We start from the raw sequence: 57671 nt of genomic DNA on the forward strand, positions 1-57671 counted from the left end.
GCGTGCAAACCGCTGAGCGATCAGGCCCGACCGATGTCGTAGGAGGCCGCCATGTCGCAGACCAGCCTTACCTGCGCCCGGAGAACGTCATCGGCGGGAAGGTCGGGGCACGCTCGCGCCCTGGCGGGCACTCCCGCGCGGGCCCTCACTCCCGGCCTGCAGGCCGGAGCACTGGCCCGCAACCCCGGCCTCCTCGGCGCCTCGCTCAGAGCCGCCCAGGCAAAAGGGCGTACAAGTTCACGGGCGCCGGTCACCGGTTACGCAGGTACTGCCAGCCCAGCGCCCCGTACCAGATCATGATCGGCAGGTGGAGGGCGTATCCGAGCTGTTCCAGCGCCGCCGTCGGCCCATCGGTCCCGGTCGTCCACGGAAGCGCGACCGCGGCCAAGCCTGAGATCGCGGCGACCGCGCCGGCGATGCGGAGCCCGGTGGACATCGGGACGCCGACCGCTGCGGCGGCGGTGGCGGCGACCCACAGCAGCCCGGCCAGGTTGACCGCCCACTTGGCGGTGAGCAGCACCGCCCAGGCCACGGTGGCGGCCGCCGGGGCGGCGGGGTCAGCGGCCAGCTGAGTCAGTGCCAGGTTCCCGGCGTCATGAAGCAGGCCCGCAAGCCCGGCGGCGGCCAGCAGTCCGCCGGCCAGCGTCTCCAGGTGCGGTCCGGGTGCCTGGGCGGAGCGAGCGGACATCACGAGCCCGGCCGCGGTCAGTGCCAGCCAGCCCAGCACGTCGAAGGCCAGCTCGGTCAGATGCAGTCCGAACCACTCAGCCACCGCGGCCAGCGCGGCGGCAGGGTCGGCCGAATTCAGGGTCAACCCCGATGGCACCACGATGGCCGCACCGGCAATCATGGCCACCAACGAGGTCAACAGCAGGACACCGGTAAGCCGGGTCCGAGGGTTCGAATCGGTCATGGACGGTGACGGTAGGACCCTGCCGCAGGGGCAGAGTCAACATGCCAAAGGAGAGGAGGCCACCGTGTGGCGGATCGGGCAACTGGCGCGCATGGTCGGCGTGTCCGAACGTACCCTGCGCCATTACGACAGGATCGGGCTGCTGGCTCCCGCCGCGGTGGACCGAGCCACCGGCTATCGCTGGTACGGCGTGGCCGAGCTGTCACGGCTGGAACGCATCCGCGGCTTGCAACGCCTCGGCCTGCCGCTGCGCCGGATCGCCGATCTGCTGGACGCTCCCGAGGCGCAGCTGCGACAGGCCTTGTCCGAGATCGTGACGGGCATCAAGCGTGACATCGCCGCTTTGGCCGCCACTGCGGCTCATGCCGAGGACCACCTCACCACGCCGATGTCGATCCTGCCTCAGCAGACCGCGATGAGATCGCGCCGCCTACGCGTGCGCCGACTGCATCTCGATCATCCGTCTGAGCTCGCCGCCGTGTGCCCGGCACCGCCGGCGACCCTGCTGACCTGGCTGCGCGGGCAGCCGGTCGGCGGGTTCACGGCGGCGGTGACCGTCGATCGCGACGGCGAGCAGCTCACCCTGCCCGCTCGATCCGTCGTGCGAGCCGTCGTTCCGCCTTCCACAGACGTGATCCGCGCCGGGCAGGAGCTGTTCGGCTGGTTGCACCGCCACCACCTGTCCATCACCGGCCCTACCGTGGAAGAACACCTCATCGACGCCGAAGGCGCTCACGCCGTCGTCCTTGAAGCATCCGTACACCCCCAACGGCACACCCCTTCGGCCTGACCGCTCTTCGAACGCCTTCCGCTCGCCGAACCGGGGCCGGACAGCAGGACGGTTCACGCCCAGGAGCTGAGCGTGAACCGTACGGCGGGATCCGTGAAGCTACTCCCCGGTCGGGATCAGGCCCGTCTGGCAGGCGGCCCACTTGGAGGGGTCACCTAGCCTGACGTTGGTGCCTGCCAACGTTGGAGTCCTGGACACATGTCAGCGGCGGTCACAGCCACCCTCGCCGTTTGAACACCATGTAGAGCGCAGCGGACCCCAGCGCCATCAGGAACAGTGCCAACGGGTAGCCGACGATCCAATGCAGCTCCGGCATGTGGATGAAGTTCATGCCGTACACGGTGCCGACGAGAGTGGGGGCGAAGAAGATCGCCGCCCACGCGGAGATCTTCTTGATCTCTTCGTTCTGGGTGTAGCTGGCTTCGGTCAGACGCTTGACCTCCGCGTTCTGCGCCTGGCCGACCAGCGCGGCCTTGATGGTGAGGACGGTCTGATAAAACTCGATCACCCCTTGGAGGTATTCCCTTTCGCCGTCGGCCAGGCTGCGGATTCGGTCGAACTGGTCCTCGATGTCGACCACCAGTCGTTGCCCTTCGGGCGAGACACGGAGGAGGTTGGCCATCCTCCCGTAGATCGCGCCGCCCAGCGCGCCCATGGTGCGTACGGCGAGCAGCCCGTGGCGGGCACGGAACAACTCATTGAGGAACTCCTCGGGATCGCCGACCCGTCCGCCCGTGACCTGCTGCTCCAGCCGCCACACGTCGCTGGTGACCGTCTCCACGTAGGCCTCCTGGTTGCGAATCAGGGCAGAGACGATCGCGTATGCCAGTTCGAAGGGGGTGGCGGGACGCAGCCGCCCCGCCACGATCCGCGCAAGCACCGCACGGGTCTCACGCAGGGCGATTCCCGGTTCGGCCTCCGGGTTGATCGGTCCGTGGACGGTCACCAGATAGTTCCGGCCGACGAAGTGGTCGAGCTCGATGTAGTGCACGTGGCCGCGTTTGCCTCGTGCGGGGGCGTGCAGGACGACGAACATCTGGTCTGGATAGGCGTGCACTTTGGGCACACGGTTGCGTACGACGCAGTCCTGGACCGCCATCGGATGAAAGCCGAACACCTCCGACAGCACACGCACGGCCTCCTCGTCGCAGCTGGGGACGTCCACCCAGACCAGGCCGTCCTCACGCTCAAGCAGCGCCGCCAGTTCCTCGACGGGACGCTCCTCGACCCCTTCACCGGTGACCAGACGAACGTCCATCCGGCTCCCACCCCTCACGCGATCCTGGCGCGGGTCGGTCAGTCCAGCGTTCTGGACTGACCTGGCCCTATCGACTCGATAGTGTCAAGGTCCGCGTCCTCGTCCACGACCAGGGACTTCAAATCGGCGTCCGGTCTTCGTATGTGGATCGGTGTCGGAGCTCGAGGTCTACGGGCTGGGCGCCTCGGCGCAGGTGGACGGCCGTCCGGTGGCGGTCGTCGGCGGTGTCCACGGTGCCGTGAAGGTGTGGAGCCTGGCTCCGCTTCCTCGCCCGGCCGGCGGCCGGGAACGGTGGGCGTGCCGGCGGTCGTTCCGGAAAGATCGTGATGGTTGGGTTTGCCATGAGAGATGATGGCGGGATGGGCGCACGGCGAGGGGTACTGGCGGTCACATGCGTTGTCGTGGCGGTGTTCGGGGTCGTGTTCACCGTGATCCGGTGGGAACAGGCCGATCGGATCGCGACCGCGGTGTCCGCGCTGGGGGCGCTGGCGGCGGTGGGGGTCGCGGTGTGGGCGGCGCTGCCGGGGACGGGGACGAGGACGAGGGTCCGGGTCTCCGGCACGGGTAAGGCGGTCTCCGGCCCCGGAGGCCAGGCGGTGACCGGCGTGAGCGGGGCGGTCGCCGCCGCGGCGGGAGAGATCGTCGTCGAGAGGACCGGAGACGCCGACGCCTCCGAGGGCGGAGACGCCACCAGCGGCGTCCGCCTGACCTAGCGGGGCGGACGTGAGGAAACGATGAGGCGGACGTGTCGATGTTCGGTGGTGGGGCGCTGAAGAGCGGTGGATCGCTGAAGAGTACGACCAGGAACAGCGGGGAGGCCAAGGCCGTCGGCGGCGGGGTGGCGATCAGCGGCGTCAATCACGGTGACATTCACCTCTTCTCCGCGCCCGCGCCCGTGACCCGATCGGCGTACCGGCAGCAGGTGCGGCGGATCGCCCCGCGGACGTTGCTGGGGCGAGACAGGGAGCTGGCGGAGCTGGCGGCGTTCTGCACGGCCGCCGACGGGCCCGCGTACGTGTGGTGGCAGGCTCCCGCGTGGGCGGGCAAGTCGGCGCTGATGTCGTGGTTCGTGCTCAACCCCCCGCCCGGGGTGCGGGTGGTGTCGTTCTTCGTCACGGCCCGCTTCGCGGGACAGAGCGATCGGGGCGCGTTCGTCGACGCGGTTCTGGAGCAACTGGCCGAGGTGGTCGGCGAGTCGCTGCCGACGTTTCTGACCGACACCCTCAAGGAGGCCCACTTCCTGGACCTGTTCGAGCGCGCGGCGCAGATCCGCCGGGCGGGGGGCGGATCCTTGGCGTTGGTCGTCGACGGCCTGGACGAGGACCGGGGAGTGGTCGTCGGCCCCGAGGCGTACAGCATCGCGGCGCTGCTTCCCGCGGAGCCCCCCGAAGGGACGCGGGTGATCGTCGCCGGGCGGCCGCACCCCCCGGTGCCGTCGGACGTCCCCGACGACCATCCGCTGCGTGATCCCCGTGTCGTGCGGCCGCTGAAGGAGTCGCGGGACGCCCAGGTGATCAGGGCGGACGCGGAGCGGGAGCTGAAACGGCTGCTCCACGGGAGCGCGGCCGAGCAGAGTCTGCTCGGCCTGGTCGTCGCGGCCGGCGGCGGCCTGAGCGGCCCGGACCTGGCGGAACTCACCGGTCTGTCCGGCACCGAGGTCGAGGAGCACCTGTGCGCCGTGTCGGGCCGGACCTTCGCCGAGCGGGCCGGCCAGTGGCAGCCGGGCACGTCGCCGACGGTGTACGTGCTGGCGCACGAGGAGCTGCAGAACACCGCCGCCCGATATCTCGGCGACGCGCGGCTGGAGGGGCATCGGCGGCGGCTGCACGCATGGGCCGACGGTTACCGTGATCGCGGCTGGCCTCCGGGAACCCCCGAGTATCTGCTGCGCGGGTACTACCGCCTCCTGCAGAGCACGGACGATCACGACCGGATGGCGGCCGTCGCCGCCGACCAGGCTCGTCACGATCGAATGCTGGACGTCACCGGCGGTGACGTCGGAGCCCTCACCGAGATCACCGCCGTTCAACGTCTGATCCGCCGCCAGGCCGCACCGGACCTGTCGGCGATGACGCGCCTGACCGTCGCACGCAACCGGTTGACCGACCGCAACGCCAACGTTCCCGCCGGGCTGCCCGCGGTGTGGGCCGGGCTCGGCCACGCCGACCGCGCCGAAGCGCTCGCACGGTCCATCACCTCCGCTGAACGGCGGGTCAGAGCCCTGGCCGGGCTGGCGGTCACGGCGGTGGAGTCCGGCGACCTCGACCGGGCCCGCCGACTCGCTGAGGAGGCCGAGACCCTCGCCCGAGCCGCCGTCGGTCGCAGAGCGCGCATCGGAGCCCTGGCCGGGCTGGCGAGCGCGGCGGTGGAGTCGGGCGATCCCGATTGGGCGCGCCGTCTTTCCGAGGAGGCCGAGACCCTCGCGCGATCCATCGCCGACCCCGAGGGGCGGGACGGCGCTCTGGCCGAGGTGGCGGCGATGACGGCGTGGTCCGGTGACCTCGACCGGGCCGAAGCACTCGCGTGTTCCATTGCCGACCCTTACGAGCAGGCCTCCATCTTGAGGTGGCTGGCGGCTCCCGTGGCGGAAGCCGGCGATCCGGATCGGTCTCGTCGGCTCGTCGAGCAGGCCGAGATCCTCGTACGGCCCATCACCGACCCCTACGACCGGAGTCTGGCTCTGGCCGAGCTGGCGGTCTCGGTGGCGAAGTCGGGCGATCTCGGCCGGGCCCGTCGGCTCGCCGAGGAGACCGAGTCGCTCGCGCAACTCGTCACCGACCCCTACCAGCGAGCCGTGGTTCTGATCGAGCTGGCGGCCGTGGCGGCGCACTCCGGTGATCTCGACCGCGCCGAGACCATCGCCCGGTCCACCCCTTATTCCGATCTACAGGATGTGGCACTGACCCAACTGGCGAGCGTGGCGGCGCGGTCCGGTGATCTCGACCGCGCCGAGACTCTCGCGCGATCCACGACCGGCCGCAGGGGGCGGGCCGAGGCTCTGGCCGAGCTGGCGGCCGCGGTGGCGGAGTCGGGCGATCCCGGCCGGGCGCGCCGGCTCGCCGAGGAGACCGAGTCGCTCGCGCAGTCCATCACCGACTCCTACCGGCAGAGCCTGGACCTGGTCGGGTTGGCGGCCGCGGTGGCGCAGCTCGGCGATCGTGACCGGGCGCGCCGGCTCGCCGAGAAGGCCGAATCGCTCGCCCGGTCCATCACCAACCCCTACCAGCGAGTCCTGGCCCCGGTCGAGCTGGCGGCCGCGGTGGCGCAGCTCGGCGATCCCGACTGGGCGCGCCGGCTCACCGAGGAGGCCGAGACCTTCGCACGATCCGTCGTCGACCACTCCGGCCAGGCCGCGATGCTGGCCGAGCTGACGGCCGCGGTGGCGGAAATCGGCGATCTCGACCGCGCCGAGACTCTCGCGCGATCCATCACCGCCCCCCGCCATCAGGCCAGGGCTCTGGCCGGGCTGGCGACCATGGTGGCGAAGTCGGGCGATCCCGGCCGGGCGCGCGGGCTCGTCGAGGAGGCCGAGTCCCTCGCACGCGCCGTCGCCGACGTCCAGGAGCAGGCACGGGCTCTGGACGAGCTGACGGCCGCGGTGACGGAGATCGGCGATCTCGATCATGCCGAGGAGCTCGCACGATCCATCGTCGTCGCCCACCAGCGAGCCTGCGCCCTGGCCGAGCTGGCGACCGCGGCGGCGAAGTCCGGTGACCTCGGCCGGGCGCGCCGGCTCGTCGAGGAGGCCGAGCCCCACAGCCGATCCGACGCCGACTCGTACGACCAGCGGGCGTGGGCCCTGTCCAAGCTGGTGATCGCGGTGGCGCACTCCGGTGACCTCGACCGCGCCGAAACCCTCGAACGAGCCGTCGCCGGACTCCATACGCTGGCCTCGGCCTCGGCGGAGCTGGCGGCCGTGATGGCGGAGTCCGGGGACGTCGACCGCGCCGAGACCTTCGCCCGAGCCGTCGCCGACCCCCGTGATCAGGCATTCGCCCTGGAACGGGTGGCCCGGTTCGCGGAACCGGCCCGTGCCCGGCGACTCGTGGCACAGGCACTGTGCGAGGTCTCGTGGAGGATCGGGCTGGACGTCGTCGCCCGGATACAGCCGGACGCCGTGATAGCGCTCGCCCGGGAGTTCCTCGCGGACGGTTGAGGACGACCCCGTACCCGCCGCATCCGGTCGACGGCCTCGCGCGGTCCCGGTTCCGCCCGGCCGGACGCCGCGGTCCGGCCGGGCCGTCACCCGTGGCCCAAGGTCACCTGTCCGGGGTCACCTGTCCGGGGTCACTTGAAGGTCAGTGAGACCGAGCCGAGGCCGGTGAAGTCGGCGGTGAAGGTCTGGCCCGCGGCCACGTCGATCGCGCGGGTGCACGAGCCGGGCAGGATCACGTGGCCGGCGCGCAGCCGTACCCCGAAGCCCGCGACCTTGCGCGCCAGCCAGGCGACGGAGGTGACCGGGTTGCCCAGCACGGCGTCCGAGCGGCCCTGGGCGACGACCTCGCCGTCGCGGCGGAGGGTGGCGACGATCCCGGTCAGGTCGAGGCCTTCGGGGGAGACGCCCTCGCCGATCACGTAACCGGCGGAGGAGGCGTTGTCGGCGATGGTGTCGGCCAGCCCGATCCGCCAGTCGCGGATCCTGCTGTCGATGAGCTCCAGGGAGGGCACGACGCGAGCGGTCGCGGCCAGGACGTCGGCCTCGGTGCATCCGTGCCCCGGCAGGTCGGCGCCGAGCACGAAGCCGACCTCGACCTCGATCCTGGGGTAGCAGTAGCGGTCGGCCTGCACCGGGACGTCCTCGCGCAGGGCCATGTCGTCCAGCAGGTGCCCGTAGTCGGGCTCGTCGACGCCCATCATCTCCTGCATCGCCTTGGACGACAGCCCCACCTTGTGGCCGTGCACGACGGCCCCGGCGGTGAGGCGGCGGCTGATGTTGACGAGCTGGATCTCGTAGGCGTCGACCACGTCGATGCCGTCGAAGGTCTCGGTGAGCGGTGCGATCGGCGCGCGGTCGAGTTCGGCCGCGAGCAGCCGGTCGGCTGCCTCGCGGCGTCGGTCCTGGGTGAGCATGCGGTGAACGCTAACCCGGTCCCACCGGCCGCCACCTTCTCGTTTCCCGCTCAATGGGAGAAACCCCCGTTTCCGGGGACCGTTCTCCCCGGTGACCTGGCGGGTCCGGGGAGCGCGGGCGTGTCCCGGGCGGCGGGGCGGGGAGCCCCGGGGCCCGTCAGGCGGCCGGGGCCACGGGAGGCCGGGGCGTCGACGGCTCAGGCGCCGTAAACGGGCTCCGGCGTCGCGGCCTCGCGCAGCAGGCCGGTGATCTCGGGGCCGAGGTCGGCCGCGTCCCAGCGGGCGCCGATGTCGGTGGTCGGCCCGTGCCGGAAGCCCTCCATCACGCAGACCTTGCCGCCCTCGACCTCGAAGACCCGCCCGGTCACGTCGCGGGACTCGGCGGAGCCGAGCCAGGCGACCAGGGGGGAGACGTTCTCCGGGGCCATGGCGTCGAAGGCGCCCTCCGCCACGGCGGCCATCGTGGCCGCGAAGACCTGCTCGGTCATCCGGGTGCGGGCGGCGGGGGCGATCGCGTTGACGGTCACGCCGTACCGGCCGAGCTCGGCGGCGGCGACCAGGGTGAGTCCCACGATGCCCGCCTTGGCCGCTGAGTAGTTGCCCTGTCCCACGCTGCCGAGCAGGCCCGCTCCGGACGAGGTGTTGATCACCCGGGCGTCCACGGGGCGGCCCGCCTTCGCCTCGGCCCGCCAGTGCAGCCCGGCGTGCTTCAGCGGCAGGAAGTGGCCCTTGAGGTGGACGCGCATCACCGCGTCCCACTCCTCCTCCGACATGTTCACCAGCATGCGGTCACGCAGGAATCCGGCGTTGTTGACCAGCACGTCCAGCCCGCCGAAGGACTTCAGCGCGGTGGCGACCAGCCGCCTGGCGCCGCTGTCCGTCGCGATGTCGGAGCCGTCGGCCACGGCCTCCCCGCCCATCGCGCGGATCTCCTCGACCACCTCGTGGGCGGGCCCCTCCGAGCCGCCCTCGCCGGAGGCGCTCACACCGAGGTCGTTGACCACGACCTTGGCGCCCTGCCGGGCGAACTCCAGGGCGTGGGCGCGGCCGAGGCCACGCCCCGCGCCGGTCACGACGACGACACGGTCCTTGCAGATCATTCTCAGCTCTCCTCGCTGACGGTGGTGACGACCGGGATCCGGGGAGGTCAGGATGCCGCCCCTTCTGCTACGTTTATTTCTAACAAATGTTTGGTGGAAAGGTAGCGTATGGGAATCTCCACCAGGAACCACAGCGGTGGCATCGCCGAGGTCGTCGTGGACGCGCCCCCGGTCAACGCGCTGACCGTCTCTGGCTGGTTCGAGCTGGCGCGGGCCGTACAGGAGGCGGGGCGTGACCCCCGGACCCACGTCGTGGTGCTGCGCGCGGAGGGCCGGGGCTTCAACGCCGGAGTGGACATCAAGGAGATGCAGGCGACCACGGGGCACGACGCGCTGGTCGGAGCCAACCGCGGCTGCTACGCGGCGTTCGCCGCGGTCTACGACTGCGAGGTCCCGGTGATCGCCGCGGTGCAGGGGTTCTGCCTCGGCGGCGGCATCGGGCTGGTCGGCAACGCCGACGTCGTGGTGGCCTCGGACGACGCGTACTTCGGGCTGCCCGAAGTGGACAGGGGCGCGCTCGGCGCGGCCACCCACCTGGCCAGGCTGGTCCCCCAGCACCTGATGCGCGCCATGGTCTACACCTGCCGCAACGTCACCGCCGCCGAGCTGCACGCCTTCGGCTCGGTGCTGGAGGTCGTCCCCCGCGACCGGCTGCGCGAGGCCGCCCTGGAGGTCGCCGCCCAGATCGCGGACAAGGACCCCTACGTCATCCGGCGGGCCAAGGAGTCGCTGAACGGCATCGACCCGATCGACGTCAAGCGCAGCTACCGCTTCGAGCAGGGCTTCACCTTCGAGCTCAACCTGATGGGCGCGGGGGACCGGCACCGCGACACCTTCGTCTCGGAGGGAGCGCGATGAACAAGACGATGTCGGTCGAGGAGATCGTCGGGTCGCTGGAGAGCGGCATGACGATCGGGATCGGCGGCTGGGGCTCGCGACGCAAGCCGATGGCCCTGGTCAGGGCGATCCACCGCTCCCAGCTGACGGACCTGACGATCGTGTCGTACGGCGGCGCCGACGTGGGCCTGCTGTGCGCGGCGGGCAAGGTCCGCAAGGTGGTCGCCCCGTTCGTGACCCTCGACTCGATCCCCCTCGAACCGCACTTCAGGGCCGCCCGGCAGAGCGGGGCGGTCGAGTTCGCCGAGTACGACGAGGGCATGTTCATGTTCGGCCTGCTCGCCGCGGCGCACCGGCTGCCGTTCCTGCCGACCAGGGCGGGCCTCGGCTCCGACGTCATGCGGGTCAACCCGGGGCTGCGCACCGTTCGCTCGCCGTACGACGACGCAGAGGAACTGGTCGCGGTGCCCGCGCTGACGCTGGACGTGGCGCTGCTCCACATGGACAGGGCCGACACCCGGGGCAACGGCCAGTACCTCGGCGTCGACCCCTACATGGACGACCTGTTCGCCAAGGCGGCGGCCCGCTGCTACGTGAGCTGCGAGCGCCTGGTCGACCCCGGCAAGCTCGAGGGCCCGCCGCAGACCCTGCTGGTCAGCCGCATGCACGTCACCGGAGTCGTGGAGACGCCGAACGGCGGCCACTTCACCGACTGCGGCCCCGATCGGAGCCGTGACGAGGCGTTCCAGCGGCACTACGCGGCCTCGGCGGCCGACCCGCAGGCGTGGGCGGCGTTCACAGAGCGGTTCCTGTCCGGGGACGAGGCGGCCTACCAGGAGGCGGTACGGCGCTGGCGTGAGGAGGAGGCACGATGAGCGTGACCCGTGCGGAGATCTGTGTGGTCGCCTGCGCCGAGGCCTGGCGTGGCGACGGAGAGATCCTGGCGGCGGCGATGGGCACCTGCTCGATCCTGGGAGCCAGGCTCGCCCGGCTCACCTTCGAGCCGGGACTGCTGACCACGGACGGCGGCGCGCTGCTCACCGCGGAGCCGGTGCCGTTCGGCGCGCCCGCGGGCCCGGCCGAGGGATGGATGCCCTTCCGCGACCACCTGTGGCTGGTGCAGAACGGACGCAGGCACGTGATGATGGGCGCCTCGCAGATCGACAGGCACGGCAACACCAACATCTCGGCGGTCGGCGAGTGGGAGCGGCCCAAGTCGCAGCTGCTCGGCGTGCGCGGCGCTCCCGGCAACACGATCTGCAACCCGACCAGCTACTGGATTCCCAGGCAGTCCACCCGGGTGTTCGTCCCCAGGGTCGACGTGGTCAGCGGCGTCGGCCACGACCGCGCCGCGGAGCTGGGCGCGCACGCGTCCCGCTTCCACGACCTGCGCCGCGTGGTGACCGACCTGGGAGTCTTCGACTTCGGCACGCCGGACGGCTCGATGCGGCTGGTCTCCGTCCACCCCGGCGTGGACGTCGAGCAGGTCGTGGCCGCCACGGGCTTCGAGCTCGTCGTCGGCGGCGACGTCCCCGAGACCCGGCTGCCGACGGACGAGGAGCTGAGGCTGATCCGCGAGGTGCTCGACCCGAGGTCGTCGCGGGACAGGGAGGTCCGGGCGTGATCGAGGCGCTCGGCCCCGCCGCGCCGTACGACGGCGAGGCCGGGGCATGAACGGGGTGTGCCGCCTGAGCACGTCACCGCGCGGGGGAGGCCGGACCACGACCGGGACTCCCGCGCCGGAGGTCACACGGGACAGGAAGGGGCGGGCATGACCGACCAGGTGCTGAACACGCCGCTGACCCGGCTGACCGGGGTCCGCCACCCCGTCGTGCAGACGGGCATGGGCTGGGTCGCCGGCCCCCGGCTGGTCTCGGCGGTGGCGAACGCGGGCGGCCTGGGCATCCTCGCCTCGGCCACCATGACCCTCGACCAGCTGGCCACCGCGATCGAGGAGGTCCGCTCGCGGACAGAGGCGCCCTTCGGGGTGAACCTGCGCGCCGACGCCTCCGACGCGGGCGACCGCATCGACCTGCTGATCAGGAAGCGGGTGAAGGTCGCCTCGTTCGCCCTGGCCCCCCGCCAGGAGCTGATCGCCAAGCTGAAGGACGCGGGCGTCGTGGTGATCCCCTCGGTCGGGGCGCGGCGTCACGCGGAGAAGGTCGCGGCCTGGGGCGCGGACGCCGTGCTCGTCCAGGGAGGCGAGGGCGGCGGTCACACCGGAGCCGTCGCGACCACCCTGCTGCTTCCGCAGGTCGTCGACGCGGTCGACATCCCGGTGATCGCCGCGGGAGGCTTCTTCGACGGCCGGGGCCTGGCCGCGGCGCTCGCGTACGGCGCGGCGGGCGTGGCCATGGGCACCCGCTTCCTGCTCACCTCGGACAGCTCGGTGCCCGACGCCGTGAAGCGGCTCTACCTCGGCACGTCGGATACCGTGGTCACCCGCCAGGTCGACGGCATGCCGCACCGGGTGCTGCGCACACCGCTGGTGAACGCGCTGGAGAGCTCGGGCAGGTTGTCAGGGCTGGTCCGCGCGGTGCGCAACGCCGCCAGGTTCCGCCGCGTCTCGGGCATGTCGTGGCCGGGCATGATCCGGGACGGCCTGGCCATGAAACACGGCAAGGAGCTCAGCTGGTCCCAGGTCCTCATGGCCGCCAACACGCCCATGCTGCTCAAGGCGGCGATGGTCGACGGCAGGCCGGATCTCGGGGTGATGGCCTCGGGCCAGGTGGTCGCGCTCATCGACGACCTGCCCTCCTGCGAGGAGCTGATCGACGCCGTCGTCACCCAGGCCGCGGACGTCCTGCGCGGTCTCGGCGCCAACCTGGCCGACTGAGGCGCCCCTCCGGTTCCGGCCGACTGAGGCGCCCCTCCGGTTCCGCCCGGCCGAGGAGTCCCGCCCGGTCGGCCGAGCGGTCCCGCCCGGCCGCGGAACCCGGCTCGCTCGGGTCGGCGGCGGGACACCGCCCGTTCCGGCCGGGGGCACAGCCCGCCACGGCCGGTGCGGAGATCGGATCGCGGCACGTCGGCCCGGTTTCGGTGCTCCTTCACGCGCCGCGGAGGCGGGCCATAACGCCATGGCATGGGAAGGTGTTAGCTACTCGAGTTCGATCTTCGGTGCCACCTTGAGGTGAGCCCGGCTCGTCCGGCTCCCAGGTTTCCTCCCACTCAGGAACCCCACGAGGAGTCATCGACAGTGAGATCGAACAGCAGCTCGCGCACTGTGGCATTACTCGCGGCGGGGGCGCTGGCGGTCGGCGTGCTGCACGCCGCCCCGCCCGCCTCTGCCGCTCCCACCCGCCTCGCGGCCGTCACCGCGCCGCCCTCGAGTCAGGGAACGGAGGCCGCGCCCCCCGCCCTGCACGCGCCCCCGGACGACCGCGCCCGCAGCCGCGCGCTCGACACCGCCGGCCGGGTCCTCACCGACAGGGCCGCCGCTCTGCGGGCCGGCGCCGGCGACACCTTCGAGCGCCCGACCGTCGCCTTCGGGCCGCGCGGCCTGCAGTACCTGACCTACAAGCGCCTGCACCGGGGACTTCCGGTCTTCGGCGGTGACGTGATCGTCGCCACCGACCGCGGCGGCACCGCGGTCACCGCCGTCACGACCGGCCAGCGCCGCGGCCTCGACGGCGTCGAGACCACGCCGACCGTCACCGCGGAGCGGGCCCGCGACATCGCCAGAGGCCTGCTGACCTCCGTCACCGGCCAGACCGCGCCGCGTCTCACGGTGCACGCCGCCGGCGCGCGCCCCCGGCTGACCTGGGAGACCGTCGTCAGCGGCTCCTCGAAGGACGGGGCGGCGAACCTCCACGTGTACGTCGACGCCCGCGACGGCTCGATCGCCGACCGCTGGGACGACGTGCGCCACGGCGTCGGCCACAGCTACTACAACGGCGACCCCGTCCACATCGACACCTCCGGTTCACCCGGCGCCCACACCCTCGTCGACCCGAAGCGGCCCGGCCTCCGGTGCAGCAGGGTCGACAACGTCCCCATCGACGGCGCCGACGACGAGTGGGGGAACGCCTCGCCCACCGACATGGAGACCTCCTGCGTCGACGCCCTCTTCGCCGCACAGCGCGAATGGGACATGGTGCGCGAGTGGCTGGGCCGCGACGGCTTCGACGGCAACGGCAACGGCTTTCCGATCCTCGTCGGGAACAGGCAGCCCAACGCCACCTGGAGCGGCAGCGAGGTCGAGATCGGCCGCAACACGTCGGGCACCAAGCTGATCGGCTCCCTGGACGTGGTCGGCCACGAGTTCGGTCACGCGATCTTCCAGTTCACCGGGGGCCCTCGGGGCGGCGACCCGGAGGCCTACACCCTCGACGAGTCGACCGGCGACATCTTCGGCACGCTCACCGAGCACTACGTCAACCACCCGGCCGCGATCGACGAGCCCGACTACCTGCTGGGCGAGAAGGTCGACTTCTTCGGTCCAGGGCCGCTGCGCAACATGTACGACCCGGCCGCCCTGGGCGGCACGCCGTGCTACAGCGAGCCGTTCCCCAGCGGGGACACCTACGCCGCGGCGGGCGTGCAGAACCACTGGTTCTACCTGCTCGCCGAGGGCAGCGCCCCCGCGGGCAAGCCGGCCAGCCCGGTCTGCGCGGGCGAGGGCGTGACCGGCGTGGGCCTTCGCAAGGCCGCTGAGATCTTCATGAGCGGGCTCCACCTCAAGACCGCGCCCTGGACCTACGTCAAGGCCCGCCAGGCCACCGTCCAGTCCGCGCTGGCCCTGTATCCCGGATGCGAGGAGGTGCGGCGGGTCAAGGCGGCCTGGGACGCCGTCACCGTGCCGGCGACGCCCGGCGAGCCCGACTGCGTGCCCAACGACTTCTCCGTCCGGCTCGCGTCCCCCGACTCCACCGTCGAGGCGGGCCGGACCGCCACCACCGTCCTGACGACCACGACCACCTCGGGGCAGCGTCAGCAGGTCTCGCTCTCCTTCACCGGCGCGCCGTCCGGCGCGACCGTGACGGCCCAGCCCCCCGTCGTCGAGACCGACGGCAGCAGCACGATCACGCTGTCCACGTCCGCGACGACCCCGCCGGGCGTCTACTCGATCACCGTCACCGCCACCGGGTCGGTCGTGCGCTCGGCGGCCTACACCGTGACCGTCACCCCGCCCGCCGTTCCCGCGTGGAAGCCCTACACCTCCTACAAGGCCGGCGACCAGGTGACCTACAAGGGCGCCACCTACCGGTGCAGGATCCGCCACCTGTCCCTGCCCGGCTGGGAACCGCCCAGGACGCCCGCCCTGTGGACGAAGGTCCGCGCCGGCCGGCCGTCCTGACCCCTTTCCTGTCTGACGGGTGAGCCGCGCGACGCGGCCCACCCGTCAGACGGGGGACACGTCCCTACAGCTTCACCAGCTCGGGCACCAGCTCCGCCGGGGTCGGCAGGGACTCGATCTCGTTCCTGACCTCCCCGGCGGCCGAGCGCAGCCCCTCGTCGGTCAGCAGGACGTCGATCAGCGACGCGTCCAGCTCCTCGATCCGCGCCGAGAGCGCGCTGCCCCTGGCGCTCAGCGCGTCGGCGTTGAGGTGGCGGTCGGCGCCGTTCGGCAGGATGAGCTGGGGGACGCCCAGCGCGGAGCAGGTCAGCGCGGTTCCCGCGCCGCCGTGGTGGACGGCCGCGACGCAGTGGCGCAGGAGCGCGCCCAGCGGGACCCAGCCCGTCGCCCGCACGTTCGGCGGAAGCTCGCCCAGTTCGGAGAGGTCCTTGTTGCCGACGGCGACGACGAACTGCGCGTCCACCTCCCCGGCCGCCGCGATGATCCGCTCGAACTCGCCGAGTCCGTGCGTCTCCGGCACCACCGTGCCCAGGGTGATCGCGACCCGGGGCCGGTCGCCCGGGTCGAGCAGCCATTCGGGGAGCACCCCGCCGCCGTTGTAGGGGACGTAACGCATCGTCCACCTCGACGGCGTCCCCTCCAGCAGGCTGGGCGGGGCGACGTCGATCGTCTCGATCCGGTCGGGCACCGCGACCCCGTTCCGGTGGAACGCCGCGTCGGCGGGCGGCTCACGGAACATCTCCGGTTCGAACCTGGCCATTCCGAAGTTGTGCGCGACGCACGGCACGCCCAGTCTGGCGGCGGCCACCGGCCCGGCCGTGAATATCGGGTCGTAGACCACCAAGTCCGGGCGGAGCCGTTCGGCGATCCGGACGTGTTCGTCGACGTAGCCGTCCCACATCGAGATGGCGAGCGGCATGCGCTTCCTCATCTCCTCGGCCGACAGGTCGTGCATCGACTCGAGAAGCTCCGGCCTGTCCCTGAGGAAGTCGGCGACCATCCGTGCCGTGGTGAGGCCGGGTACGGCGTCCAGCGTGACCAGGCCGGCGTCACGGGCCGCCAGGCCGTCCCCTCCTGTGACGACGGTGACCTCGTGCCCCGCCAGGCGGAAGGCCCAGGCGAGCGGCACCATCGGAAACACGTGGCCTATTCCAGGGGCGGGTATGAAAAGCACGTGCATGGTGTGACAGGTCCCCTCTGTCGGTTGACACCTGTTTTGCCGGACTTTGCTTTTCCGGGGTCAAGTCAAGCGAACGTCATCCAGGTGATCAAGAGGTGATCGGCGGTTTTCCCGCGAATCCCGGCGAATCCGGCCGAGACGTCCCCTCGGGGCCGAGAAGCCGGACGTCATCCCCTGCGACCGAAGAGCATGATCAGGACCATGAAGGCGAGGGTCGCGGCGGTCCACCCCCAGCTCGCGATCGTCGCCTACGAGGCCGGCCCGGCCGGCACGGCACGGGGCTGAGACGCCTCACCCCCTCAGGGGCGTCCCACCCTGACCCGGTCCAGCCAGGCTCGCGGGCTCGACAGGGCGAGCTCGGCGGCCTCCCTGCCGCCGAGGGCGCCGAACAAGGCGCTGGCCCTGTTCCAGTGGTGCTCCGCGTGCTCCGGAGCGGACGCCGACTCCGCGGCGGCGAGGTCTCGCAGCGTGCGAGCCTGCCACAGGGGGAGACCGAGCTCGCTCCACTGCCCGAGCGCGTCGGTGAGCAGGACGCGCGCGCGGTCGTCGTGTCCCCGCGCCAGTTCCAGCTCGCCCATCGTCCTGGTGGCCAGCGCGACGCCGAACCGGTCACGCTGCTGGGTGAAGAAACGGACGCACACCTCGAGCAGGCCGGCCGCCTCGGTCGTGCGGCCCTGCCGGATCATGGCCTTGGCCAGTGACTGGCGTGCGTACGCGGCGCCGAGCGGGTCACCGGCGTCGCGCAGGATCGCCTTCGCCCGCCCGCTCAGCTCGGCGGCCGGGCCGGGTTCGTCCTTCGCCCGATGGCACAGGCTCAGCCCGCGCAGTGCCAGCCCCTCGCCACGCCGGTCGCCCAGCTCGCGGTAGAGCTCCATGCACCTGCTCAGCGAGTCGGCCGCCGACTCCAGGTCGCCGTTGTCCCTGCTGACCGCGCCGAGGCCGTAGAGCGCGGCGGCCGTCACGCCGCGGTCGCCCACTCGCCCGGCGATCCGGGCTCCCGCGCCCAGGTGCTCGACGGCCTGGGCGAACTCGCCGAGATCCCGGTGCACGGTGCCGATCCCGACCCGGGCGACCGCCTGGGTGATCTCGTCGCCGACGGCTTCGGCATGCCCCAACGCCTGCCGGAAACGGCGCAGCGCCGCGGTGAAGTCGTCCTTCTCGTAGGAGAGCTGTCCGAGACCGGCGAGCACCGCGGCCTCGGCTCCGAGGTCCGCCGAGCCTCTGGCCGCGGACAGCGCCACGTCGAGCGTTCGCTGCCAGCCGTCGAACTCGTTGCGTGCCGCGAACGGCGATGACAGCAGTGAGGCGATCAGCGTCGTGGCCGTCCCGTCGACACCCAGTTCGTGTGCCCGCTCAACGGCCCTGACCACCGCCGCCGTCTCCGACTTCAGCCAGTCGGCGGGGTTCTCCGCCGCCTCGGCGCGCAGCCGGGAATCGAGGTCGGTCCGTGGCGCCGGCGACCGCCACGCTCCGAGAGTCACCCGGGGCAGGTGACGGGCGCCGACCTCGACCAGCGACATCCAGGTGACCAGCATGCGTTCGAGAGCCTCGTCGACCGGCTCGCGCGCGGCCTGTTCGGCGCCGAAAAGCTGCACGAGATCGTGGAACCGGTAGCGGACCCGTCCGAGGGCGTCGATTCCCGCCACGTCCAGCAGGCGCAGGTCCACCAGGTGCTCGACGACGTCCTCCGCGTCGTCGAGCGGGACGTTCAGCAGGGGAGCCGCCAGCCAGGATCCGAAGTCGGGCAGGTCGAGCAGGGTGAGCAGGTGGAAGGCGCGCCGGTGCGGGCCGTCGAGCTCGGCGTAGTTGAGCCCGAGGCTCGATCTGATCGCCACGTCCCCCACGGCCAGTTCGTCCAGTCTGCGCCGCTCGTCGGAAAGCCTGTCGGCCAGCGCCTGCAACGGCCAGTGCGGCCGGGCCAGCAGTTTGGCGGCCGCCGCGCGGATCGCCAGGGGGATGCCTCCGCACAGCCGCGCGATGGTCGCCGCCGCGCCCGGGTCGGCCGCGACCCGCTCGGGTCCGATGATCGTGCTGAGCATCTCCAGCGAGGCGTCGACGGAGAAGAAGTCCAGGTCCACCAGCTCGGCGCCCTCGAGGCCGGTCAGCCGGGACCGGCTCGTGATGATCACCAGGCAGCGCGGGGAGCCGGGCAACAGCTTGCGGACCTGGTGTTCGCCGCTGACGTTGTCCAGGACGACCACCAGGCTCCTGCCCGCGACCTTGCGCCGGTAGAGCTCGACGCGGTCCTCCGTCGTGTCCGGCAGCTCGGCCCCGCGGACGCCGAGCGCGCCCAGGAAGCGGCCCAGCACGTCTCGGACGCCGAGGTCCCGGTCCGCCCCCCGCAGGTCGGCGAACAACTGGCCGTCGGGATAGTTCTCCCGCAGCAGGTGGGCGGCGTGCACGGCGAGCGTCGACTTCCCGACACCGCCGAATCCGGAGATCACCACCGTCGGCGTCGCCGTCCGGGAGACGGCGGTGGCGTGCTCGGCGAGCCGTCGCAGGCCGGCCAGCTGTTCCGCGCGCCCGATGAAGTCGCCGATGTCGGGAGGCAGGTGCCGGGGAGCCGTGTACTGGTCCACCACGGCCGCGCGCCGCCCCGTGACCGTCGCGGCCGTGGTCTCCACGCCGGCGCGGACGGCCGGCACGAACGGGGCGAGTCTGCCGTTGAGCACCTGGCCGTGCAGTTCCCTGAGCCTCTCGCCGGGTTCGACGCCGAGTTCGTCCAGGAGACGCCGGCGGCCCTCCTGGTAAACGGCCAGGGCGTCGGCCTGGCGGCCGCTCTCGTACAGCGCGCGCATCAGCAGCGCGCGGGCCTCCTCGCGCAACGGGTGCGCGGTGGTCAGCCGCGCCATGCGCGAGGCGCTCTCCGCGGCCCTGCCCCGGGCCAGCTCGCACCGTGCCAGCCCCTCTTCGACGGTCAGCCGGTCCTCCTCCATGGCGGAGGCCCTGGCACGGGCGAACCTCGTGTCGACGCCGCCGAAGGCGGGGCCGCGCCACAGTCCGAGCGCCTGCTCGTAGCGCCGGAACGCCTCGGCGTGGTCGCCGAGGCGTTCCGACCGCCTGGCCAGGTGGAGATGCCGTTCGTAGGTCTCCAGATCGCTGTCGGCCCGCTCGACGTCCAGCAGGTATCCGGGGGGACGGGTGAGAAGCGCCGACTGCCGTCCGATCGTGGCGAGACCCCGGCGCAGCGACGAGACGTAGGTGTGCACCAGCGCCGTGGCGGACCGGGGCGGCGACTCGTCCCAGATGAGGGTGATGAGCCGCTCGATGGACACGACCTGCCGGGACTGCAGCGTCAACGCGACCAGCAGCGCCTTGGGCTTGGCGCCGCCGAGGTTCACCACACGGTCGTCCGCCCGGACCTCGACCGGACCGAGCATCAGGACGCGCATGTGACGTTTCCCATCGCATTCATGCCACAACAATGACCGCTGTCCCGGGAAACGGCACATTGTTTTTTCCGAGGCCCCTGACCCGCGCCCGGAAAGCGGTCGCGCGCCGGTTTTCGCCTCTGGAGTTTATCGGCTTGGCCGCCGGTTCGCGCTGAATTCGGCCTGCCGGCCTGGCCTGACCTGCGTGCGACAAAATGGCGAAATGAAATATCCGGTTATTAACGTATAAAGGTGGGCCGCCGGTCCGGTGGCCCACCTTCGGGGTTTTCCGTGTTCAGACGAGCCAGCAGTTGTCCTTGGCGAAGCCGAGGCCGATGACGGTGTCGGCGTCCCAGGGCATGTGGCTGAATCCTCTTCCGTTGTGCCAGGCCTTGACGTCGCCGTTGGGCATGACGGCGGCGATGTCGGCCCTGCCGTCGCCGTCGAGGTCGCCGAGATGGAGGTTGTCGCTGGTGAAGCCGAGGCCGACGATGGTGTCGGCGTCCCAGGGCATGTGGCTGAATCCTCTTCCGTTGTGCCAGGCCTTGACGTCGCCGTTGGGCATGACGGCCATGATTTCGGCCTTTCGGTCGCCGTCGAGGTCGGCGAAGTGGAGGTTGTCCTTGGTGAAGCCGAGGCCGACGATGGTGTCGGCGTCCCAGGGCATGTGGCTGAATCCTCTTCCGTTGTGCCAGGCCTTGACGTCGCCGTTGGGCATGACGGCCATGATTTCGGCCTTTCGGTCGCCGTCGAGGTCGGCGAAGTGGAGGTTGTCGCTGGTGAAGCCGAGGCCGATGACGGTGTCGCCGTCCCAGGGCATCGGGCCGAATCCCGCCCCGTTGCGCCAGGCCTTGACGTCGCCGTTGGGCATGACGGCGATGATCTCCTTGTCACCGTCGCCGTCGAGGTCGGCGAAGTGGAGGTTGTCCTTGGTGAAGCCGAGGCCGATGACGGCGTCGGCGTCCCAGGGCATGTGGCTGAACCCCGCCCCGTTGTGCCAGGCCTTGACGTCGCCGTTGGGCATGACGGTGGCGATGTCGGCCCTGCCGTCGCCGGACAGCGACGACCCGGGCGCCGTGTCGACGATGTTGTCGTAACGGATCGGCGTGTAGGCGTTCGCGGTCGACGCCCTCCAGGTGCGCTCGGCGGTGGGGGAGCCGTCGGGGCCCGCCTGCTCCCTGACGACCGGCGTCGTCCGAGCCTCGTCGGCCCAGCGGACGAAGAGCGCGACATGGACCCCCGGCCGGTTCAGCGCGTCGCCGGGGCGCAGGTCGGACCGGGCGATCTCGTGGGAGACCTGTTCGAGCGTGCTCGTGGTGTAGGACCGCCGCAGTCCCCACGCCATGGAGACGTAGCCCGAGCAGTCCGTGCGGTAGTTTCCGTACCCGTTCCGATGGCAGGCCGACTGGCTGTAGGGCACTCTCTCGTCGATCCAGCTCTGTGCCCGGACCAGCGCTTCGTCACGTGAGGTCGGCCTGTTCTCGGGATAGGTGTCGCACCCTGCCCTGGCGTGGAGGGCGCCGGTCACGGCGGTCGAGGCCGAGGTCGCGGCGCTCGAGGGCACGGCTCCGGCGACACAGGTCAGCGCGGCGGTGGTGGCTGTCAGCAGCAGGCGGAGCCTGGCGGTCCCGTTCATGGTGGTGTCCTGACACGTAGGCGGCACGGCGCACCGGCGGCGACGCGCGGTTCGCTCCCCGTGGTCCATGCCTGTCGTCGTTCTGGCATGACCAGGTTCGTGAGCGCCGCTGGAAGGCGGCTGCAACCCGCCTACAGGGCGGCGAGACCGCCTGAAGACCGCCTATGGACAAGACCGCCCGCGAGGCCGGACCACCGTTGGACCGGCCGCCGAGGGGCGGGACGTCACCCGCCGCGTCAGCTCCTCCGAAGCGCGGCGACCACGCGGGCCCGGTGGTCGCCGGGGGAGCCCCATGCCGAGTGCAGCGCCCTGACCTTGCGGATCCACAGGCTGGGGTCGTACTCGTCGGTGTAGCCGATGGCGCCGTGCACCTGTAGGGCGATCTTGGCCGCCGCGTAGGCCGCCTCGGACGCCGCGACCTTCGCGGCCGACACGTCACGGGCGAACGTCGGCGAACCCGAGGCCAGCGCCGCGCCGTGGACCAGCGGACGGGCGTACTCCAGGCCGACGAGCGCGTTCGCGAGGTGGTGCTTGACCGCCTGGAACTCGCCGATCGGCCGTCCGAACTGCCGCCGCGCCGTGGCGTACTCCACCGTGGTCTCCAGCAGCCTGCGTCCCAGGCCCACCAACTGCGCGGCGCAGGCCAGCGCCCCCATGTCGTAGGCCGCGGAGGCCGCCGCGCGGACCTCGGGCCCAGAGGCGAGCGGCGCGTCCGGGGTGAGGGGGAACAGCCTGCGGGCCGGGTCCAGCGAGGTCCGGACCACGCCGGGAGTCGCGCCGCGCAGCTCGTCGCCGTCCGCGACCAGGACGAGGCCGGCGACGTCGGCGTCCAGGCCGTACGGCATCGCGGGGGGCAGCGCCAGTGAGACGACGGCCGTGCCGGCGGCGATCCGCGGCAGCCACGCGCCCGCGAGCTCCCCGTCGCCGAGCCGGTCGAGCAGCACGGCGGCCGCGACGGTCTCGGCGTACGGCCCCGGCACCGCGTGCCGTCCGAGCTCGTGGAAGGCGGTCACCAGCTCGACGGGGAGCGGTCCCGCGCCCTCGAAGGCCTCGGGCACGGCCACGGCGAGGACGCCGGCCTCGGCGAGCGAGCGCCACAGGGCGAGGCCGGGCTCGTGGGTCCCGGCGGCCCAGGCGCGGATCACGGCCGGGGTGTCCGCCTTGGCCAGCAGTTCGTGCAGGGTCTCGCCGAAAAGCCGCTGCTCGGCGTCGAGGATGAACTTCACCGTTGCCTCCGGGTTGTCGTCACCGTGCTCGCCGTCACTTCGAGGCCCTGGGCAGGCCGAGCACGCGTTCGGCGATGACGTTGCGCTGGATCTCGTTGGTGCCCGCGTAGATCGGGCCCGCGAGGGAGAAGACGTAGCCCTCCAGCCATTCGCCGTCGAGCTCGCCGTCGGGGCCCAGCAGGTCGAGCGCCGCCTCGTGCAGCGCCACGTCCAGCTCGGACCAGAAGATCTTGTTGATGCTGGACTCGGCGCCGACGTCCTCGGTGCGCGAGACGGTCTCGAAGCCCTTGAGCCGGTAGGCGTGGGCCTTGATCCACGCGTCGGCCACCCGGTCGCGGAGCGCGGTGTCGGCGGGGTCGGCGCGTTCACGCCACAGGTCGACCAGCCGGTCGGCGGCGGCGAGGAAGCGTCCCGGGCTGCGCAGCGTGAGCCCGCGCTCGTTGCCCGTCGTGCTCATCGCGACCCGCCAGCCCTCACCGGGCGTGCCGACGACGTCCTGGTCGGGCACGAACACGTCGTCGAAGAACAGTTCGGCGAAGGCGGGCTTGCCGTCGATGCGGCCGATGGGCCGCCGGGTGATCCCCTCGGCGTCCAGCGGGAACATCAGATAGGTCAGGCCGTGGTGCCGCCCGGCCTCCGGGTCGGAGCGGAACGGGCCGAACCCCCAGTCGGCGAAGGCGGCGCGTGAGCTCCACGTCTTCTGGCCGTTCAGCAGCCAGCCGCCGTCGGCGCGGGTCGCGGTGGCGCGCAGCGCGGCCAGGTCGCTGCCCGCGCCCGGCTCCGACCAGGCCTGGGCCCAGATGACCTCTCCCGAGGCCATCGACGGCAGGACGCGGTCGAGCTGCTCGGGGGTGCCGTGCTGGAAGAGGGTCGGGGCGAGCAGGTTGATGCCGTTCTGGCTGACCCGGCCCGGGGCCCCCGCCGCGTAGTACTCCTCCTCGAAGATGAGCCACTCCAGCGGGGACGCGTCCCGCCCGCCGTACCTGGCGGGCCAGGAGACGACCGAGAGCCGCGCCTCGGACAGCTCCCGCTCCCACGCGCGGTGGGCGGCGAAGCCCTCCTCGATCTCCAGCGAGGGCAGGGGAGCGGCGGGGACGTGGGCGCGCAGCCAGTCCCGCACCTCGGCGCGGAACGGCTCGACGGACGACAGGTCAAGATTCATCGGCGGCCGCCTTCATGCTCTTGGGGGTCATGCCTGCCAGGGGGTCGGCGGAGGTCTCCGCGTTGTGGGCGTGGGCGAGGTGGTGCAGGCCGAAGACCGAGTCCATTCCCGCGTGCATGCCCTGCAGGTCCTCGGCCTGGTTCACGGCCTTCTTGGTCAGCGCGAGGCCCATACGCGGCATGGCGGCGATCCGCTCGGCCAGCGCGAAGGTCTCGGCCTCCAGCGAGTCGCGGGGCACGACCCGGTTGACCATCCCGACCTCGTGGGCGCGGCGGGCGGGCATCCGGTCACCGGTGTAGAGGAACTCCTTGGCGACGCGCGGCGGCATCACCCAGGGGTGGGCGAAGTACTCGACGCCGGGGATGCCCATCCGCACCACGGGGTCGGCGAAGAACGCGTCCTCCGAGGCGACGATCAGGTCGCACACCCAGGCGAGCATGAGCCCTCCGGCGACGCACGCGCCCTGCACCATCGCGATCACCGGCTTGGGGATCTCCCGCCACCTGCGGCACATCCCGAGGTACACCTCGGACTCGCGGGCGAAGCGGCTCTCGGCTCCCTGCCTGCCGACGTGGTCCCACCACAGCCCCGCCCTGCGCTCGAAGGAGACGTGCGCGTCGCGTCCGGGGCTGCCGATGTCGTGCCCGGCGGAGAAGTGCTCGCCCTCACCGGCCAGGACGATCACCTTGACCTCGTCGTCGGCGGCGGCCCGGTAGAAGGCCTCGTCCAGGGCGTAGGTCATGGCGGAGTTCTGCGCGTTGCGGTACTCCGGGCGGTTCATGGTCACCACCGCCACGGACCCGCGCCGTTCGTAGCGTACGACGGTCATCGGGACCCCCTCATTCTTTCTAACAATTGTTTGGTAGAGTAAACCACGTGAAGCTCAACGAGAAGGACCCGGCCTGCGCGTCCTTCGGTGCGGAGGCGTGGAGATGAAGCCGTCCTATGTCCCGGGCCACGGCCTGCTGCGCGGCAGGACAGCCCTGGTGACCGCTGCCGCGGGCACCGGCATCGGCGGAGCCTGCGCCCGCCGCATGCTCGAGGAGGGCGCCCGCGTGGTGATCAGCGACGCCCACGAACGGCGCCTCCTGGAGAGCCTGGCGGTCCTGGAGAAGGAGTTCGGCCCGGACGCGGTGACCGCGGTGACCTGCGACGTGACCTCGGAGGAGCAGGTCCAGAACCTGTTCGCGGTCGCGGAGGAGCGCCTCGGCCCCGTCGACGTGGTGGTCAACAACGCCGGGCTCGGCGGCACGGCCAGGCTCACCGAGATGACCGACGAGCAGTGGAGCCGGGTGCTCGACGTGACGCTCAACGGCACCATGCGCTGCACCAGGGCCGCGCTGGTCCGCATGCAGCCCAGAGGCGGAGGCGTCATCGTGAACAACGCCTCGGTGATCGGCTGGCGGGCCCAGGAGGGCCAGGCCCACTACGCGGCGGCCAAGGCCGGGGTCATGGCGCTGACCAGGTGCGCGGCGATTGAGGCGGCGCCGTACGGCGTGCGGGTCAACGCCGTCGCCCCCTCGCTGGCCATGCACCCGCACCTGGCGAAGGTGACCACGGAGGACCTGCTGGCCGAGCTCACCAAGCGGGAGGCCCTCGGACGGTACGCCGAACCGTGGGAGGTCGCCAACGTTATCGTCTTCCTCGCGAGCGACTACTCCTCCTACATGACCGGAGAGGTCGTCTCCGTCTCCAGCCAGCACCCCTGAGAGGTTGACACCCCATGAGCCCACGACGCAGAGACTCAGAGAGCACCGCCGCCGCGCGGGCCGAGCGGCGGGCCGAGCTGCTCGCCACGGCGGCGGAGGTCTTCGCGTCGCGAGGGTACGCCTCGACCACCGTCAGGGAGGTGGCGGACGCGGCGGGCATGCTCGGCGGCAGCCTCTACTACCACTTCGACTCCAAGGAGTCGATGGCCGACGAGATCCTCTCGACCTTCCTCACCGACCTGTGGGCGTCCTATGACCAGGTCCTCGAGTCGGGGCTCGGGGCGCGGGAGACCTTCCAGGCGTTGATCGCCGAGTCGTTCCGCTCGATCGACCGCTACCGCCCGGCGGTGGTGATCTACCAAAACGAATCCAAGCATCTGGCGGCGAATCCGCGCTTCTCCTATCTCCTCGACTCGCAGCGGCGCTTCAGGGAGATGTGGCTGTCGGTGCTGGACCGGGGCGTCCTCGAGGGCGCCTTCCGCGCAGACCTCGACACCGGCCTGATCTACCGGTTCATCCGCGACACCGTCTGGGTGGCCGCGAGCTGGTACCGGAGCGACGGCCGTCTGTCGGCGGACGAGATCGCCAGGCAGTACCTCGTGATGATCCTGGAAGGGATCCTCTCGACCTAAGGATCGACCTAAGGAGTTTTCGATGGCGGAGGCCTACATCGTCGAAGCGGTGCGCACCCCCGTGGGCAGGCGCGGCGGCGGCCTGTCCGGGGTGCACCCCGCCGACCTGGGCGCGCACGCGCTGAAGGCGCTGGTGGAGCGTTCGGGAATCGACCCGGCGGCGGTGGAAGACGTGATCTTCGGCTGCCTCGACACGGTCGGTCCGCAGGCGGGCGACATCGCCCGCACCTGCTGGCTGGCGGCCGGGCTGCCCGAGGAGGTGCCGGGCGTCACCGTCGACCGCCAGTGCGGTTCCTCCCAGCAGGCGCTGCACTTCGCCGCGCAGGCCGTGATGTCGGGCACCACCGACCTCGTGGTCGCGGGCGGCGTGCAGAACATGTCGATGATCCCCATCGCCTACGCCTCGCGCGGCGCGACCGAGCCGCTCGGCCTGACCGACGGGCCGTACGTGGGCTCGCGCGGCTGGCAGGCCCGTTACGGCAACCAGGACGTCTCCCAGTTCAGGGGCGCCGAGATGATCGCCGAGCACTGGGACATCTCCCGCGCCGACATGGAGGCCTTCGCCTACGAGTCGCACCGGCGGGCGATCCAGGCGATCGACGAGGGCCGGTTCGAGCGTGAGATCGCCCCGCTCGAGGGAGTCTCGGCCGACGAGGGCCCGCGCAGGGACACCACGCTGGAGAAGATGGCCGGGCTGAAGCTCCTGCAGGAGGGCGGCCGGCTGACCGCCGCCGTGGCCTCGCAGATCTCCGACGGCGCCGCGGCCCTGCTGATCGCCTCGGAGGAGGCGGTGAAGGTCCACGGCCTGCGCCCCCGCGCCCGCATCCACCACATCTCGGCGCGCGGTGAGGACCCGATCCGGATGCTGTCGGCGCCCATCCCCGCCACCGCGTACGCGCTGAAGAAGTCCGGCATGTCGATCGACGACATGGCCGCGGTCGAGATCAACGAGGCGTTCGCCTCCGTGGTGCTGGCCTGGCTGAAGGAGACCGGAGCCGACCCGGCGCGCGTCAACCCCAACGGCGGCGCCATCGCCCTCGGCCATCCCCTCGGCGCCACCGGCTCCAGGCTGACGACCACCCTGCTCCACGAGCTCGAGCGCACCGGCGGCAGGTACGGCCTGCAGACGATGTGCGAGGGCGGCGGCCAGGCCAACGTCACCGTCATCGAACGCCTCTGACCCGACCAGGGCGTGACGTCCGGCGGACCCGGGCTCCACGGCGCGTGAGCGCGAGGGGCCCGGGCCGCGCTCACGGGATCAGGACGATCTTCCCGCGGCCGTGCCCCCGCGCGCTGAGCCGGTGCGCCTCGGCCGCCTCGGCCAGCGGGAAGGTCGCGCGGATCGGCAGACGCAGCGTCCCGGCGGCGTGCAGGGCGAGAGCCCGCTCCAGGGCCTGGGCGGTGTAGTCCGCGTCGCCGCCCCCGGTGAAACGCGCGCCGGCGGACTCCGCCTCCACCGGGTCCACGATGCTGACCACCCGCTCGGGTCCGCCGAGCAGTTCGACGGAACCGGCCACGGCGCCGCCGACGGCGTCCAGCGCGGCGTCCACGCCGTCGGGCGCGGCCTCGCGGATCCGGTCGAACACCCCCTCGCCGTAGCTGACGGGGACCGCGCCCAGCTCACGCAGGTAGTCGTGGTTGGCCTCGCTCGCCGTTGCGACCACACGGGCGCCCGCCGCGACCGCGAACTGGACGACGAGGCCGCCGACGCTGCCCGCCGCCCCGTGGACCAGCAGGGTGTCACCGGCGGTGACCTTGAGGAGTTCCAGCGTGCGGTAGGCCGTCTCGGCGGACGAGTGCAGCCCCGACGCCGCCCCCCAGTCCAGGTCGGCGGGCTTGGCCCCGAGCCGGTCCGCGCCCGCCAGGGCGTACTCGGCGTACGCGCCCGAGACCGGCCCGAACACCTCGTCGCCGACGGACCGGGCGGTGACGCCCTCTCCGACGGCCACGACCACACCGGCCGCCTCGACGCCCAGGACGTGCGGCAGGCTCACCGGGAAGAAGTCCTTCAGCAGGCCCGCGCGGATCTTCCAGTCGACCGGGTTGACCCCGGCGGCGTGAACCCGCAGCAGCACCTGGCCGGGGCCGGGGGAGGGGACGGGGGCCTCGGCGAGCCGCAGCTCCTCGGGCTCGCCGTACGAGGAGAACACGATCGACCTGGCGTCGGCCGGGACGTCGGTGGAAACACTCGAGTCAGACATGGTTGATCGCCCTGGGTTTCGCTCGGGGGCGGCAGTGCGCCCTGGACGGAGGGGAGCGGGCGGCACGCCGTGCCTCCCGTGCCGACGACGCTGCCACCTCGCGCGGACGGTGAGGAGCGGAGCGCTTTCCCTAGGATCCACAATCCTGGTATGGAAACTGGGAATCCCGGTGCGGAGCGGAGTGTTCGGCGTGGTGATGAACGACATGAACAGGGTGGATCTCGCCGACTTCCTGCGCCGGTCCCGCGGACGGCTGCGGCCCTCCGACGTGGGGCTGCCCGAGGGGCCCCGCCGCCGCACGCCGGGCCTCCGGCGCGAGGAGGTCGCCCAGTTGTCCGGCATGTCCTCCGACTACTACATGCGCATCGAGCAGGCCCGCAGTCCGCAGCCGTCGACGCAGATGCTCGCCGCGCTCGCGCGGGCGCTGCGGCTCAGCGACGACGAGCGCGACCATCTGTACCTGCTCTCCGGCCACCACCCGCCCCTCGCCCGTCCCGCCGGAGAGAAGATCGCTCCTGGGATGCGTCACCTGCTGGAGCAGCTGCGGGACACCCCGGTCCAGGTGGTCAACGACCTGGGATACCTGCTCGCGCAGAACGCGAAGGCGAAGGCTCTGTTCGATCCCGTGTGCAGGGTCGACGGCGAGGACGCCAACGTCGTGTGGGCCTGGTTCACCGACCCCCGGATACGGGAGCCCTACACGGCGGAGGAGTGGAAGCGCTGCAGCCATCATCAGGTCGCCGACCTGCGCGCGGCCGTCGCCAGACGAGGCGGCGACGCGGCCTCGACGCACCTGGTCCGGCGGCTGCGGGCGCGCAGCGACGAGTTCGCCGCGCTGTGGGAGCTGCACGAGGTCGGCCTCTACCGGAACTACCGGATCCGGATGCGGCATCCCACGACCGGAACGCTCGAGTTCGACGTGGAGACGCTGCTCACCCCCGCCTCCGACCAGCGTCTGCGGATCTTCACCACCCCGCAGGGCGCCCCGGACGCCGGATGACCGCGCTTCCCGGGCAGGGCGCCCGCCCCGCACCGCCGCATCCGGCGGCAGGAGAGCGCCCGTGCGGGAAGGACGTGGCCGAGGATCCGGGGGCGGGCCCGCCCGGGCGCTCACCGAGGAAGTCCGGCTGTGCCCTGAGCAGCGGAGATCAGGGCACAGCCGCGCACGTCAGGAGAGGGTGGCGTCCAGTTTGATCTGGCCGCTCTGGACGGTCCATTTCTGGTTGCGGTGGTTCAGGCAGGTCCAGAGCCGGACCTTGGTGTTGTTGGCCCAGTCGTTGGTGGCGTCCAGGCAGACCTCGCGGTCGGTGCCGATGGTGGCGTCCAGTTTGATCTGGCCGTCCTGGACGGTCCATTTCTGGTTGCGGTGGTTCAGGCAGGTCCAGAGCCGGACCTTGGTGTTGTTGGCCCAGTCGTTGGTGGCGTCCAGGCAGACCTCGCGGTCGGTGCCGATGGTGGCGTCCAGTTTGATCTGGCCGCTCTGGACGGTCCATTTCTGGTTGCGGTGGTTCAGGCAGGTCCAGAGCCGGACGTCGGTGTTGTTGGCCCAGTCGTTGGTGGCGTCCAGGCACACCGGGGCCTGCCGCGCGACCTGGGCGGCCGACGCCGGCGCGACCGCCGCCGCCGTCAGCGCGGCCGCGCCGACCACCGTCGCGGCCAGCAGGCGGTTGAGAGACTTGCCGTGCATGGGGTTCCCCTTTCATGAGGATGACGGGCTCGCCGCGCCGACGCCACAGCCGTCGCACGTGGAGGCGAGCCGGGAGACATCCGCGCCGGTCCGTTCCCGGAGTCGGCGCGGGCGGTCCTTGACGGGCCCGCGGGGCAGGGCGGGAGTCAGCCCGCGGGCTGGATGACGAACAGCGGGGCGTGAACGCCCGGAGGAAGCAGCAGGACCTTCTTGGGCAGCAGGCTGCGGTCCTCGGCGAAGTGCCGTCCGATGTACTGGTCGGTGCCGGCCAGTCTGATCGTGGCGATCCAGGCCACGTCGTCGGCCTCTTCCGGCGTGAGGTCGTCCGCCTCGTCCGAGGGGGGAGACTCCACGGCGAAGACCGAGTTGGGGGGCGCCTGGTCGGGCTCGCTCACCAGGAGCTGGGTGAAGGGCTCGGTGGTGGAGGCGTAGACCAGGCCGCCGGTGTTCTCGTCCTGGAGGCGGACGCCGCCGGAGGCGCGGATGACGCGGAACCCGGTGGCGGGAGGCGCGGGCAGCAGGGCGGCGAAGACCCTGTCATGGATGTTCACCACGTGTGCTCCGCCGATCCTGAGAACGACCCTGGACGGGAGGGAGACCAGGTCCGCGCCGTCGGCGGAGGCGGCGGGCGGCCCGGGAGCCAGGACGGCGGCCAGGAGGGCGGCCAGAAGGGCGGCCAGGACGGTCGGGCGGACGCGTGTCAGGCGCATGTCCTCTGTGTCTTTCCTCGAGGGCGGAGGGTGCCGGGCGACGAGTCACTCCGGCACCACACATCACAGAAAGGATGCAGTCGATTACGCTCGGTCGCTGTAGCCTCAGGGTGACGCTGCCGTACTCACCTCCACCCGGGCCCGCGCCGCCGTTCCCGGTCCCGGCGGACGCCGTCCCAGCGGTCAGCGGGCGGCCGCGCCCTTCCCCGTGCCGATGGCCGTGGACGCGTCCGTTCCCGCCGCCTTGAGCCGGGCGCGGGCCTCGTCGAGGGCCGAGTCGCGTCCGGAGTCGAGTTCCTCGTCGGTGAAGACCGGGGTGCGGACGTGAGGCGGGATCCCCGCGCCCTCGAACGTCCTGCCCGCGCGGGTGCGGTAGTCCTCGTTGGACAGGCCGAACTGCCAGCCGTTGGGCAGCGTCCGGCTCAGGATGTCGGAGAAGGCTCCCTGGGTCTCGACGCCGATCCTGAGCGGCTCGGGCCCGCGCTCCATCAGTCCCATGACGAAGGTCTCGCCCGCGCTGACGGTCAGGTCGCCGGTCAGGACGGCGACCGGACCGGTGTAGATCGGGGCGCGGGCGGGTTTGACCGTGATCGTGCCGGGCCGGGTGAAACGAGCCGGGTCCGCGGGGTGGTTGCGCGCCCGCTTCGTGTACGCGGTGTAGGGCCTGCCGGTCAGACGGGAGGCGATCCGCAGCCCGAGGTCGTCGTAGCCGCCGGTGTTGTAGCGGACGTCGACGATCAGGCCGCGCAGGTCGCGGACGCGCGAGGCGGTGAACACGGCGTCGAGCGCCCGGTCCAGCTCGGCCCGGTCGGCGGCGAGACCGCCGGCCCCCTTGGTGTAGCCCGCCATGCCCGTGACCCGCAGGTAGCCCAGGCCGTCGGGCAGGTCGGCGTAGCCCACCTCCCCGTTGGCCCAGGTGCGCAGCGGGGCGCCCAGGTTCCTGGCGACCGCCTTGTCGACCCTGGCCCGCAGCTCCGCCAGCGGCTCGTGCGCCCGCGTGCCCGGACGCCCGCCGAAATAGAAGTGCTCGTCGTCCCACGAGACGCCGGTGTGGGCGTCGCCAAGCGGTTTGATCATGGCGGTGAGGATCTCGAACAGGCGCTCGTCGCTCGTGTTCGCGTTCACCCGGGGCCGGTACCGGTCCCGTACGGCCCGCCAGTCGACGCCCTTGGCCCCGAAGTCGAGGTAGTTCTCGGCGAAGGTCGTCCAGAAGACGTCGAAGGTCGTCACCGGGTCCTTGGGGGTGGGCTTGGAGCACTGCTCGGGCAGGGCGCGCAGCCGTAGGAGGCCGAGGGGCGTCAGGGCGCCCGTGTAGCGGGCCCGCGCGCGGTCACGGCCGTCGGCCCGCAGGGTCAGCGTGGGCAGGCCGCTCCCGCCGAACGCCACCGTGCCGCCGCGGGCGGGTCCGCGCCGTTTCATGGTGCCGGCCGGCAGACAGCTGATCGACGTCGTCTGGTACAGCCGCAGCCGCCCGTCCTCGATCGCCAGCACCATGCCGTACCCGTCGCTCTTCCAGACGCCGTCCAGTGTCCCCCGCGCCACGGCGCCCGCGGTCGTCACGGGTTCCGCGAACGCCGGGGGCACGGTGGCCACCGCGGTCGCCAGCACGGCAGCCGCGGTCAACGCCGTGGCCGTTCTCGTTCTGATCTTCATGACCACGACGCTATTGACCGTCAGGGCGCGGGGGATCGTCCCGCCGCAGGGTCCCGGCCTCGTGCCGGAGGCGCAAACCGCCGGCTACCCGGGTCGTAGACCGTCTCGCCGGAATTGAACTTTGGTATATCCGTCCTTCCGTCCCGTCGGCGACCGCGACTCCCCTGCGGCTCAGTCCCTCCGGTACCGCTCGGCCAGGTCGTGCGCGATGGACGCGACCTCGGGTTCGGCATCCGACTCAAGCCGAACGAGAACCGGCACGGCGTCACGGAAAGCGCGGTCGACCGCGACCTCCCACTCGATCCTCCCGACGTAGTTCCCCGCGTATTCGGGCCGGGCGTGCCTGGCGGAGTTCCGCCAGGCGTGCGACGCGCGGGAGATCCGGGCCACGAGTCGCAGCACTTCGCCTCGGACGATCGACCTCCCGGACACGATGACGTCGATCAGGGCGGGCAGGGCGGTGGCGGTCTCCCCGCTCACCGCCACACCCTGGGGACAGATCCTGTTCTTGAGGTGAAAGAGCGCGTCGGTGGCCGACTCCACGTCTCCACTGCGAACCGTCCGCAGCAGATCGTGCAGTTCGCGACTGTCCGGCACCTCACACCTCCCGTCGACATCCGGCTCATCCGAGCGACAGCCGAATCCCCAGTCTTGGCAGAAGCGACTCACACGCCTCCGGGCACGGAGCGATGGGCGTGAGATGGTACGGCGTTCCCGGAGCGAAGTGCACCGCCTCCATGACCGCGTCCTCCAGGGGGTCCTCCGCTTCGAACGCGTCGCTTATGCAGCCGATCTCGGCGCATCCCATATGGTGCCCCCCGGCCGCGTCGATCGCCTGCCGCGCTTCGTAGTCGACGGCTCCGATGTCACTTCGGTCCATGTTGTGCCCAAAGTAGCCGCGAGGATTCTGCTTCGTCGTCAGGCGGGCGACGACATCGATCTCCTTGGAGTTCTGCGGAAGGCTGTCCGCGTACCGCGCGAGTTCGGGCGAACAGTTGTGGACGAGGACCGGAGCGGCCCCGGCCAGCACGTGGTAGGTGTGGACGTCGGCGACGGTGAAGTTGTGGACGCGTTCGTGCGTGGTCCACTTCCTGATCGCGGTGACCCGGACGTGGGTTCCCGCGCCGGTGCGCAGCCACATGCCGGGCGTGAGCCTGTCGGCGGTGAGCCACGCGTGTTCGTCTTCGACCCAGAACGGATGGCCGTCGGTCGCCACCACCTGGCCGGTGGCCGCCCCCTTGTCTCCGTCGGTGTCGACGGTGACGCGGACCAGGTTCTTCTCGCCGTCGCCGAGGATCAGTCGCACGACCGGCTTGGCCGCGGTCTCACCGGTCTTCGGGTCGGCGGCGACGACCAGTTCGCCGAGGCCGACCTTTTCGATGGGCTTGACGGTGCCGTCGGCCATGAGAACGGGGGTGCCGGCGACGAAGCTGTTGCTGACCTTGCAGCTCGGCGCGTCGACACGGGGCCTGTCCGAGGCGGCCTTGGGCTTCGTCTTGGCCTTGGCCTTGGCGGCGAGGGCTTTGGCTCGCTCGGCGGTCTCGGCGGCGACCTTCTTCGCGTAGGCCTCCGCCGCCGCCTTGGCCGCCGCGGCCTTCTCGGCCGCGGCTCTGGCGGCCTTCGCCGCCGCCGCCTTGGCCGCCTCGGCGGCGCGTTCGGCGCCGCGCAGGATGGCCTTGGCCCACTTGATCTCCTCGAAGAAGGTGAAGACGGCCTTGCCGGCGCGCCAGATCGCCTCGGCGATCTTCTTGGCCTTGAAGATCTTGCCCCAGGGCAGTGCCCCGATCACGGCCATCACGCAGGCGCCGATGTCGCCCTTGAGGCAGTTCAGGACGTCGTTGATCCCCATGATCTCCATGAGGATCTGGCCGCCCGCCTCCAGGACGACGTCCAGCACGCTCTTGCTCTGCAGTTGCTGGGCCTTGGCGATCTCCTCGGGGCTGGGGCCGGGGACGGCCTCCTGGCCGGGCGCGGTCCCGCCGCCGGTGGGCCCGTTGTCGGGCGTCATCCCGGTGGGGTCGGTGTAGACGAGCGGGTTGTTGGAGGCGTAGGCGTAGGCGGAGGTCGCGGCGGTGCCGGTCGGTCTGGGGTCGGTGCTGCCGAAACGGCCGGTGCCGGGGTTGTAGTTGCGTTCCCGCAGGTAGTAGTTGCCGCCGCCGGTGGTGTCGTCCTGGTAGGCGCCGGTGAACCTCAGCGGGTTGTCCGGGGCCGCCGAGGCGCCCCGGTCGGGTGCGCCGGATCCGCTCTGCCCGGCGGCTCCGGCTCCTCGCGCCGGTGCGGCCGCGTCCCCCCGTCCGGCCTGGGCGCTCAGGGTGGTGCCGGTCCGGGGGTTGCCGAACGGGTCGTAGTCGTAGCCCGCCTCGACCTGACCGGTCGCCGAGACCATGTTGGCGATGCCGCCGAGCCAGTCGTGGGTGTAGACATGGGCGCCGCCTGAGGCGAGCAGGGCGAGCGGCTCGTCGTCGAGGCCGTAGGTGAAGCCCTGTCGCTCGACGACGGCTCCGTTGGAGCCGGTCGTGGTGTCCAGGGCGATCTGGGGCAGGGTGCCGTTGACGTCCCAGCTCCAACGCTGGACGGCCGAGACCGTGCGGCCCGCCCCGGCGCTGGTCGCCGACAGGCGCAGGCCGGTGGCGTCGTAGGCGAAGGCGGTCGTGTTGCCGTTGACGGTCGCCCTGGAAAGGCTGTTGTCGAGGTTGTACTCGAACCGGTCGGCGCCCGCGCGGACCTGGTTGCCGTTGACGTCGTAGGCGAAGTCGCGGGCGACGCTGGAGCCGGGCCGGGTCACGGTCTCCCGGATCAGCTGGTCGGCCTCGTCGTAGGCGTAGACGGTGGTGTCGTTGCCCGCGCTGCCGGTGCGTTTCTGGCTGAGCCGGTTGCCCATCAGGTCGTAGGCGTAGTCGATCCGCCCGGCCATCTGCGAGCCGGCGGCGCAGCTCGTGGCCGAGTAGCAGGCGGAGGTGACCCGGTCCGCCGTGTCATAGGCGTAGGACACCGACTCGCTGCGATCGCCCCGGGTGGTGACGACCTTGGTCGGGTTGCCGGCCTGGTCCAGGGTGAGGTCGAACGCCGAGACCGGGCCGGCGTCGCCGCGCGCGGTGGCGATGCCGGTCAGGCGTCCGGCGTCGTCGTAGACGCGCCTCTCGGTGAGGCCGGTGCCCTCCGGCAGGGTGGTGGTCGTGCGGCGTCCGGCCACGTCGTAGCCGAAGCGCCACTCCGCGCCGCCCTCGCCCGCGATCCCGCCGGTCACCCGCTGCTCGGTGAGGCGGCTGTCCGCGTCGTATCCGGCCGTCACCCTGGTGCCGTCGGGGTAGGTGCGGGAGGTGACGTTGCCGCGCTCGTCGTAGCCGTAGGAGAACGTCTCGTCCGCCTGTCCCGCCGTCCTGCGGGTGACACTGCGGATCTGGTCCTCGTCGTCGTAGACGACCTCCCGCACTCCGGTGGGGTCGCCGTAGGAGGTGGTGCGGTCCTTGGCGTCGTAGCCGAAGGTGTAGGCGGGCCCCTCCGAGCCCAGAGCGGTCCTGGTGCGTCGCCCCAGGATGTCATAGGCGTTGACGATGGTCCGCTTGAGCCGCTGTTCCGGGCTCACCCACTCGGGGCCGTTGATCGTGATCGCGGTCAGCGGGTTGCTCTCGGCGTCGTAGGTGACCTCGACCCGCCGCGCCAGCGGATCGGCCTTGGTGATGACGCGTCCGGCGTCGTCGTAGGCCATCCGGGTGTAGCGGCCCAGCGGGTCGCGCACCGACTCCACCAGCCCGTCGGTGCTGTAGGTGTAGACGGTCGAGCGGGCGGTGGGGTCGTTCGGGTTGTAGGGCGTCTCCGGGGTGTGCACCGTGGCCAGGAGGTTGTCCTCCCGGTAGGTCTGGTGGGTGGTGCGCCCCTTGGCGTCGGTGAGCGAGGTCGTCCGGTTGCTCGCGTCGTAGACGGCGACGGTGGTGTGCCCGAGCGGGTCGACGCTCTTGACCTGGTTGCCCGCCTGGTCGTACTCGTAGCGGGTGGTGAAGCGCGCCGGGTCGGCGCCCTCGACGTTGCCGCGCGGCTCGGTCACACTGGCGAGCAGCCCGTCGTCGTCGTAGGCCCAGGTGGTCACCCCGCCCTCGGCGTTGGTCTCCTTGATCCGGTTGCCGGCGGCGTCGTACTCGGTGCGGGTGCTCTTGCCCGCCGCGTCCTTGATCTCGGTCTGCCTGCCGCTGCGGTCGTAGCCCATGGTGGTCCTGCGGCCGAGCGTGTCGACGGTGGAGGTGACGTTGCCGTTGTTGTCCCGCCCGAACGCCGACTCCTTGCCCAGTTCGTCGGTCCTGTTCGTCGTGCGGTCCAGGGCGTCGACCTTGATGTCCCGGTCGGTGAACCCGCCGCCGGGGTAGGGGTGCCGCACCCGGATCGGGTTGTCGTCGGCGTCGTAGAAGTAGGTGGTGGTGAAGTCGGCGGGGTTGGCGCCCGGCTCGTTGCCGCGCGGCGAGGTGACCGTCTTCAGCAGGCCCTTGCCGTCGTAGCCGTAGGTGGTCGTCAGGGGGGACCGGGTGCGCAGGTGCACCTTCGACGACGCCTTCCGCCCCGCGTCGGTGTAGGTGTGGGAGGTGGTGCGCCGCGAGTCGTCGACCGTCTTGAGCAGCCCGTTGGCGAAGTACTCGTAGTCGGTGGTGGCGTCGGTCGGGGTCTGCCGCCGGACCAGCCTGCCGGTCTCGTCGAACCCGCTGCGCCACGCCCCGTTCTTGCCGGGCTCCAGCGTGCTGGTCAGCCGGTCCTGCGCGTCGTAGGCGTAGCGGGTGGTGTAGGCCGCCCGGTTGCCGCCGGTCACGGTGCCGCGCGGGTCGACGGAGGCGACCCTGCGCCCGGTGGCGTCGTAGACGACCTCGCCGCGCCGTCCGGCGGGGGAGACGGAGGCCTTGATCAGACCCGCGTTCGGGCCGCCCTGGGGCAGGTACTCGAACCGGGTCACCTTGCCCCGCTGGTCGGTGGTCGAGGTGCGCAACCCGCGGGAGTCGTAGGTGTGCGTGATGTCGTGGCCCTCCGGGTCCACACTGCGCACCAGCTCGTTGAACTCGTTGTAGGTGTCCTTCCACACCTGCCCGTTGGCGTCGGTGTGCGTGGTCGGGTTGTTGCGCTCGTCGAACTCGGTCCTCTCGGAGAAACCGAGAGGCTGGGGCGCCTTCGTCTGCAGGCGGTTGCCGTTGGCGTCGAAGGTCGCCTCGTGCTGGTGCTGCTTGCCGTTGACCACCAGGTCGCGGTTGAGGTCCCGGTCGTAGCGGTGGTTGTCGGAGTCGCCGGTGCCACGCTGGGAGTAGACCAGCGAGTTGCCCCGGTAGCCGTCCCAGAGCACGACCCCGTCGGGGTCGGTCGTGGTGGCCTCCTGCTTGGCGGCGTCCCAGGCGAAGGTCGTCTGCCTGCCCAGGCCGTCACGCTGGGCGGTCACCCGCCCGTCGTCGCCGTAGTCGTTGGAGACGATCGCCACGTTGTGCGGGTCGACCACCTGGGCCAGCAGGGTGGTGGCGTGGTAGCGGTACTTCCAGGTGAAGCCGCGGGCGTCGATCACCGACGACAGGAGTCCGGCGGTGTAGAAGTAGTTCACGTTCCGGCCGTCGGGCAGTTTGATCTCCCGGATCAGGCCGCCTTCGATCCTGACCTCGGCCACCCGGCCCGAGGCGTCGGTGATGTTCACGCCGAGGCCCTCGTAGGCCAGCCGCACGCCGACCCCGCGCGCGTTGCGGATCGAGGTCAGCCGCCCCTGGGAGTCGAAGGCGTAGCGCACCTGCCGGGGAGTGGTCAGCTCCCACCCGCCGTCGGTCCTGCGCAGCGTGGAGCGCACCCCGGGCGGTCGCCTGTACGCGCCGTCGGTGAGGGGGGTGTACCTGGCCTGCGCGCCGTCCTCGGCGCGCACCGCCGCGACGCCGTCCTCGCCTGCGGTCACCCGCATGTCGTAGGACCAGGCCCAGCCGGGACCGAGCGGGCTCGCTCCCCGGTTCATCGACGAGTAGGTGCGGGAGGTGGCGAACCGCGGCCCGAACGAGGCCATGGTGAGGTCCTGCTCGGTCCGGACGTACGCGCCGGTCCCGGTGTTGACCCCCAGTCCGCGCGAGGCCTGCCCGGCCGCGGTCAGTGCCAGCGCGTTGCCGCATCCGCAGCCCGACGCCTGCTCGTTCGGGATCGGCGGCGGGTCGATGGTGTGCCGGGGAACCGCCTGGTCGGACGGCGCGGAGACGACCTCGCGGCCGTCGCCGTAGACCGCCGCGACGGTGACGAAGTACTGCCTGCGGGTGTCCAGGATCCAGCCGTCGGCCGAGCCGAAGGACCGGCAGAAGTCACTTGCGCCGCCGCAGTACGACGTCCCCAGGTCCTGCCGGGTGACGAGTGTGGAGGTCTGCTCGGTCTGCGACTCGGCGTCGTACAGCCGCACCCGCGCGGCCGTCCACGACGGGTCCGCCTGACCGGTGTCGAAGTAGGTCACCAGCGAGGTGTCGCCCAGGACGTAGCCGGGCCGCAGCGACAGGTCGGCGAATCCGTCGTCCACCGCCGCCTTCCTCGCGGCCTTTCCGGTCAGGGAGGACCAGCGCTCCCCGTCCACTTCGACCGGCCTGCCCTCCGCCTTGGCGCCCAGGGGAACCACCGGAGGTCGTTCGTTCGGTTCGACGGCTCTGTCGGGGCGTGTTTCCGGCGGCAGCGGCCGGTTGACCGGCCCGGTCCCCGCCTTCACCCGCGGCACGGGTGGCGACGCCGCGGCGGCCGGAGGCGGGTCAGGCACCGCCAGAAACGACGCCGCCAGCGTTGTGACGAGCAGTGGAATCAGAATTCGGGCATGACGAAATCGACTGATGGCGAGCATTGCTCAAACCTCCCCCGTGGAGGGACCTGCAGCGAATGAATCAGCTATCCAGGTGCGCATCCGAGGAAAGCAGTCGACATCGGACATTGCAAGACTTATGTATCGCCGATGGCGTTTCGTTATAAAGACTGAATCTTTCTAAATTATTTCACTCCCGAGCTTGTGAAGTGCGGAAAAATAGCCGATGAGCTGGGTTGATGATGAATTTGCATCGTTCCGAAAACCGTCTAGAGGTGGGGTTCTGTGCGGACGGTTCCTGTGGGTTCATGTGAGCAGTGTGGCGTGGCCGTCTTTCGTGGCCGCCGGACACGGGACGCCGCGCGAAGTCCGATTCGGGAAGTGTCCGGTCGTTTCATGGAGGCCGGAAACAATGATCTTTCTTGGAGCCGTGCGCGGTACGGTGTGACGTGTGGAACAGTCATCCGGCTTTTAGGGAAACGCCCGGTTCCGGCTTTCTCGCTTCCGCTTCTCACGGCAGGCACAGGCATGACGAAGCAAGGCGGGGCCGTGTGCGCCGCTCCGCCTCGGTTCGTGTGGTGCGCCCGTTCTCAGGTCGCCAGGGCCAGGCGGCGCTGGTGGAAGTTCTCCACTTCGCTCATGTCGGGGTAGCGCCTCATGAGGATCTCGTCGAGGTGCGCCGCGCGGGAGCGGATGGGGGCGGTCATGCGTGGTGATTCCAGGCCTTGCGCGCCCATCGCGATGGCCTCCTCCGGGGAGCCGAGCTGAGCCAGGGCGATACCCAGGTAGATCCGGGTGAGGGCTTCACTGCTCGGAACCCGGCTCTCGGCAGGCTTCGCCTCGTACGCGGCGATGGCGATCTCCGACTGCTTCCGGGACCGGTCGAAGTCACCCAGGGAGAGCCACGCCAAGGCGGAGTAACTGGGGATCGTCTGGGCGGCGGCCGAAGCCCCGGCATCGGTGCCGAACCGTCCGGGCATGCTGCCCGGCAGCCGCTCGTAGGTCTCCTCGGCCGCCCGCAGCAGTGACTCGCACTCCGCGCGTTGCTTGAGTTGTGCGTTGGCCCTGGCCGCCTGGGTGTTCAACCGTACGGCCAGGATGTGGCGGCCCGGCACTCTGGCCAGACCTTTCCGTGCGGCCGACAACGCGTGGTCCGGCTGCTTGTCCTGGATCGCGATGGACGCCAGGGCGTTGGCCGCGTGCGCGTACAGCTCGTCGTGCCCGGCCTGGTCGGCGTGCTCGAAGGCGTCGATGGCGTAGGCGCGGGCGGCGGCGGGGTTGCCCAGCTCGTGGGTCAGCCAGGCGAGTTCCTGCGAGAGCCAACCGGCGTACACGAACAGCTCGCAGCCCTCCTTCAAGGTGTGTGGGCTGCGGATGAGCTGGTCCACGCGTTGCCGGTAGGCGCGAGCCACCGTGAACACGTCGGCGGGTGAACTCCGGTTGACGTTCGTGGCGATATCGGTGACCACGGCCTCAAGATGTTCGAGGGTGGCTCGGCCGACGGCGGTCTGGCTGGCTCGGCGGGTGAACTCCATGGCCTCGTCGGCGGCGTCGCCCAGGACCCGGCCCATGGCGGCGGCCAGCCCCACTCTCAGCACGTCACGGCGGTTCGTGGGATCACCTTCTCCCTCGTCTCCAGACGTCCGGCCCTCATTGTCCGCCGTGCCGTCGTAGGGGCTCAATGTCCCCGCCGGTGCGAACAGGATGGCCTCGGGGATGCCCGTCGCCCGGCTGTACAGCAACCGGTAACGCTCGCTCGGCATCGTGATCTCGCCGGACTCCCAGCGGCGGATCGTGCGCACCAGCGAGGTGTGGTCGGGCAGGTCACGGCTGCCGTCCCCGGCCGCCGCGCGCAGCCGTCGCGCCATGGTGTGCACGTCCCAGCCCATGTTCCTGCGCTCGGCCCGCACCCGCACCGCCCACCCGGGCTTCGCGTCGTCTTTGGGCGTCATCGCCACCTCCGTCACCCCCGAACCCGTAAGGACATCCGGCACACCGATTGTCACTCTCCGGAGTCAGTCGTGTGCGATCTTTTCAGGGGCAGGGTCGTCGCTGTCCGGAAACGGCCACCTCCCGTGACCGCACCGACGGGTCCTAACGCCGTTTCATGTGGCGCACCAGAAGCGCGCCGCCCGCCAGGAGGCCCGACGCGAAGAGGTTGGAGCCCACGGCCGCCATCGGGATCTTCTCGTCCGCGATCCAGGACCACAGGGTGAAGCCGCCGAGCGCGAGCGCGCCCAGCAGCGCCAGCCCGGCGATGACGCGTGAGTACAGCACGCGCACGCCCCAGTTGGCCAGGGTCGACAGCGATCGGCCTCCCCGGCCGGATCGAGGCTCACGGCCCAGCCGCCGTCGGGCCTGCGGCCCTTCTGGACTCTGGCCAGGAGGTCACGGAGAGGCTCTCCCTGCCGGAGACCACGGGGGGGCGCGGCGGACAGGGCGTAGAGCAGGTCGGCGCACTTGAAGGTGTTGTCCCACTCGGTGGCGAGGCGCGCGGTCAGCCTCGAGCGGTCCGGGTCGGAGTCGGCGAGCGTGTGCTCAGCCTCCGAGCGTTCGCCGATGTACTTGAGCAGTCCCTCGATGAACTTGATCCTGTCGTGGCTCGGGGGGCTCCGCGACAGCACGAGGAGAGCGGCCGCGGTCCCGTGGAGGCCCCGGTGATTGATGCTGTACGGGTTCATGTACCGGCCCGCGGCGTAACATCCCTCGGGCAGCCCCTGGGCCTGGGCGCCGTTCTCCAGTAGGTCGAGGAACTGCTCCTCGATCTTCTCCATCGCGGCGCCGAGCACGGCGTGTTCGACGGAGACGTAGTAGACGTCAGCGGGCAGGCGAACGGCCGGCGGCTAGCTCTTCATCTCGGGAGCAGGATCGACTCGATGGTCCGCCGTGTGACGTCTGGGGAGCCTGAGAGGAGATAGTCCCATTCGTCGTCACGCCCGACGATCTTAGCCCACTCCCGCCGGTAGTACTGGGAGGGCTCGGCGTCGCGACCGGTGAAGCAGGAGCCTGACGTGTGACCCATCAGGAGATACGGGTTGGAGTCCTCGGAGCCGGCCATCCAGGTCAAGGCCTGCCCCAGCCCGGAGTGGGCCACGTGCCCCGGCGGCGTGGACAGGGGGAGGTGGCCCGCTGCGATGTGGAGGTGGGCGTGCTCGACGCACGCCGACTGACGCTCCTCCGAGATGTCGGCGCCGCCGTGCTCCCAGTAGGTGAGATCGCCGCCCAGCCGCTCGCCGAGGAACTCCAGGACCTCCTCGACGAACTCCACGAAGTGGCGGCCGTCGTCGGGGCGCATGGCGCTCGCCCGGAGGCTCGGATCATGGCTGATCGGAGAGAGGAGGACGTATCCCACGGTGAGCCCGCCCAGGCCCGGCAGCAACAGGCCCCGGCGGGGATCGAGCCACAGCGGTCTGTCCGTCCAGGAGATGTCCGCGGTGCCGGACGCGGTCAGACACAGAAAACACCCGTCAACTGGCATGTGCTCTAATCTTCTCCAGCCGCGTGACCGCCGAATGGAAAACGGGTTCGAACCCGGCTGCTCCACGGTCGCTGGCCTGGATGCTGGGCTCGGTGATGAATCCGGAGTTGTCAACGACAAGGTCGAACAAATCGGTGTCGGGCCCGAACTCTATGCCTTTCCTGAGCATGGCCTCGGAGAGGTCCAGCCCCACGACCTTTCCCTCGACGCCGACCGATCTCGCGGCGGCGAAGGTGGAGAATCCGGTGCCCGCCCCGACGTCCAGAACCCGGTCGCCGTCTTCGAGTCCGGCCCAGGCGACGAAGTCGGCCGCGAGCTCCGCGTGCCACTCGCTGCGCGAATAACTGTCCGCGCGCTGATGAAAGGCATGCGCGATTTGTGAGTGCATGTCTGATTCCGTGAGTGATTCCCGTCCTGTGTCGGACGGTGCGGAAGACGCAATGCCAGCATCTCATGGATTTCGTCGACAAGCGCTGGGGCGTTGAAACATTCTTTTTAGTGATTCGTACAAAACCAGATATTTCGGTAAGGGCTTTCCTGGAGTTCCCCTGCTTTCCCGGAGTCGGGTCCCGCGGGTCTCCAAGGGAGAGGGCAGGTCCGAACGCGGACACGACGCGAACCCCGCGACCGGTCCCACGGGAGGCGGCCGTCACCCCTCAGGCGGGCGAGACGTCCGGCGTGTCCGGCGCCGCCGCCGGTTGTCATCCTCCGTGACCGGCCGCGTCCGCCCTCTACTGGCGTCGGCGGATTCGGCGAGTCGGAGGTGGACACGCGCGGTGGACGAGCAGACGGCGGGCAACGTGGCGGCGGGGCGGGAGCTGGCCCGGCGGCTGCCCTGGTGGACGGTCTGGTACGGCGAGCACACCCGCAGGTTCTGGGCCGTGCCCAGGGCCGGACACCTGTCGGCGGCCCCCCACCTCGAGGCGGCGACGCCGCAGGAGCTGGAACACGCGGCCAGGCGCGCCGAACACGCCGCCGCCGAGCGGGAAAGCCCTCCCCGGGGCGCGTCGCCGTACGGGGAGCCGTTCTACGGGGAGCCGTTCTACGGGGAGTCGTCGCACGTGAGCCCGACGCGCGGTGACGCGCGGCACGACGGAGCACCCGCCGGGGAGGCCGCCCCTTTCTGCCGGGAGGCGCGGGGCGGGCCACCGGGAACCGGGAACCCGCCGGGCCGCGCCCTCAGGGCGCCCATGGCTCCAGGAGCGTCCCGATGAGCGCGGAGAGGGCCCTCGGCGACCTGCGCCGCGAACTGCACGCCCTGGGAGCGCCGACCGAGGACCGCGACGTGTTCTGGATGCGCTCCGGGGACCCCATGCTCAGCCTCGCGCCCGGACTGGTCGTCTGGGTCGGGCCGGAGTGGTTCCGCTGGATCGGCGAGCACTGCAGATGGTGCTACCACACCATCACCGACCCGGCCGGAGCCGCCCGCCTGATCCACAGGATCTACGAGCACCCCCGGGAAGAGCCTCCGGAAGGGGACAACGTGTCGCCGCGGTGACCCCGGGCCCGCCGGTCGAGCGTGGCCAGGAGCCCTGAACGCCGAGGGGGGCACCGCCGCCGCCACCGCGTTGAGCGACTTCTCCCTCAGGCCCGGAGGAACTCGGTGATCGGCTCGGCCTGGCCGAAGACGGCGTGACCGACCTCGGGGAGCAGGTTGACGGTCGAGTGCGGGACGCACTCACGGACGCGCCGCGCGGTCTGGTGGGAGTCGAACATGGCGTCACGGTCACCGACGATGACGAGCATGGGCATGGTGAGGCCGCGCAACGCGTCGTCGGGAAACACCGGGAGCCTCTCCCTGCGCGGGTTGAAGTGCGTGAACGTCAGGACGACGGCGTCGAGCGCCTGCCGGTCCCTCTCCCCGTCCAGTCCTGCGACGGCCATCGCCGACTCGCGCAGTCCGCCGCGCCGGAACGGACGGGTCAGCAGGGCCTTGAGGATCCAGCCGACCTTCTGTCGTCCCACGCCGCCGGGGCACGTCAGGGCCAGGCGGGTCACTTGTTCCGGACGGCGGATGGCGTAGTCCAGGGCCATCCAGCCGCCGAGGGAGGTGGCGACGAACGCGGCGTCGGTGACCCCGAGCCCTTCCAGCACGTCGTCCAGCCAGAGTGACACGGCGTCGGAGTCCAGGGCGGGGCGCGAGGGCGCGCTCAGGCCCGGCTCGCCGACGAGGTCGACGGCGTAGGTGCGGAAGTGCCGAGACCAGGTGGCGATGTCCCCTCGCCACATCGACGCGTTCGCGCCCGAGCCGTGCAGCAGCACCAGGGGAGGCGCGTCCCGCGGGCCGGAGACGAGGACGAAGGTCTCGCCCTCGCGGGTCGGCACCCGTACGCGCTCGGCGGGAACCGGCCAGGCGTCCAGCGCCTGCCGGTAGTGGTCGAGGAGCTCGCGTCCACCGGCCTCGGACTTGTAGATCATGGTCATGACGCCTGCACCGCCACCGTGTCCTGTTTCGACGTGGCCATCGGGACCACCTCCTTGGCGACAGTGAAGGCCTTGTCACCGTGTCAAGGTCAACACGGTGACCGTTCGCGCCGCGGTCCGCCTCCAGCAGGCCCTGACCGATCCCTGCACCGGGATCCGGCGTCTCACACCGGCCGGTGTCGAGGACGAGAAAACATCATGGCCAGGACACCTTCTCCGGCATGCCGTGATCCGGCGCGGCGAAGTCGCGCAGGGTTTCGGGGTTCTCCGGATCCACGCGCCGTTCCGACAGACGGAGGAGGGGGCGGGACCGCAGGATCGCCGACCTGGCCGGAGCCGCCCGCCTGATCCGCCGGATCCACGAGCACCCTCGCGAGGAGCCCCTGAGGAGCGCCGTCGCGCCGCAGTGATCTCCCGGCGGAGGGCTCACGCGTCGTCACGGATCGGAACGGTCAGGCTCGTCCGCGAGCCCCCGGGCAAGCCAGGAAAGCAGGGTGAATCTGATCTGCTGCCACCGCTTTCTGAGGTTCATGAGCCTGCCGACCACGAAGGAGATCAGGAGCAGGACGGCCGCGGTGCGCAGGGCGGACCTGAAGAACGCCTTCGGCGCCTGGGTGACGTCGTCTTCATATGCGCTTCGCGTCCTCTTTCTTATATGGCACGTCAGGATGCGCAGCGGCAGATTCCGCTCGTGCTGTTCGAGCTGCTTTTCTTCGGCGACGAAGACAGGTCTTGCGATTCGGATGAATTTTTGCCAGTGGGGCCTTACCTTGTCGGCGACACCGGTGGTTCTCGCGGCATTCTTGGGAGGATGTGCGCTGAGAAGGCGGACGATCGAGTTTGAAAGCGTGCGGGCCGTGTCCTTTCCGCTCCGCTTGGCGTAGATGCCTTTCATCAGGTCGCCGTCGCACTGCAACAGGTCGGCGAGGTTCTTCGTCATCTCCTCACGGCTGTGATCCTCCGCGTCAAGGATGGCCTGGTGGAGCCTCCTCTCCGTGTCCTCCCGTGTCTCGTCGTCGAGGTCGAAGAGGCACAGCAGATGGTGGGCGGCGTCAAGTCGCCCCCAGACGAAGTCCGAAGCACGCCAGTCCCTGTCGATGAAGGCGCCGAAGTGCTGGAAGCGGATGCCGTAGAGCTTCTGGTCGCCCATGTCGGCGAATCGGTCCTCGTTGAACAGCGGACTGGTCGAGTCCGGTCCGAGCCGCAGGAATTTGAACTTCGGCGACAGCTGCCTGACGACTTTCTCGGGCGGGGCGAACGCCTGGGTGACGACCTCGAGGGCGAGGCAGGCGGACACGACCTGCTCCGGTGTCTCCCAGTGGAGTTCGAGATCGGCCTTCCTCATGGTCTCCAGATAGGACTCGCTCGCTTCGGTCACGAGCTTTCCCAGCGTCTTTGGAATCCTCATTTCCATGGACAGCTTATTGAGCTTCACGGCCGCCTCCGTGTAGGAGTTCGTCGGCGCCACTCTGTGACGAAGCTGGCTCCAGGCGGCGTCCAGCACGGCGATCGCGTCGCGCAGCAGCTTGCTGACCGTCAACGCGCCTTCGATCAGGATTTTCCGACGGGCGAGGTTCTCCGAGGCCTTGAGCTGCTCGTGGAGATGGCTGCTGAGCGTCTGGAGGACTCGTTCCGCCGTGACGATCCCCCAACCCCACTCGGCCAGATTCGGTTTGCAGATTTCGCTCGGGGAGCTCGGGCACCAGTTGAGGGGGATTCTGCTGAAGATGTCCCTGATCTCTTCGGCCTGTGCCTCGGGTGTGGAGGCGAGGGAGGTCACGGAGCCGGTGTCGGCCGACCGCTGGTAGCTCTCCCAGATCATGGATTCGACGCGATTACGGCGATATTCCTCGAAAAGACCGTGCGCCGCGCTCAGGAGGGTGCTGCTCAAGCCCTTGTCTTCTCTCATCCGGCCGAACAGGTCCAGATGTTTGTCGCGGACGCCTCTGCTCAGCTGGCTGAACAGGGTTTCGGTGCCGGAGCGGAGGTTCGCCTCCTGGGGATACTGGATCGCGTTCAGCAGGGTGGTGAGCCATGAGATCTCCTCCCCTTCCTGATGCGCGGTGCTTTCCTGCTCCATCTTTCCTGCGGAGGGGACGATGTAGATGACCACCCGTTCTACCGGTTTGTCGATCTCACGTTTGGTGATTTCCTCGAGAACCGGCTCGAAGGGGGCGTTGTTGAGCACGCCGCCGTCGATCACACAGCTCGCCGGATAGCCGGAGTGAGGCCTCGGAAGATGGCGATACTCCATCAGGGGGTACTCGCTGACGGGCGGGAAGGCCACCGGGTAGCTGGCGGTCGCGCACGCCGCCTGCGCCAGCGCGTTGTTGTTCTCTCTGTGGAAGTCGTTTTTGCTGGGATTTATTTCGAGGTGCCAGCCTCCTTTTATTTGCTTGTAGGTGACAGCGGACCGATCATGCTGGAAGCGGTAGACGCGGCGGTGGTCGCGAATGTCGAAATGATTCCCAAAACTGTCCTTGAAGGGGCGAGACTTCCCGTCGAGGGCGGTTGCGGTCACGAAGAGGGTGATCGGCTCCTGCAGAGAGAGGGCGCCGTCGTTGATGTCGTTGAGTGCGATCTCAGCTAGTTCGCGAAGTCTCTTGCCGCTGAGCACACTGTTTTGATAGGTGGGTTTCGTGGGCGGTGAACCCACCAGGCTGTTCAGCGCCGCCGAATCCCGCCAGAGCTTACGCAGGCCGGTCAAGGCCGTGCCCCGGCCGATCGCGGTGGCCAGCAGCATGCCGTTCAGGCCTCCCGCCGAGGTTCCCGAGATGACGTCGATCGTCACCGACGCCTTGGCGTTGCTCGCGAGCTCTTTCCAGATTTCGAAGACGGGGGCCTCGTTCTCCGGCACGGGCTCCGGGGAGCCGCTGCCGGACGCGCGGCGCAGCAGGTCGAGTTCGTGGGCGACGCCGCCCATCCAGACGGCGAGGCTGACGCCGCCGTTGAGCACGAGCGCGAGCCGGATGTCTTTATTGGGCCTGCCCTCAGGGGAGGCCTCGGCCGTATCCACCATGGGGGCAGGCTATGGCGGCCCGGGTAACATAATATAGTGCGAATCAGTAGATCCATTGTTAAATGATATAAATGTTGATATCGTCCATGACGGCAATTGATTTAGGTTGTTTTGTCTCTCGTGATGGTTTGGTAGTGATGTTCGCAGGATTCGGCCTGTTGTCGACGACCGCCGAGGTAAATGTGCGATCCGGACATTCCCGGTTCGGGTGATGTCCGGTTTCTGAGGCCGCCCCCGCTTCGGCGGGGCTAAGCTGACCCGCTACTGGAAACTCCCACGATTCGGCTGACGGAGGGAACGGGGTGGCGTGAAGCCGACGTTGGCGGCCGAGGAGTTGCGGCGCACCTCACCCACTACCTGACCACGACCTACCTGACCACGACGTTCGCCCTGGCCGAGCAGCCGGTCAGGATCTCGCTGGTGTACCGGTACCGGCACGTGGTGGTCGACGAAGCCCAGGACCTCAACCCGGCGCACTGGAAGATGCTCAGGACCATGGTCCGCCTCGGCCCCGACGACATCTTCCTCGTGGGAGACACCCACCAGCGCATCTACGACAACCACGTCTCGCTCGGCAGCCTCGGCGTCAACATCCGGGGCCGCTCCTCCAGGCTGACGCTGTGCTACCGCAGCACCCGCGAGATCCTCAGGCGATGATGACCGGGGAGACCTACGGCGACATGGACGACGGCTCGGACACCCTGACCGGCTACCGGTCGGTGCTGCGCGGCTCGCTTCCCTCCTTCAGGGGCCTGGGGTCCTGGGAGGCCGAGCGGGACGCGATCGCCGAGCAGATCCTCGCCTGGAACGACCTGCCGCTGTCGGCCGTCGCCGTCTGTGTGCCGACCCGCGACATGGTGACCGAGGTCGCCTACCGGCTGGCGCAGAAGGGCGTCCACGTCGGCCTGATCGGACATGGCGGTCTCAGTCGACGAGTGCGCCCGCGGACAGATTGGCGATTGTTCCGGTCATGGCTCCAGCTCGGTCCGAAGCCAGGAACGCGGCCGTCTCTGCGATTTCAGAGAGCTTGGGCAGCCTCTTCAGAAGCGTCCCCTGCGCCATCCCCCCGCCTTCGAGCAATTCCTGGACCGATTGCCCGGCCGCTGCCGCGGTTTGCTTGAAGAGGTCCTTGGTGTAGGAACCCGCTGCCGGCGCATCGACGACAGCGTGTGGACGGATGCCGATCACCCGGATGTTGCTGGGCGCCAGCTCCGCGGCCAGAACCCGTGAGAAGGCCTCCTTGCCGGCCGAGCTCACGCTGTGCCCCAAGATGCCGCCCACAGCCAGCTTGGAACCCGGCTCGGACAAGGTCAGGATGACGCCGGGACGCTCGCGACCCATGTGCCGCGCCACAGCCTTGCTCGTGATGAACAGCGTCCGCAGAAAGCCGTCAACCGGCCGCATGAACTCCTCCAGCGAGAGATCCGCCAGCGAAGTCCCCTGGTCGTGCATGACACTCACGGCGTTGAGGGCGATGTCGATGCCGCCGGCCGTCGCCGCGATCGCGTCGGCGTGCTTTTCGACCGCCTGTTGATCGAGAACGTCAACCTGCGCGGTCTCGACTGTTCCGCCCGCGGCGGTGATGTCACGCGCCACGGCGTCGAGCTTCGCCTGCGTCCGCCCGGCGATGAAGACCTTCGCGCCTTCCCGGGCGAACACCCGTGCGACTGCGCCGCCGATGGCGCCCCCGCCTCCATAGATCACAGCGTTCTTGCCGCCAAGCAGCGATCCAGTCATATGTGTCCCCCAAAGGTGACTGATTCTTTCGAGTCATTAGGCAGGCTCGACGGTCACACCGCCGCCGCCGCTGCGGGTTCTGCCGCGTCCGCAACCACCGGAGGCTTCAGGAAGCCGGCGGCCCAGACGACCGGGATGGAGATCACCGCGATGATCAGGCCGGTGATCACCGCAGACGAGGCGGCGAAGGCGCCGATCGCCACGCCACCGGCATACGGGTCCGGCGCGATGCCTGCGTTGGCCGCGGAGACCGGCGGTGAGGACGTCGGCTGTCCGCCCGGGCCGGCCAGGCTCACCACGCGGTGCTGCGTCGAGGGCGCCATGCCCACGGCCTGTTGGTCAGTCGTGTTTCTGACGCTGGATCTGTTCTGCGATGCGCTTGATGCGGTTCAGTCGCGCGTCCCAGGTCCTGCCGACTTCACTCAGTTGCCGGACGGCGCGGGCGAGCTGCGTCTCGTCGACTTCGTAGCGCCGCTCGCGGCCCATCGGTGTCGCGTGCACGAGGCCTGCGCGATCGAGGACCCCCAGGTGCTTGGTGACCGCCTGGCGCGAGATCGGGAGACGATCGCTCAGGCTGGTCGGTGTGCCGACTCCTTCCGCGAGCAGCAGGTCGAGCAGGCGGCGCCTGATCGGGTCGCCGATCGCCGACCAGAGTTCGTCGTCGACGGCGACGGTCATCGCGCCACCACGGAAGGGGCGTAGCTCCGCAGTCTGGGCAGGAACGTGTCCCAGCCGCGCTCGTGGTCGTGGAAGGCCTCCTCGAGCACAGCGGCCTCCCAGCCCTTCTCCCGCCAGTCGCTCTCAGTCAGGCGCAGAATCGTGCCGTCACCGGAGGGCTTGAGCTCGAAGGTGACCAGGAGAGAGTTGTCCGCATCGGGCAGCTGACCATCAGGGGAGATCCAGCGGAACGCGAACCTGCGGGGCGGGTCCACGTCGACCACCGTGATCAGTTGAACCCCGGCGCGGTCGCCCCACACCAGTTCGCCGACCGCGCCCGGCGCACGCTCGAACGACGCGTCATCGGACCACCACATCTTGATGTGCTCGGGACGACTCACCACATCGAACACGATCTCCGGTGCCGCGTCGATATGGATCTCGCGCTCCAACTTTCCGAACTCCACCACGGACCTCCAATAAGCAACCATCGGTTGCGTATGACTCTAGTGGTCGCATCGGCGATCCGCAACCTTATGTTGCGTAACGACCGTGAGGCCGGCACAGGGAAGCCCTTGACCAGGCGCCGGCGACCTTCGATTGACGAAAGGCGTCCTGCGATGAGCCGTAGGGATCAGAACACGCCCGGGTGCTCCACCACGCCGACCTGGACCGCCCGGCCATCCGAGAGATCGCTGATCCCCTCTTGAGGCGTAGCGGCACGGTGTGGAGACTCGACCGGTGACGCATGAGGCTGCACCCACGACCCCGAGGGCGGAATGCCGACGCCCTCGAACATCGTGCCCGCGCGGGTGGGGCGCCCCGCGCTCCCGGGTGCCTTCAACGGGGACGGGCCCCGCGGGCCTGGGGGGAGACGGCGGTGGTGAGCAGGTGGGCGAAGACGTCGCTGAAGGCGTGCAGCAGGGCCGGAACGTGGGCGTCCGCGCGGGACGCGGCGGCGAACACGAGGCTCCACTGATCGGCGACGGCGTGGCGGGTTGCCTCCGTGTCGTGGCAGGTCGTGCTCATGAGGGTTCCCCGTGAGAGGTCCAGACGACGGCGGAGTTCCGCCTCGCGCGCGGCGTTCCCCCGCGCGAGCAGCCGGGTGATCCGCGCCCTGGCCATCGGCCACAGCAGGGTGGGCATCGTCGCCACCAGGGTCTCGGCGGCCTCACGCGCCGCGGTCTCCCGGACCGGATGCCGTCCTCGCTTTCCCACGGGCCTTCCTGCCGGGAGCGGCGCCGTTCCGTCCGGTGGGAGCGCGACGGGGAGCGCGGGGGCCCACAGCGGGTAGGGGCGTCGGGCCAGCCGGTTGACGGCGATGAGCACGGCGGTGGTGACGGTCACGGCGGCCATGAGGATGAGCAGCTGCCAGGGGGTGCGCAGCAGGCCCAGGGCGACGATGAGGGTGGTCGCCCCGCCCGGCGGATGGGTGGTGTCGGTCAGCAGCATCCCGGCCGAGGTCAGAGCGAGGGCGATGGCGACCGCGGCGACTCTGCGCCCGTCGGGGTGGGACAGGTTGGGGGCGACGCGGGTGAGGCCGGTGACCACGAGTGCGACGTACCCCGAGGCCGAGCTGACCAGATGGCCGACCAGGGTGTTGCGCGGGCTGGCCGCCGGAGTCGAGGCCGCGGTCAGGGCCAGGTAGACCGTGGGGCCCAGTGAGGGGAAGACGAACGGCTGGCCGAGCAGCCAGGCGATCACGGCGGGTACGGCGACGCAGACGCCCGCCTGGACCGCCGTGCCGACGGCGTGGCGGCCGCGCCCCTCCCCCCGGAGGGGAAGGGCGCGGGCAGTGAGAGGGGAGGCGGACATGGGTCAGCGTGTCCCGTTGCGGCCCGCGAACGTGGAGCGGGAGCGGTAGACGACGTAGGGGCGCACGAGATAGCCCAGCGGGACGGCGAAGGCGTGGACCAACCTGCTGAAGGGCCACAGCGCGAACAGGGCCATGCCGAACAGCGTGTGCACCTGGAACAGGAAGGGGGCGTTCGCCATGGCGGGCACGTCGGGCTCCAGCTCGAACAGGCTGCGGAACCACACCGAGACGCCGAGACGGTAGTCGTAGGTGCCGGTGGTGGATCCGAGCAGGGTGGCCGCCAGCCCGGCGAGCAGGACGGTGGCCAGTACCGGATAGACGAGACGGTCACTGCGCAGTGAGGCCAGCCGTACGGCCCTGGTCCGCAGCCTGCGCCACAGCAGGACGGTGAGTCCGGCGACGGCGGCGATCCCGGCGAGGCCGCCGACGACCAGCGCGTTGGCGCGGTAGAGGGACTCGGTGATGTGCATGTCCTCGGTCAGCTGTTCCGGCACCAGCAGCCCGACGACGTGACCGGCGATGACGAAGAGCAGGCCGTAGTGGAAGAGCGGCCCCGCGACGCGCAGCAGGCGGCTCTCGTGCAGCTGGCTCGAACGGGTGGTCATCCCGAAGCGGTCGTAGTGGTGGCGCCAGAGGCTGCCCGCGACGAACAGGACGAGGACGAGGTAGGGCAGGACGCCCCACAGCGCGATCTGCAGATGTCTCACCGGCGGGCTCCCTGACGGCTCGGCTGGGGGACCAGGGGATAGGGGTCGATGCCCACGCTTTCCGAGGGCGGTCCCGCCGCCGTCTCCGCGGCGGCCCGCCGTTCCCGCGCGGTCGCCGCGGGCAAGGTGGCCCGCACGGCGTCGACCACGTCGGCGTAGGGACTGCGGTGCTTGCGCAGGGCGGTCGCCAGCAGGTCCAGGGCCGCCCGGTGCTCCCGGAGAAGGCGTTCGCCCTGGTCGGGGCAGCGGGCGGCGAACTCCAGCATCAGCGGCAGGAAGTCGGGCAGCTCCGCGTCGTCGGGCCGCCAGCCGCAGCTCCGGTAGAGCGCCTTGATGCCCGCCAGGGAGGCGCCGCGCCTTCGGGTGTCGCCGTCGGTGTAGTAGGTCAGGTGCAGCGTACGGCGGCCGCTGCGGTCGAAGGTCGCGACGTATCGCCCCGCGAGGTCGAGCGGGTCCTCGAAGGCCGCGTGGTCGCAGAACAGCAGGAGGGAACGCGTCTCGGGTCCGGAGAGCGGGGCGAGGGCCCGCCGCACGAGGTCCAGGCGTCGCGGCCAGTCGGGGCCCGGATAGGCGAGCAGCAGGGAGGCGGCCTGGCGGACGACGACGCGGCTCATCGGGCCTCCCCCCGGCGCGGCGGGAACAGGCCGTCCGGCAGGCCTTTGCCGTCCCAGCCGAACAGGTTGACCCGCCCGCGCAGGCGGTCGTCGCCGTCGTGGGGGAGCGGGGAGGCGTGGAAGGCGTCCATGCCCGCTCCCATGCCCGTTCCCATGTCCACTCCCATGTCCGTTCCCACGCCGGTCCCCGGGCCGGCACCGACGCCGATCCCCGCGCCCTCCGTCATGCCGGGGCCGCCGGGCCCGTCCAGGCTGCATCCCCCCGTCGCGTCCGCCCGGCCCGCGCCCGCGGCGTAGGCGGTGGGGATCACGTACCGCTCGTCGTACTTCGCCAGCGCGAGCAGCCGGTACATCTCCTCGATCTCCGCGGGCCGCATTCCGACCGCCTCCGCGACGGCGGGGTCGGGCTCCTCGCCGAGGTTGATCGCGCGCATGTGCGAGCGCATCGCGGCGAGCCTGCGCAGGGCCGTCTCGACCGGCGCGGTGTCGCCCGCGGTGAACAGCCCGGCCAGGTAGCTCAGCGGGATGCGCAGCGCGTCGATCGCGCCGAAGAGGTTGCCCGCGTCCTCCCCGTCGTGGCCGGTCCCGGCCAGCGCGTCCACCACGGGAGACAGCGGGGGCACGTACCAGACCATCGGCATGGTCCGGTACTCCGGATGCAGCGGCAGGGCGACGCGGTGCCGGACGATGAGCGAGTACACCGGGGAGCGCCTGGCGGCCAGCACCCAGTCGTGCGGGACGCCCGACGCCTCGGCGGCGGCGGCCACCTCCGGGTCGTCGGGGGACAGGAAGCAGCCGAGCTGGGCCGGGTACAGGTCCTCCTCCCTGGCCACGGCGGCGGCCTCGCCGACCCGGTCGGCATCGTAGAGCATCACGCCGAGGTAGCGCAGCCTGCCGACGCACGTCTCCGAGCAGACCGTCGGCTCCCCCGCCTCGATCCGCGGGTAGCACATCGTGCACTTCTCGGCCTTGCCGCTGTGGTGGTTGAAGTACACCTTCTTGTACGGGCAGCCGGTCACGCACATCCGCCAGCCCCGGCACCTGTCCTGGTCGACCAGGACGATGCCGTCCTCCAGCCGCTTGTACATCGCCCCCGAGGGGCAGACCGCGACGCAGGAGGGGTTGAGGCAGTGCTCGCAGATGCGCGGCAGGTAGAACATGAAGGAGCGCTCGTACTCCAGTCGCACCTCGTCGCTCACCCTGCGCAGCACCGGGTCGCCCGCCAGGTGTGCCGGGCCGCCTCCCAGGTCGTCGTCCCAGTTGGGGCCCCAGGTGATGGAGGCGGGCGCGCCGTCGACGAGCGAGCGGGGCGCGGCCGTGGGCACGTCGTCCCCCAGCGGGGCGTTGACGAGGTTCTCGTAGTCGTAGGTCCACGGCTGGTAGTAGTCGTCCAGCAGCGGCAGTTCGGGGTTGGCGAACAGGCGCCCCAGCCGCCTCACCCGGCCGCCCGAGCGCGGCGTCAGCCTGCCGTTCCTGAGCCGCCAACCACCCTTCCACCTGTCCTGGTCCTCGTAACCCCTGGGGTAGCCCTGCCCGGGACGCGTCTCGACGTTGTTGAACCACACGTACTCGACGCCGCCGCGGTTGGTCCACGTCTGCTTGCAGGTGACCGAGCAGGTGTGGCAGCCGATGCACTTGTCGAGGTTCATCACCATGGCGATCTGGGCCATCACCCTGCTCATCGCTCGCTCACCTCTCCTCGTTCGCTTCGCGGCCGCTCTCGTTCCTCGACCGTCCACTTCGTTCACCGCGTGAGGTTCGCTCGCGCATCAGTACTGCACCTCCTGGGAGCGGCGGCGGATGACGGTCACGGCGTCGCGCTGGTTGCCGGTCGGGCCGTAGTAGTTGGGCGCGAAGGAGAGCTGGCCGTACCCGCCGACGAGGTGGGTGGGTTTGATCAGCAGCTTGGTGAGGGCGTTGTGCACGCCGCCCCTGCGTCCCGTGGCCTGCGACCTGGGCACGTTCACCAGGCGTTCCTGCACGTGGTACATGAACACCGTGCCCTGCGGCATCCGGTGCGAGACCACGGCGCGCGCGACGACGACGCCGTTGGCGTTGACCGCCTCGATCCAGTCGTTGTCCGCGATCCCGGCGGCCTCGGCGTCCTGGACGCTGATCCAGATGACGGGCCCGCCCCGGGCCAGCGTCTGCATCAGCAGGTTCTCCTGGTACTCCGAGTGGATGGACCACTTGGAGTGCGGGGTGAGGTAGCGCACGGTCACCGCCCTTTCCCGGGTGCGGTCCTCGCCGTGCGCGCCGAGCCCTCCCTCGCCGAGGGCGGCCATGTCCAGGGGAGGGCGGTAGACCGGCAGCTGCTCGCCCAGCTCGGCCATCCAGTCGTGGTCGAGGAAGAAGTGCTGGCGTCCGGTGAGGGTGTGCCACGGCTTGGCGTGCTCGGTGTTGACGGTGAACGGCGCGTAGCGGCGGTCGGGGGCCTCCTTGCCCGACCACTCGAAGCTCGCGCCGACCTGCACCGGCCGGTCCTGGGTGTCGGAGAACACCACCCTGCGCTCGGCGACGGAGGCGCCCAGCTCGGCCAGGCCGGACCCGGGCCCGCAGCGCTCGGCGAGCCTGCCGAACCCCTCGGCGGCGATCCGCCCGTTCGTGGTGCCGGACAGGGCCAGGATCGCCTCGCACAACTTGACGTCGGTGTCCAGCAGCGGCCTGCCGGACGCGGGCCCGCCGGCCGCCCGCCCGCAGCGCGCGGTCAGCCAGCGCGCTTCGGGGGCGGCGTTGACGGTGACGCCCTTGACCGTCATGCCCGCCCGCTCGGGCAGCGGCCCGAGCGCGGCCAGCTTCGCGGCGACGGCGGTGTAGTCGCGTTCGACCAGGGAGAGGACCGGCAGGTTGCGGCCGGGCTCCGCGGGGTGCCCGCCGGTGCGCCAGTCGGGGACGCCGCCGCCCGGCTGGGCCGTCTCGCCGGGGGTGTCGTGCTGCAACGCCGTGGCGACCAGGTCCCAGGCGGTGTCCAGCCTTCCCGCCGCCAGCTCGCCGAACCTGCGCGCCAGGCCGTGGAAGATCTCGAAGTCGGTGCGGGCCTGCCAGGGAGGGCTGATCGCCGGGGAGAAGGCGTGCACGTACGGGTGCATGTCGGTGCTGGACAGGTCGTGTTTCTCGTACCACGTCGCGGCGGGCAGCACCAGGTCGGCGAACAGCGTGGTCGAGGTCATCCGGAAGTCCAGCGCCAGCAGCAGGTCGAGCTTGCCGCGCGGAGCCTGCTCCCGCCAGGCCACCTCGCGCGGCCAGTCCTGCGGGGGCGCCTCCCGCGCCCCCGCGTTGTCGGGCGCGCCGAGCAGGTGGCGCAGGAAGTACTCGTTGCCCTTGGCGGAGGAGCCGATGAGGTTGGCCCGCCAGACCGTCAGCACCCTCGGCCAGTTCTCCGGCGCGTCCGGGTCCTCGCACGCGAAGCCGACCCTGCCCGCCGCGACCTCCTCGGCGGCCCACAGCGCCGGATCCTTCCCGCAGGCCCGCGCCCTGGCCCCGAGCTCCAGGGGGTTGACCGAGAAGGTCGGATACGACGGCATCCAGCCCAGCCGGGCCGACTGCGCGACGAGGTCGACAGTGTGCCTTCCGGCGAACAGACGTCGTCCGGTCGCGCTGGACAGCGCGTCCGCGGAGAAACGCTCGTAACGCCACTGGTCGGTGTGGACGTACCAGTACGGCGTGCCCGCCATCTGCCGCGAGGGCCGCACCCAGTCCGCCGCCGTGGACAGCTGCTGCCATCCGGCCAGCGGCCGCACCTTCTCCTGGCCGACGTAGTGGGCCCACCCTCCGCCGTTGACGCCCTGGCAGCCGGTCAGCAGCAGCAGGGACAGGAACGAGCGGTAGATCGTGTCCGAGTGGAACCAGTGGTTGGTCCCCGCGCCCATCACGATCATCGCCCGGCCCCGGGTCTTCTCCGCGGTCGTGGCGAACTCCCTGGCGATCCGCGCCACGCGGTCGGCGGGCACCGAGGTGATCCGCTCCTGCCAGGCCGGGGTGCACGGGGCGGACGCGTCGTCGTAGCCGCTCGG

The 57671-nt window shown here is 70.8% G+C and carries 46 protein-coding genes (1 of these 46 running past the window's edge); 15 read left to right on the plus strand and 31 right to left on the minus strand.

The features are described from left to right. Positions 1-250: 250 nt before the first annotated feature. A complete protein-coding gene (locus PKF00_RS40210; protein ID WP_271223017.1) occupies positions 251-814 on the minus strand; it encodes a hypothetical protein in 564 nt (187 codons plus the stop codon). Positions 815-848: 34 nt separating this feature from the next. Here PKF00_RS40210 and PKF00_RS40215 point away from each other — a divergent pair, with 34 nt between their 5' ends. After that, positions 849-1703: a MerR family transcriptional regulator gene (locus PKF00_RS40215; protein ID WP_271223018.1), complete on the plus strand. Its 855-nt coding sequence runs from the start codon at positions 849-851 to the stop codon at positions 1701-1703. Positions 1704-1914: 211 nt separating this feature from the next. Here PKF00_RS40215 and PKF00_RS40220 read toward each other — a convergent pair whose 3' ends face one another. Continuing rightward, entirely contained in the window at positions 1915-2961 is a 1047-nt protein-coding gene (locus tag PKF00_RS40220) for a magnesium transporter CorA family protein (RefSeq protein ID WP_271223019.1), read from the minus strand. Positions 2962-3320: 359 nt separating this feature from the next. Between PKF00_RS40220 and PKF00_RS40225 the strand changes: the two genes are divergently transcribed. Together PKF00_RS40225 and PKF00_RS40230 are read left to right on the plus strand one after the other, a co-directional pair. Next, positions 3321-3674, plus strand: coding sequence for a hypothetical protein (locus tag PKF00_RS40225; protein ID WP_271223020.1), 354 nt, complete (start codon positions 3321-3323; stop codon positions 3672-3674). Positions 3675-3706: 32 nt separating this feature from the next. After that, positions 3707-7117, plus strand: a complete 3411-nt coding sequence (locus PKF00_RS40230; RefSeq protein ID WP_271223021.1) for an ATP-binding protein — start codon at positions 3707-3709, stop codon at positions 7115-7117. Between the two features lie 131 nt (positions 7118-7248). Here PKF00_RS40230 and PKF00_RS40235 read toward each other — a convergent pair whose 3' ends face one another. Beyond that, positions 7249-8031, minus strand: a complete 783-nt coding sequence (locus tag PKF00_RS40235; protein ID WP_271223022.1) for a 2-keto-4-pentenoate hydratase — start codon at positions 8029-8031, stop codon at positions 7249-7251. Positions 8032-8228: 197 nt separating this feature from the next. Then, positions 8229-9131: an SDR family oxidoreductase gene (locus tag PKF00_RS40240; protein ID WP_271223023.1), complete on the minus strand. Its 903-nt coding sequence runs from the start codon at positions 9129-9131 to the stop codon at positions 8229-8231. Positions 9132-9239: 108 nt separating this feature from the next. Between PKF00_RS40240 and PKF00_RS40245 the strand changes: the two genes are divergently transcribed. The 5 genes from PKF00_RS40245 (at position 9240) to PKF00_RS40265 (ending at position 15264) form a co-directional block, all read left to right on the plus strand. Next, positions 9240-9989, plus strand: coding sequence for an enoyl-CoA hydratase family protein (locus PKF00_RS40245; RefSeq protein WP_271223024.1), 750 nt, complete (start codon positions 9240-9242; stop codon positions 9987-9989). After that, entirely contained in the window at positions 9986-10843 is an 858-nt protein-coding gene (locus PKF00_RS40250) for a CoA transferase subunit A (protein WP_271223025.1), read from the plus strand. Before PKF00_RS40245 ends, PKF00_RS40250 begins: the two co-directional genes overlap by 4 nt. Continuing rightward, positions 10840-11592, plus strand: a complete 753-nt coding sequence (locus PKF00_RS40255) for a CoA-transferase subunit beta (protein ID WP_271223026.1) — start codon at positions 10840-10842, stop codon at positions 11590-11592. The genes PKF00_RS40250 and PKF00_RS40255 overlap by 4 nt, the downstream gene beginning before the upstream one ends. A gap of 147 nt (positions 11593-11739) precedes the next feature. Continuing rightward, positions 11740-12804, plus strand: a complete 1065-nt coding sequence (locus PKF00_RS40260) for an NAD(P)H-dependent flavin oxidoreductase (RefSeq protein WP_271223027.1) — start codon at positions 11740-11742, stop codon at positions 12802-12804. A 360-nt stretch (positions 12805-13164) separates the two neighbouring features. Continuing rightward, the gene (locus PKF00_RS40265; RefSeq protein ID WP_271223028.1) at positions 13165-15264 is read left to right on the plus strand and encodes a M4 family metallopeptidase; all 2100 of its coding nucleotides are present in this window, start codon (positions 13165-13167) and stop codon (positions 15262-15264) included. Positions 15265-15328: 64 nt separating this feature from the next. Here PKF00_RS40265 and PKF00_RS40270 read toward each other — a convergent pair whose 3' ends face one another. From PKF00_RS40270 to PKF00_RS40295, 6 genes are all read right to left on the minus strand, one after another. Continuing rightward, positions 15329-16396 (minus strand): nucleotide disphospho-sugar-binding domain-containing protein, encoded by a 1068-nt coding sequence (locus PKF00_RS40270; RefSeq protein WP_271223073.1) that lies wholly within the window; start codon positions 16394-16396, stop codon positions 15329-15331. Positions 16397-16743: 347 nt separating this feature from the next. Then, positions 16744-19836 (minus strand): AfsR/SARP family transcriptional regulator, encoded by a 3093-nt coding sequence (locus tag PKF00_RS40275; RefSeq protein ID WP_271223029.1) that lies wholly within the window; start codon positions 19834-19836, stop codon positions 16744-16746. Between the two features lie 274 nt (positions 19837-20110). After that, entirely contained in the window at positions 20111-21451 is a 1341-nt protein-coding gene (locus tag PKF00_RS40280; RefSeq protein WP_271223030.1) for a C40 family peptidase, read from the minus strand. Positions 21452-21687: 236 nt separating this feature from the next. Beyond that, positions 21688-22677 (minus strand): acyl-CoA dehydrogenase family protein, encoded by a 990-nt coding sequence (locus tag PKF00_RS40285; protein WP_271223031.1) that lies wholly within the window; start codon positions 22675-22677, stop codon positions 21688-21690. Between the two features lie 34 nt (positions 22678-22711). Beyond that, the gene (locus PKF00_RS40290) at positions 22712-23839 is read right to left on the minus strand and encodes an acyl-CoA dehydrogenase family protein (protein ID WP_271223032.1); all 1128 of its coding nucleotides are present in this window, start codon (positions 23837-23839) and stop codon (positions 22712-22714) included. Then, on the minus strand, positions 23829-24668 hold the full coding sequence (locus tag PKF00_RS40295; protein WP_271223033.1) for an enoyl-CoA hydratase: 840 nt from the start codon (positions 24666-24668) through the stop codon (positions 23829-23831). The genes PKF00_RS40290 and PKF00_RS40295 overlap by 11 nt, the downstream gene beginning before the upstream one ends. 103 nt (positions 24669-24771) lie before the next feature. Here PKF00_RS40295 and PKF00_RS40300 point away from each other — a divergent pair, with 103 nt between their 5' ends. Genes PKF00_RS40300 through PKF00_RS40310 form a run of 3 tightly spaced genes read left to right on the plus strand, consistent with a single transcriptional unit; the run spans position 24772 to position 27360 of the window. Further along, positions 24772-25548, plus strand: a complete 777-nt coding sequence (locus PKF00_RS40300) for an SDR family oxidoreductase (RefSeq protein WP_271223034.1) — start codon at positions 24772-24774, stop codon at positions 25546-25548. Between the two features lie 14 nt (positions 25549-25562). After that, positions 25563-26180 (plus strand): TetR/AcrR family transcriptional regulator, encoded by a 618-nt coding sequence (locus tag PKF00_RS40305; protein WP_271223035.1) that lies wholly within the window; start codon positions 25563-25565, stop codon positions 26178-26180. Positions 26181-26202: 22 nt separating this feature from the next. Continuing rightward, on the plus strand, positions 26203-27360 hold the full coding sequence (locus PKF00_RS40310) for an acetyl-CoA C-acetyltransferase (RefSeq protein ID WP_271223036.1): 1158 nt from the start codon (positions 26203-26205) through the stop codon (positions 27358-27360). 70 nt (positions 27361-27430) lie between these two features. Here PKF00_RS40310 and PKF00_RS40315 read toward each other — a convergent pair whose 3' ends face one another. Beyond that, positions 27431-28381: an NADP-dependent oxidoreductase gene (locus tag PKF00_RS40315; protein WP_271223037.1), complete on the minus strand. Its 951-nt coding sequence runs from the start codon at positions 28379-28381 to the stop codon at positions 27431-27433. Between the two features lie 169 nt (positions 28382-28550). Between PKF00_RS40315 and PKF00_RS40320 the strand changes: the two genes are divergently transcribed. Next, positions 28551-29381 carry a helix-turn-helix transcriptional regulator gene (locus PKF00_RS40320; RefSeq protein ID WP_271223038.1) on the plus strand — a complete coding sequence of 277 codons (831 nt, stop codon included), beginning with the start codon at positions 28551-28553 and terminating at the stop codon, positions 29379-29381. 168 nt (positions 29382-29549) lie between these two features. Here the strand turns inward: PKF00_RS40320 and PKF00_RS40325 are convergent, their stop codons facing one another. The 9 genes from PKF00_RS40325 to PKF00_RS40365 form a co-directional block, all read right to left on the minus strand. Then, positions 29550-30068 (minus strand): RICIN domain-containing protein, encoded by a 519-nt coding sequence (locus tag PKF00_RS40325; RefSeq protein ID WP_271223039.1) that lies wholly within the window; start codon positions 30066-30068, stop codon positions 29550-29552. A gap of 146 nt (positions 30069-30214) precedes the next feature. Further along, the gene (locus tag PKF00_RS40330; RefSeq protein WP_271223040.1) at positions 30215-30778 is read right to left on the minus strand and encodes an I66 family serine proteinase inhibitor; all 564 of its coding nucleotides are present in this window, start codon (positions 30776-30778) and stop codon (positions 30215-30217) included. A gap of 183 nt (positions 30779-30961) precedes the next feature. Continuing rightward, a complete protein-coding gene (locus tag PKF00_RS40335; RefSeq protein WP_271223041.1) occupies positions 30962-32431 on the minus strand; it encodes a S41 family peptidase in 1470 nt (489 codons plus the stop codon). Positions 32432-32602: 171 nt separating this feature from the next. Next, on the minus strand, positions 32603-33028 hold the full coding sequence (locus PKF00_RS40340) for a hypothetical protein (protein WP_271223042.1): 426 nt from the start codon (positions 33026-33028) through the stop codon (positions 32603-32605). A 25-nt stretch (positions 33029-33053) separates the two neighbouring features. Continuing rightward, on the minus strand, positions 33054-39032 hold the full coding sequence (locus PKF00_RS40345; protein WP_271223043.1) for an RHS repeat-associated core domain-containing protein: 5979 nt from the start codon (positions 39030-39032) through the stop codon (positions 33054-33056). Between the two features lie 764 nt (positions 39033-39796). Next, on the minus strand, positions 39797-41158 hold the full coding sequence (locus PKF00_RS40350) for an NsdA family TPR-like regulatory protein (RefSeq protein ID WP_271223044.1): 1362 nt from the start codon (positions 41156-41158) through the stop codon (positions 39797-39799). A 142-nt stretch (positions 41159-41300) separates the two neighbouring features. After that, entirely contained in the window at positions 41301-41483 is a 183-nt protein-coding gene (locus PKF00_RS40355) for a hypothetical protein (RefSeq protein WP_271223045.1), read from the minus strand. Between the two features lie 574 nt (positions 41484-42057). Further along, the gene (locus PKF00_RS40360) at positions 42058-42684 is read right to left on the minus strand and encodes a hypothetical protein (protein ID WP_271223046.1); all 627 of its coding nucleotides are present in this window, start codon (positions 42682-42684) and stop codon (positions 42058-42060) included. Then, positions 42674-43072, minus strand: a complete 399-nt coding sequence (locus PKF00_RS40365; RefSeq protein ID WP_271223047.1) for a methyltransferase domain-containing protein — start codon at positions 43070-43072, stop codon at positions 42674-42676. Before PKF00_RS40365 ends, PKF00_RS40360 begins: the two co-directional genes overlap by 11 nt. Positions 43073-43460: 388 nt before the next feature. Between PKF00_RS40365 and PKF00_RS40370 the strand changes: the two genes are divergently transcribed. Both PKF00_RS40370 and PKF00_RS40375 read left to right on the plus strand, forming a co-directional pair. After that, entirely contained in the window at positions 43461-43898 is a 438-nt protein-coding gene (locus PKF00_RS40370; protein WP_271223048.1) for a hypothetical protein, read from the plus strand. Further along, positions 43895-44182: a hypothetical protein gene (locus PKF00_RS40375; protein ID WP_271223049.1), complete on the plus strand. Its 288-nt coding sequence runs from the start codon at positions 43895-43897 to the stop codon at positions 44180-44182. The genes PKF00_RS40370 and PKF00_RS40375 overlap by 4 nt, the downstream gene beginning before the upstream one ends. Positions 44183-44268: 86 nt before the next feature. Here the strand turns inward: PKF00_RS40375 and PKF00_RS40380 are convergent, their stop codons facing one another. Next, a complete protein-coding gene (locus PKF00_RS40380; protein WP_271223050.1) occupies positions 44269-45108 on the minus strand; it encodes an alpha/beta fold hydrolase in 840 nt (279 codons plus the stop codon). Positions 45109-45544: 436 nt separating this feature from the next. After that, entirely contained in the window at positions 45545-48127 is a 2583-nt protein-coding gene (locus tag PKF00_RS40385) for a DUF3376 domain-containing protein (RefSeq protein WP_271223051.1), read from the minus strand. 420 nt (positions 48128-48547) lie between these two features. On the opposite strand from PKF00_RS40385, the gene PKF00_RS40390 reads away from it, so the two are divergent. Next, entirely contained in the window at positions 48548-48784 is a 237-nt protein-coding gene (locus PKF00_RS40390; protein WP_309298473.1) for a UvrD-helicase domain-containing protein, read from the plus strand. A 267-nt stretch (positions 48785-49051) separates the two neighbouring features. On the opposite strand, the gene PKF00_RS40395 is transcribed toward PKF00_RS40390, so the two are convergent. The 9 genes from PKF00_RS40395 to PKF00_RS40435 all read right to left on the minus strand — a co-directional run. Further along, positions 49052-49864: an SDR family NAD(P)-dependent oxidoreductase gene (locus PKF00_RS40395; protein WP_271223052.1), complete on the minus strand. Its 813-nt coding sequence runs from the start codon at positions 49862-49864 to the stop codon at positions 49052-49054. A gap of 53 nt (positions 49865-49917) precedes the next feature. Continuing rightward, on the minus strand, positions 49918-50187 hold the full coding sequence (locus tag PKF00_RS40400) for a hypothetical protein (RefSeq protein WP_271223053.1): 270 nt from the start codon (positions 50185-50187) through the stop codon (positions 49918-49920). A 16-nt stretch (positions 50188-50203) separates the two neighbouring features. Beyond that, a complete protein-coding gene (locus PKF00_RS40405; RefSeq protein WP_271223054.1) occupies positions 50204-50542 on the minus strand; it encodes an ArsR/SmtB family transcription factor in 339 nt (112 codons plus the stop codon). After that, a complete protein-coding gene (locus PKF00_RS40410) occupies positions 50539-50988 on the minus strand; it encodes an SRPBCC domain-containing protein (protein ID WP_271223055.1) in 450 nt (149 codons plus the stop codon). Before PKF00_RS40410 ends, PKF00_RS40405 begins: the two co-directional genes overlap by 4 nt. A 373-nt stretch (positions 50989-51361) precedes the next feature. Further along, entirely contained in the window at positions 51362-52336 is a 975-nt protein-coding gene (locus tag PKF00_RS40415; protein WP_271223056.1) for an HPP family protein, read from the minus strand. 3 nt (positions 52337-52339) lie between these two features. After that, positions 52340-53044 (minus strand): respiratory nitrate reductase subunit gamma, encoded by a 705-nt coding sequence (narI, locus tag PKF00_RS40420; protein WP_271223057.1) that lies wholly within the window; start codon positions 53042-53044, stop codon positions 52340-52342. Beyond that, on the minus strand, positions 53041-53658 hold the full coding sequence (gene narJ, locus PKF00_RS40425; RefSeq protein ID WP_271223058.1) for a nitrate reductase molybdenum cofactor assembly chaperone: 618 nt from the start codon (positions 53656-53658) through the stop codon (positions 53041-53043). Before narJ ends, narI begins: the two co-directional genes overlap by 4 nt. After that, entirely contained in the window at positions 53655-55340 is a 1686-nt protein-coding gene (narH, locus tag PKF00_RS40430; protein ID WP_271223059.1) for a nitrate reductase subunit beta, read from the minus strand. The genes narJ and narH overlap by 4 nt, the downstream gene beginning before the upstream one ends. Positions 55341-55427: 87 nt before the next feature. Beyond that, positions 55428-57671, minus strand: the 3' portion of a protein-coding gene (locus tag PKF00_RS40435) for a nitrate reductase subunit alpha (RefSeq protein WP_271223060.1). The gene runs 1500 nt beyond the window's last position; only the last 2244 of its 3744 coding nucleotides appear in the window; the start codon falls outside the window, past its right edge; it ends in the stop codon at positions 55428-55430.

The sequence above is a fragment of the Streptosporangium carneum genome (genome assembly GCF_027922005.1).
In the GTDB taxonomy this organism is placed as follows: Bacteria; Actinomycetota; Actinomycetes; order Streptosporangiales; family Streptosporangiaceae; genus Streptosporangium; species Streptosporangium carneum.

Bases quoted from the DNA above. Each gene is read 5' to 3' on its own strand.
- PKF00_RS40350 (WP_271223044.1), bottom strand. From the start codon at position 41,158: ATGACGCCCAAAGACGACGCGAAGCCCGGGTGGGCGGTGCGGGTGCGG.
- PKF00_RS40365 (WP_271223047.1), bottom strand. From the start codon at position 43,072: ATGCACTCACAAATCGCGCATGCCTTTCATCAGCGCGCGGACAGTTAT.
- PKF00_RS40245 (WP_271223024.1), top strand. From the start codon at position 9,240: ATGGGAATCTCCACCAGGAACCACAGCGGTGGCATCGCCGAGGTCGTC.
- PKF00_RS40405 (WP_271223054.1), bottom strand. From the start codon at position 50,542: ATGACCGTCGCCGTCGACGACGAACTCTGGTCGGCGATCGGCGACCCG.
- PKF00_RS40360 (WP_271223046.1), bottom strand. From the start codon at position 42,684: ATGCCAGTTGACGGGTGTTTTCTGTGTCTGACCGCGTCCGGCACCGCG.
- narJ (WP_271223058.1), bottom strand. From the start codon at position 53,658: ATGAGCCGCGTCGTCGTCCGCCAGGCCGCCTCCCTGCTGCTCGCCTAT.
- PKF00_RS40395 (WP_271223052.1), bottom strand. From the start codon at position 49,864: ATGACTGGATCGCTGCTTGGCGGCAAGAACGCTGTGATCTATGGAGGC.
- PKF00_RS40335 (WP_271223041.1), bottom strand. From the start codon at position 32,431: ATGAAGATCAGAACGAGAACGGCCACGGCGTTGACCGCGGCTGCCGTG.
- narH (WP_271223059.1), bottom strand. From the start codon at position 55,340: ATGAGCAGGGTGATGGCCCAGATCGCCATGGTGATGAACCTCGACAAG.
- PKF00_RS40300 (WP_271223034.1), top strand. From the start codon at position 24,772: ATGAAGCCGTCCTATGTCCCGGGCCACGGCCTGCTGCGCGGCAGGACA.
- PKF00_RS40225 (WP_271223020.1), top strand. From the start codon at position 3,321: ATGGGCGCACGGCGAGGGGTACTGGCGGTCACATGCGTTGTCGTGGCG.
- PKF00_RS40375 (WP_271223049.1), top strand. From the start codon at position 43,895: ATGAGCGCGGAGAGGGCCCTCGGCGACCTGCGCCGCGAACTGCACGCC.
- PKF00_RS40305 (WP_271223035.1), top strand. From the start codon at position 25,563: ATGAGCCCACGACGCAGAGACTCAGAGAGCACCGCCGCCGCGCGGGCC.
- PKF00_RS40250 (WP_271223025.1), top strand. From the start codon at position 9,986: ATGAACAAGACGATGTCGGTCGAGGAGATCGTCGGGTCGCTGGAGAGC.
- PKF00_RS40295 (WP_271223033.1), bottom strand. From the start codon at position 24,668: ATGACCGTCGTACGCTACGAACGGCGCGGGTCCGTGGCGGTGGTGACC.
- PKF00_RS40290 (WP_271223032.1), bottom strand. From the start codon at position 23,839: ATGAATCTTGACCTGTCGTCCGTCGAGCCGTTCCGCGCCGAGGTGCGG.
- PKF00_RS40330 (WP_271223040.1), bottom strand. From the start codon at position 30,778: ATGCGCCTGACACGCGTCCGCCCGACCGTCCTGGCCGCCCTTCTGGCC.
- PKF00_RS40310 (WP_271223036.1), top strand. From the start codon at position 26,203: ATGGCGGAGGCCTACATCGTCGAAGCGGTGCGCACCCCCGTGGGCAGG.
- PKF00_RS40260 (WP_271223027.1), top strand. From the start codon at position 11,740: ATGACCGACCAGGTGCTGAACACGCCGCTGACCCGGCTGACCGGGGTC.
- PKF00_RS40270 (WP_271223073.1), bottom strand. From the start codon at position 16,396: ATGGTGCCGCTCGCCTGGGCCTTCCGCCTGGCGGGGCACGAGGTCACC.
- PKF00_RS40280 (WP_271223030.1), bottom strand. From the start codon at position 21,451: ATGAACGGGACCGCCAGGCTCCGCCTGCTGCTGACAGCCACCACCGCC.
- PKF00_RS40220 (WP_271223019.1), bottom strand. From the start codon at position 2,961: ATGGACGTTCGTCTGGTCACCGGTGAAGGGGTCGAGGAGCGTCCCGTC.
- PKF00_RS40315 (WP_271223037.1), bottom strand. From the start codon at position 28,381: ATGTCTGACTCGAGTGTTTCCACCGACGTCCCGGCCGACGCCAGGTCG.
- PKF00_RS40380 (WP_271223050.1), bottom strand. From the start codon at position 45,108: ATGACCATGATCTACAAGTCCGAGGCCGGTGGACGCGAGCTCCTCGAC.
- PKF00_RS40255 (WP_271223026.1), top strand. From the start codon at position 10,840: ATGAGCGTGACCCGTGCGGAGATCTGTGTGGTCGCCTGCGCCGAGGCC.
- PKF00_RS40215 (WP_271223018.1), top strand. From the start codon at position 849: ATGGCCACCAACGAGGTCAACAGCAGGACACCGGTAAGCCGGGTCCGA.
- PKF00_RS40325 (WP_271223039.1), bottom strand. From the start codon at position 30,068: ATGCACGGCAAGTCTCTCAACCGCCTGCTGGCCGCGACGGTGGTCGGC.
- PKF00_RS40240 (WP_271223023.1), bottom strand. From the start codon at position 9,131: ATGATCTGCAAGGACCGTGTCGTCGTCGTGACCGGCGCGGGGCGTGGC.
- PKF00_RS40400 (WP_271223053.1), bottom strand. From the start codon at position 50,187: ATGGCGCCCTCGACGCAGCACCGCGTGGTGAGCCTGGCCGGCCCGGGC.
- PKF00_RS40275 (WP_271223029.1), bottom strand. From the start codon at position 19,836: ATGCGCGTCCTGATGCTCGGTCCGGTCGAGGTCCGGGCGGACGACCGT.
- PKF00_RS40385 (WP_271223051.1), bottom strand. From the start codon at position 48,127: ATGGTGGATACGGCCGAGGCCTCCCCTGAGGGCAGGCCCAATAAAGAC.
- PKF00_RS40415 (WP_271223056.1), bottom strand. From the start codon at position 52,336: ATGTCCGCCTCCCCTCTCACTGCCCGCGCCCTTCCCCTCCGGGGGGAG.
- PKF00_RS40235 (WP_271223022.1), bottom strand. From the start codon at position 8,031: ATGCTCACCCAGGACCGACGCCGCGAGGCAGCCGACCGGCTGCTCGCG.